General features: G+C 51.6%; 53 protein-coding genes (2 of these 53 cut by a window edge). 33 read left to right on the top strand and 20 right to left on the bottom strand.

The window, feature by feature from the left end; translation table 11 throughout:
• Positions 1 to 1,333 carry the start of a DNA topoisomerase (ATP-hydrolyzing) subunit A gene (gene gyrA, locus AB1N33_RS02330; RefSeq protein ID WP_411269908.1) on the bottom strand. 1,349 nt of this gene lie to the left of the window's left edge, so only the first 1,333 of its 2,682 coding nucleotides appear in the window; it begins with the start codon at positions 1,331 to 1,333; its stop codon lies beyond the left edge, outside the window.
• A gap of 326 nt (positions 1,334 to 1,659) precedes the next feature.
• Between gyrA and ubiG the strand changes: the two genes are divergently transcribed.
• The 4 genes from ubiG (at position 1,660) to yfaE (ending at position 6,631) form a co-directional block, all read left to right on the top strand.
• Complete coding sequence (gene ubiG, locus AB1N33_RS02335) at positions 1,660 to 2,364, top strand: bifunctional 2-polyprenyl-6-hydroxyphenol methylase/3-demethylubiquinol 3-O-methyltransferase UbiG (RefSeq protein ID WP_411269909.1); 705 nt, start codon at positions 1,660 to 1,662, stop codon at positions 2,362 to 2,364.
• 460 nt (positions 2,365 to 2,824) lie between these two features.
• A complete protein-coding gene (gene nrdA, locus AB1N33_RS02340) occupies positions 2,825 to 5,146 on the top strand; it encodes a class 1a ribonucleoside-diphosphate reductase subunit alpha (RefSeq protein ID WP_411269910.1) in 2,322 nt (773 codons plus the stop codon).
• 72 nt (positions 5,147 to 5,218) lie between these two features.
• The gene (gene nrdB, locus AB1N33_RS02345) at positions 5,219 to 6,349 is read left to right on the top strand and encodes a class Ia ribonucleoside-diphosphate reductase subunit beta (protein ID WP_411269911.1); all 1,131 of its coding nucleotides are present in this window, start codon (positions 5,219 to 5,221) and stop codon (positions 6,347 to 6,349) included.
• A 9-nt stretch (positions 6,350 to 6,358) separates the two neighbouring features.
• Positions 6,359 to 6,631, top strand: a complete 273-nt coding sequence (yfaE, locus tag AB1N33_RS02350) for a class I ribonucleotide reductase maintenance protein YfaE (RefSeq protein ID WP_411269912.1) — start codon at positions 6,359 to 6,361, stop codon at positions 6,629 to 6,631.
• Here yfaE and AB1N33_RS02355 read toward each other — a convergent pair.
• The 4 genes from AB1N33_RS02355 to dapA are packed head-to-tail and all read right to left on the bottom strand — an operon-like array spanning position 6,628 to position 10,258.
• Positions 6,628 to 7,485 carry a DMT family transporter gene (locus AB1N33_RS02355; protein ID WP_411269913.1) on the bottom strand — a complete coding sequence of 286 codons (858 nt, stop codon included), beginning with the start codon at positions 7,483 to 7,485 and terminating at the stop codon, positions 6,628 to 6,630. The genes yfaE and AB1N33_RS02355 overlap by 4 nt on opposite strands.
• Before the next feature lie 44 nt (positions 7,486 to 7,529).
• Positions 7,530 to 8,243, bottom strand: a complete 714-nt coding sequence (purC, locus tag AB1N33_RS02360) for a phosphoribosylaminoimidazolesuccinocarboxamide synthase (RefSeq protein WP_411269914.1) — start codon at positions 8,241 to 8,243, stop codon at positions 7,530 to 7,532.
• An 11-nt stretch (positions 8,244 to 8,254) separates the two neighbouring features.
• Positions 8,255 to 9,361: an NlpB/DapX family lipoprotein gene (bamC, locus tag AB1N33_RS02365; protein ID WP_411269915.1), complete on the bottom strand. Its 1,107-nt coding sequence runs from the start codon at positions 9,359 to 9,361 to the stop codon at positions 8,255 to 8,257.
• Between the two features lie 12 nt (positions 9,362 to 9,373).
• Entirely contained in the window at positions 9,374 to 10,258 is an 885-nt protein-coding gene (gene dapA / locus AB1N33_RS02370; protein WP_411269916.1) for a 4-hydroxy-tetrahydrodipicolinate synthase, read from the bottom strand.
• 181 nt (positions 10,259 to 10,439) lie between these two features.
• Here dapA and AB1N33_RS02375 point away from each other — a divergent pair, with 181 nt between their 5' ends.
• Both AB1N33_RS02375 and bcp read left to right on the top strand, forming a co-directional pair.
• Positions 10,440 to 11,003, top strand: coding sequence for a glycine cleavage system transcriptional repressor (locus AB1N33_RS02375; protein ID WP_411269917.1), 564 nt, complete (start codon positions 10,440 to 10,442; stop codon positions 11,001 to 11,003).
• On the top strand, positions 10,981 to 11,451 hold the full coding sequence (bcp, locus tag AB1N33_RS02380; RefSeq protein ID WP_411269918.1) for a thioredoxin-dependent thiol peroxidase: 471 nt from the start codon (positions 10,981 to 10,983) through the stop codon (positions 11,449 to 11,451). The genes AB1N33_RS02375 and bcp overlap by 23 nt, the downstream gene beginning before the upstream one ends.
• 60 nt (positions 11,452 to 11,511) lie before the next feature.
• Here bcp and AB1N33_RS02385 read toward each other — a convergent pair whose 3' ends face one another.
• Entirely contained in the window at positions 11,512 to 12,591 is a 1,080-nt protein-coding gene (locus tag AB1N33_RS02385; protein WP_411269919.1) for an AI-2E family transporter, read from the bottom strand.
• Between the two features lie 214 nt (positions 12,592 to 12,805).
• Here AB1N33_RS02385 and bepA point away from each other — a divergent pair, with 214 nt between their 5' ends.
• The gene (bepA, locus tag AB1N33_RS02390) at positions 12,806 to 14,272 is read left to right on the top strand and encodes a beta-barrel assembly-enhancing protease (protein ID WP_411269920.1); all 1,467 of its coding nucleotides are present in this window, start codon (positions 12,806 to 12,808) and stop codon (positions 14,270 to 14,272) included.
• On the opposite strand, the gene AB1N33_RS02395 is transcribed toward bepA, so the two are convergent.
• A complete protein-coding gene (locus tag AB1N33_RS02395) occupies positions 14,258 to 14,734 on the bottom strand; it encodes a TlpA family protein disulfide reductase (RefSeq protein ID WP_411269921.1) in 477 nt (158 codons plus the stop codon). The two genes, bepA and AB1N33_RS02395, sit on opposite strands and share 15 nt — an antisense overlap.
• Before the next feature lie 115 nt (positions 14,735 to 14,849).
• Here AB1N33_RS02395 and arsC point away from each other — a divergent pair, with 115 nt between their 5' ends.
• From arsC to AB1N33_RS02415, 4 genes are read left to right on the top strand one after another with little or no spacing between them, the layout of a single operon-like run.
• Positions 14,850 to 15,203 (top strand): arsenate reductase (glutaredoxin), encoded by a 354-nt coding sequence (gene arsC / locus AB1N33_RS02400; RefSeq protein ID WP_411269922.1) that lies wholly within the window; start codon positions 14,850 to 14,852, stop codon positions 15,201 to 15,203.
• Complete coding sequence (gene wrbA / locus AB1N33_RS02405) at positions 15,203 to 15,784, top strand: NAD(P)H:quinone oxidoreductase (protein WP_411269923.1); 582 nt, start codon at positions 15,203 to 15,205, stop codon at positions 15,782 to 15,784. The genes arsC and wrbA overlap by 1 nt, the downstream gene beginning before the upstream one ends.
• A 10-nt stretch (positions 15,785 to 15,794) precedes the next feature.
• On the top strand, positions 15,795 to 16,217 hold the full coding sequence (locus tag AB1N33_RS02410) for a DUF2069 domain-containing protein (protein ID WP_411269982.1): 423 nt from the start codon (positions 15,795 to 15,797) through the stop codon (positions 16,215 to 16,217).
• Entirely contained in the window at positions 16,217 to 18,157 is a 1,941-nt protein-coding gene (locus tag AB1N33_RS02415) for a hypothetical protein (RefSeq protein ID WP_411269924.1), read from the top strand. Before AB1N33_RS02410 ends, AB1N33_RS02415 begins: the two co-directional genes overlap by 1 nt.
• Here the strand turns inward: AB1N33_RS02415 and hda are convergent.
• Complete coding sequence (gene hda, locus AB1N33_RS02420; protein WP_411269925.1) at positions 18,154 to 18,888, bottom strand: DnaA regulatory inactivator Hda; 735 nt, start codon at positions 18,886 to 18,888, stop codon at positions 18,154 to 18,156. The genes AB1N33_RS02415 and hda overlap by 4 nt on opposite strands.
• Positions 18,889 to 18,890: 2 nt before the next feature.
• A complete protein-coding gene (locus AB1N33_RS02425; RefSeq protein WP_411269926.1) occupies positions 18,891 to 20,297 on the bottom strand; it encodes a DUF2066 domain-containing protein in 1,407 nt (468 codons plus the stop codon).
• Between the two features lie 240 nt (positions 20,298 to 20,537).
• Between AB1N33_RS02425 and purM the strand changes: the two genes are divergently transcribed.
• From purM to AB1N33_RS02450, 5 genes are all read left to right on the top strand, one after another.
• A complete protein-coding gene (gene purM, locus AB1N33_RS02430; protein WP_411269927.1) occupies positions 20,538 to 21,578 on the top strand; it encodes a phosphoribosylformylglycinamidine cyclo-ligase in 1,041 nt (346 codons plus the stop codon).
• Positions 21,575 to 22,222 carry a phosphoribosylglycinamide formyltransferase gene (gene purN, locus AB1N33_RS02435; RefSeq protein ID WP_411269928.1) on the top strand — a complete coding sequence of 216 codons (648 nt, stop codon included), beginning with the start codon at positions 21,575 to 21,577 and terminating at the stop codon, positions 22,220 to 22,222. Before purM ends, purN begins: the two co-directional genes overlap by 4 nt.
• Complete coding sequence (locus AB1N33_RS02440) at positions 22,209 to 22,919, top strand: DUF3108 domain-containing protein (RefSeq protein WP_411269983.1); 711 nt, start codon at positions 22,209 to 22,211, stop codon at positions 22,917 to 22,919. Before purN ends, AB1N33_RS02440 begins: the two co-directional genes overlap by 14 nt.
• 200 nt (positions 22,920 to 23,119) lie before the next feature.
• Positions 23,120 to 25,567 (top strand): acyl-CoA dehydrogenase FadE, encoded by a 2,448-nt coding sequence (gene fadE / locus AB1N33_RS02445; RefSeq protein WP_411269929.1) that lies wholly within the window; start codon positions 23,120 to 23,122, stop codon positions 25,565 to 25,567.
• A 125-nt stretch (positions 25,568 to 25,692) separates the two neighbouring features.
• Positions 25,693 to 26,379 carry a CAP domain-containing protein gene (locus tag AB1N33_RS02450; RefSeq protein ID WP_411269930.1) on the top strand — a complete coding sequence of 229 codons (687 nt, stop codon included), beginning with the start codon at positions 25,693 to 25,695 and terminating at the stop codon, positions 26,377 to 26,379.
• A gap of 2 nt (positions 26,380 to 26,381) precedes the next feature.
• On the opposite strand, the gene add is transcribed toward AB1N33_RS02450, so the two are convergent.
• Positions 26,382 to 27,395: an adenosine deaminase gene (add, locus tag AB1N33_RS02455; RefSeq protein WP_411269931.1), complete on the bottom strand. Its 1,014-nt coding sequence runs from the start codon at positions 27,393 to 27,395 to the stop codon at positions 26,382 to 26,384.
• A gap of 9 nt (positions 27,396 to 27,404) precedes the next feature.
• Positions 27,405 to 28,040, bottom strand: coding sequence for a response regulator transcription factor (locus tag AB1N33_RS02460; RefSeq protein WP_411269932.1), 636 nt, complete (start codon positions 28,038 to 28,040; stop codon positions 27,405 to 27,407).
• A 173-nt stretch (positions 28,041 to 28,213) separates the two neighbouring features.
• On the opposite strand from AB1N33_RS02460, the gene cmoA reads away from it, so the two are divergent.
• From cmoA to AB1N33_RS02500, 8 genes are all read left to right on the top strand, one after another.
• Positions 28,214 to 28,960: a carboxy-S-adenosyl-L-methionine synthase CmoA gene (gene cmoA, locus AB1N33_RS02465; protein WP_411269933.1), complete on the top strand. Its 747-nt coding sequence runs from the start codon at positions 28,214 to 28,216 to the stop codon at positions 28,958 to 28,960.
• 13 nt (positions 28,961 to 28,973) lie between these two features.
• Complete coding sequence (gene cmoB, locus AB1N33_RS02470; protein ID WP_411269984.1) at positions 28,974 to 29,948, top strand: tRNA 5-methoxyuridine(34)/uridine 5-oxyacetic acid(34) synthase CmoB; 975 nt, start codon at positions 28,974 to 28,976, stop codon at positions 29,946 to 29,948.
• A gap of 97 nt (positions 29,949 to 30,045) precedes the next feature.
• The gene (locus AB1N33_RS02475) at positions 30,046 to 30,924 is read left to right on the top strand and encodes a P-loop NTPase fold protein (protein WP_411269934.1); all 879 of its coding nucleotides are present in this window, start codon (positions 30,046 to 30,048) and stop codon (positions 30,922 to 30,924) included.
• Positions 30,924 to 31,742: an HAD-IIB family hydrolase gene (locus AB1N33_RS02480; protein ID WP_411269985.1), complete on the top strand. Its 819-nt coding sequence runs from the start codon at positions 30,924 to 30,926 to the stop codon at positions 31,740 to 31,742. The genes AB1N33_RS02475 and AB1N33_RS02480 overlap by 1 nt, the downstream gene beginning before the upstream one ends.
• 8 nt (positions 31,743 to 31,750) lie before the next feature.
• On the top strand, positions 31,751 to 32,974 hold the full coding sequence (locus AB1N33_RS02485) for a glycosyltransferase family protein (RefSeq protein ID WP_411269935.1): 1,224 nt from the start codon (positions 31,751 to 31,753) through the stop codon (positions 32,972 to 32,974).
• Between the two features lie 3 nt (positions 32,975 to 32,977).
• Positions 32,978 to 34,732, top strand: coding sequence for a sugar phosphorylase (locus tag AB1N33_RS02490; protein ID WP_411269936.1), 1,755 nt, complete (start codon positions 32,978 to 32,980; stop codon positions 34,730 to 34,732).
• Between the two features lie 75 nt (positions 34,733 to 34,807).
• Positions 34,808 to 36,040, top strand: coding sequence for a molybdopterin molybdotransferase MoeA (gene moeA, locus AB1N33_RS02495; RefSeq protein ID WP_411269937.1), 1,233 nt, complete (start codon positions 34,808 to 34,810; stop codon positions 36,038 to 36,040).
• Positions 36,037 to 37,416, top strand: coding sequence for an MATE family efflux transporter (locus tag AB1N33_RS02500; RefSeq protein WP_411269938.1), 1,380 nt, complete (start codon positions 36,037 to 36,039; stop codon positions 37,414 to 37,416). Before moeA ends, AB1N33_RS02500 begins: the two co-directional genes overlap by 4 nt.
• Here AB1N33_RS02500 and AB1N33_RS02505 read toward each other — a convergent pair.
• The 3 genes from AB1N33_RS02505 to AB1N33_RS02515 all read right to left on the bottom strand — a co-directional run bounded on the left by AB1N33_RS02505 (position 37,394) and on the right by AB1N33_RS02515 (position 40,158).
• A complete protein-coding gene (locus AB1N33_RS02505) occupies positions 37,394 to 38,056 on the bottom strand; it encodes a rhomboid family intramembrane serine protease (protein ID WP_411269939.1) in 663 nt (220 codons plus the stop codon). The genes AB1N33_RS02500 and AB1N33_RS02505 overlap by 23 nt on opposite strands.
• Before the next feature lie 84 nt (positions 38,057 to 38,140).
• Complete coding sequence (locus AB1N33_RS02510; RefSeq protein WP_411269940.1) at positions 38,141 to 39,322, bottom strand: vWA domain-containing protein; 1,182 nt, start codon at positions 39,320 to 39,322, stop codon at positions 38,141 to 38,143.
• Positions 39,322 to 40,158 (bottom strand): AAA family ATPase, encoded by an 837-nt coding sequence (locus AB1N33_RS02515; protein ID WP_411269941.1) that lies wholly within the window; start codon positions 40,156 to 40,158, stop codon positions 39,322 to 39,324. Before AB1N33_RS02515 ends, AB1N33_RS02510 begins: the two co-directional genes overlap by 1 nt.
• Before the next feature lie 216 nt (positions 40,159 to 40,374).
• Here AB1N33_RS02515 and cysK point away from each other — a divergent pair, with 216 nt between their 5' ends.
• From cysK to AB1N33_RS02530, 3 genes are all read left to right on the top strand, one after another.
• Positions 40,375 to 41,340 (top strand): cysteine synthase A, encoded by a 966-nt coding sequence (cysK, locus tag AB1N33_RS02520; protein WP_411269942.1) that lies wholly within the window; start codon positions 40,375 to 40,377, stop codon positions 41,338 to 41,340.
• A gap of 139 nt (positions 41,341 to 41,479) precedes the next feature.
• Positions 41,480 to 41,944, top strand: a complete 465-nt coding sequence (locus AB1N33_RS02525) for a hypothetical protein (RefSeq protein WP_411269943.1) — start codon at positions 41,480 to 41,482, stop codon at positions 41,942 to 41,944.
• Between the two features lie 21 nt (positions 41,945 to 41,965).
• Positions 41,966 to 42,244 carry a peptidylprolyl isomerase gene (locus AB1N33_RS02530; RefSeq protein WP_411269944.1) on the top strand — a complete coding sequence of 93 codons (279 nt, stop codon included), beginning with the start codon at positions 41,966 to 41,968 and terminating at the stop codon, positions 42,242 to 42,244.
• 173 nt (positions 42,245 to 42,417) lie between these two features.
• Here the strand turns inward: AB1N33_RS02530 and ggt are convergent, their stop codons facing one another.
• Together ggt and AB1N33_RS02540 are read right to left on the bottom strand one after the other, a co-directional pair.
• Positions 42,418 to 44,130, bottom strand: a complete 1,713-nt coding sequence (ggt, locus tag AB1N33_RS02535) for a gamma-glutamyltransferase (RefSeq protein ID WP_411269986.1) — start codon at positions 44,128 to 44,130, stop codon at positions 42,418 to 42,420.
• 60 nt (positions 44,131 to 44,190) lie between these two features.
• Positions 44,191 to 44,955 (bottom strand): enoyl-CoA hydratase, encoded by a 765-nt coding sequence (locus tag AB1N33_RS02540; RefSeq protein ID WP_411269945.1) that lies wholly within the window; start codon positions 44,953 to 44,955, stop codon positions 44,191 to 44,193.
• 131 nt (positions 44,956 to 45,086) lie between these two features.
• Between AB1N33_RS02540 and rrtA the strand changes: the two genes are divergently transcribed.
• Entirely contained in the window at positions 45,087 to 45,695 is a 609-nt protein-coding gene (gene rrtA / locus AB1N33_RS02545; RefSeq protein ID WP_411269987.1) for a rhombosortase, read from the top strand.
• A gap of 32 nt (positions 45,696 to 45,727) precedes the next feature.
• Here the strand turns inward: rrtA and AB1N33_RS02550 are convergent, their stop codons facing one another.
• On the bottom strand, positions 45,728 to 48,205 hold the full coding sequence (locus AB1N33_RS02550) for a S9 family peptidase (protein ID WP_411269946.1): 2,478 nt from the start codon (positions 48,203 to 48,205) through the stop codon (positions 45,728 to 45,730).
• Positions 48,206 to 48,365: 160 nt separating this feature from the next.
• Between AB1N33_RS02550 and AB1N33_RS02555 the strand changes: the two genes are divergently transcribed.
• Positions 48,366 to 48,917, top strand: coding sequence for a glutathione peroxidase (locus AB1N33_RS02555; protein WP_411269947.1), 552 nt, complete (start codon positions 48,366 to 48,368; stop codon positions 48,915 to 48,917).
• 133 nt (positions 48,918 to 49,050) lie between these two features.
• Here AB1N33_RS02555 and AB1N33_RS02560 read toward each other — a convergent pair whose 3' ends face one another.
• Positions 49,051 to 49,653 (bottom strand): FMN-dependent NADH-azoreductase, encoded by a 603-nt coding sequence (locus AB1N33_RS02560; protein ID WP_411269948.1) that lies wholly within the window; start codon positions 49,651 to 49,653, stop codon positions 49,051 to 49,053.
• 203 nt (positions 49,654 to 49,856) lie between these two features.
• On the opposite strand from AB1N33_RS02560, the gene AB1N33_RS02565 reads away from it, so the two are divergent.
• Positions 49,857 to 52,343 carry a CHRD domain-containing protein gene (locus AB1N33_RS02565; RefSeq protein WP_411269949.1) on the top strand — a complete coding sequence of 829 codons (2,487 nt, stop codon included), beginning with the start codon at positions 49,857 to 49,859 and terminating at the stop codon, positions 52,341 to 52,343.
• A 61-nt stretch (positions 52,344 to 52,404) separates the two neighbouring features.
• On the opposite strand, the gene AB1N33_RS02570 is transcribed toward AB1N33_RS02565, so the two are convergent.
• Both AB1N33_RS02570 and AB1N33_RS02575 read right to left on the bottom strand, forming a co-directional pair.
• Complete coding sequence (locus tag AB1N33_RS02570) at positions 52,405 to 53,664, bottom strand: cystathionine gamma-synthase family protein (RefSeq protein ID WP_411269950.1); 1,260 nt, start codon at positions 53,662 to 53,664, stop codon at positions 52,405 to 52,407.
• Positions 53,664 to 54,320, bottom strand: coding sequence for a lysophospholipid acyltransferase family protein (locus tag AB1N33_RS02575; RefSeq protein WP_411269951.1), 657 nt, complete (start codon positions 54,318 to 54,320; stop codon positions 53,664 to 53,666). Before AB1N33_RS02575 ends, AB1N33_RS02570 begins: the two co-directional genes overlap by 1 nt.
• A 40-nt stretch (positions 54,321 to 54,360) precedes the next feature.
• Here AB1N33_RS02575 and AB1N33_RS02580 point away from each other — a divergent pair, with 40 nt between their 5' ends.
• The 3 genes from AB1N33_RS02580 to AB1N33_RS02590 form a co-directional block, all read left to right on the top strand.
• On the top strand, positions 54,361 to 55,131 hold the full coding sequence (locus tag AB1N33_RS02580; RefSeq protein WP_411269952.1) for an NRDE family protein: 771 nt from the start codon (positions 54,361 to 54,363) through the stop codon (positions 55,129 to 55,131).
• An 85-nt stretch (positions 55,132 to 55,216) separates the two neighbouring features.
• Positions 55,217 to 56,410 carry an amino acid aminotransferase gene (locus tag AB1N33_RS02585; RefSeq protein WP_411269953.1) on the top strand — a complete coding sequence of 398 codons (1,194 nt, stop codon included), beginning with the start codon at positions 55,217 to 55,219 and terminating at the stop codon, positions 56,408 to 56,410.
• A gap of 160 nt (positions 56,411 to 56,570) precedes the next feature.
• Positions 56,571 to 57,671, top strand: partial view of a sensor domain-containing diguanylate cyclase gene (locus AB1N33_RS02590; RefSeq protein WP_411269954.1) — the 5' portion only. Its footprint extends 576 nt past the window's final position; 1,101 of the gene's 1,677 nt are visible here — the first part of the coding sequence; its start codon is at positions 56,571 to 56,573; its stop codon lies beyond the right edge, outside the window.

Below are 57,671 nucleotides of genomic sequence, written 5' to 3' on the forward strand. Positions count from 1 at the left end.
CATCGCGGATACCAAACTCGGGCGTCAGCCAGTCAGGACGCGCCGCGTCATCACCAGCTCGCTCAAGCATTTGCGCAACATCACCCAGAGCCCACCCCTGAGATGTCAGGGCTTTTTTCGCATCAGCCGGGCTTTGTGACGCTTTGATCAGTTCAATAACCGGATCAATATTGGTCAGCGCAATAGCCAGACCTTCCAATACATGGGCACGGTCACGGGCTTTGCGCAGCTCGAATACGGTTCTGCGGGTAACCACCTCACGGCGGTGCAGAATGAATGACTCAAGCACTTCCTTCAGATTGAAAACTTTCGGCTGGCCGTTATCCAGTGCCACCATGTTGATGCCGAACACTGTCTGTAACTGCGTATTCGCGTACAGGTGGTTCAGCAGCACTTCAGCCGACTCGTTACGCTTCACTTCGATAACAATGCGCATACCGTCTTTGTCAGACTCGTCACGCAGCGCAGAAATGCCTTCGACTTTCTTTTCTTTTACCAGCTCGGCGATTTTTTCAATCAGTCGTGCTTTGTTGACCTGGTACGGGATTTCATTAATGACAATGGTTTCTTTGCCATTCTCTTCAGTTTCGATTTCAGCGCGCGCACGCAGATAAATTTTTCCGCGGCCAGTACGATAGGCATCCTCAATGCCTTTGCGACCGCTGATCATCGCTGCCGTCGGGAAGTCCGGTCCCGGGATGTATTCCATCAGTTCTTCGATGGTCACATCGGAATTTTCAATCAGCGCGATACAGCCGTTAATCACTTCCGTCAGGTTGTGCGGCGGGATATTGGTAGCCATACCCACGGCGATACCCGAGGAGCCATTAACCAGCAGGTTAGGTACTTTGGTTGGCAGAACTTCTGGGATTTGCTCAGTGCCATCGTAGTTAGGCACAAAATTGACCGTCTCTTTGTCCAGATCGGCAAGCAACTCGTGAGCGATCTTGGCCATACGAATTTCGGTGTAACGCATCGCCGCCGCCGAGTCACCGTCCACAGAACCGAAGTTACCCTGACCGTCAACCAGCATATAACGCAGGGAAAACGGCTGTGCCATACGAACAATAGTATCGTAGACAGCAGAGTCACCATGCGGGTGATATTTACCAATGACGTCACCCACCACACGAGCAGATTTCTTGTATGGCTTATTGAAATCATTCTTCAATTCATTCATGGCGAACAGAACCCGTCGATGAACGGGTTTGAGGCCATCTCTCACATCAGGCAGAGCTCGCCCGACAATAACGCTCATCGCGTAATCGAGGTAAGAATTCTTGAGTTCTTCCTCAATGTTTACGGGGAGAATTTCTTTAGCGTTATCAGTCATAAACTGCGTAATCCCTTGTTCTCGGTTTGTCGTTTGTCATCGTTGCACGTGCCAGGCTGGCATGAACAAAAACGCAGACGAATTGTTATTATGAGGGTCATAAATAAACCCCGAGTGTACCACCGTGTCACTAAAAGATGTAGCGCTTAATCAGGTCGATTTTCATCCCGGCAGGTAAGTGATTATTTTTCGCGCAGTCGCTACCAGTGGCAAGAATTTTCGTCACATTCCGGCGCGTTTTGCGCTATGTTATGCCCTCTTTATTTATATGTGCATGTGGGTCATCACACCGCACATAAGTATATGTAGGGCACTGGAACCTGATTATGAGCAATGTTGATCACCAGGAAATTACCAAGTTTTCTGAACTGGCTTCACGCTGGTGGGATCCGCAGGGAGAATTCAAACCTCTGCACGACATCAATCCGCTTCGTCTTGAATTCATCGAACAGCACTGTGGTTACCTCAAAGGAAAAACGGTGCTGGATGTTGGCTGTGGAGGCGGGATTCTTACGGAGGCAATGGCCGCTGCCGGTGCTGACGCAACGGGTATTGATATGGCCGACGCGTCGCTTGAAGTCGCCCGCCTGCATGGTCTTGAATCAGGTATTCAGGCGCACTATGAACAGTCGACAGCTGAAGCTTATGCTGACCGTCATGCTGGTCAGTTTGATGTTGTGACCTGTCTAGAAATGCTCGAGCATGTGCCTGAACCGGCGTCCGTCGTAGCCGCCTGCGCGAGACTGGTTAAACCCGGTGGCCATGTTTTTTTCTCTACGCTGAATCGCAACATCAAGTCTTACCTGATGGCGATTGTCGGCGCGGAATACCTGCTGAATCTGGTACCCAAAGGCACTCATCAGCACAGCCGGTTTCTTAAGCCATCAGAACTGATGGCAATGACCGACCACGCCGGACTCATTGCGCAGGACATTACCGGTTTGCATTTGGATCCGATCAGTCAGCATTATTATCTGTCAGATCGTAATGTCGATGTGAACTATCTGCTTCACACCGTCGCCCCGCTGTAATTCACAGACACGATATATAGTGGTTAAATGATTTATCGCCCACTATATATCGTGACTTCATAAGAAACCGTTTTTTGGAATAAATTATTTTATAGCGGGATCATTTTTTAAAAATGTCTTGCAATCCCGATAGTGAAGGTTCAACCGCCACTGTTAGGTGAGTTACCACTAACGTTAATTTTAATTGTGTTTAAGTGGTCGAATAACCACCAGATATTGGGTTGCATAAATCCTTAAACCTCACTATCTTGTGGTTATCTCGAGCGGTACCAGAAGACGGATGCCAGAAAGTCGTCGCATCCCTTTCTGTCGGGAGAGCGAACCGGGATCGCAAGGATCCGGCGCAATAAAAACAGATCCTTATAAATAACAATGAAACGATTCGTGGTGCAGCGAGGTGGTAAGCCAGTCTCCGACAACACGTTTTGGTTCACGCGCTAACAATAAAATGGCCAGTACAATGAACGATAACTTATACGTCACAAAAAGAAATGGCGAACGCGAAGCCATCGACTTAGAAAAAATTCATAAGGTGATTACCTGGGCAGCGAAAGGCCTGAAAAATGTCTCGGTATCACAGGTAGAGATCAAAGCTCAAATCCAGTTCTACGACGGCATCAAAACCAGCGAAATTCACGAAACTCTGATCAAATCAGCGGCAGACCTGATTTCTACGGATGCCCCTGACTATCAGTACCTGGCCGCTCGTCTGGCAATCTTTCACCTGCGTAAGAAAGCGTATGGTGAGTTCGAGCCGCCAAAACTCTACGACCACGTCAGCCGCATGGTCGACATGGGCAAATATGACCACCACTTGCTGGAAGACTACACACCAGAAGAATTCGCTGAAATGGACAGCTATATCGACCATTGGCGCGACATGAATTTCAGCTACGCCGCAGTCAAGCAGCTTGAAGGAAAATATCTGGTTCAGAACCGTGTAACCGGAGACATCTACGAGAGTGCGCAGTTCCTGTATATACTGGTGGCGGCGTGTCTGTTTGCTAACTACCCGAAAGACACCCGTCTTAATTATGTTCGCCGTTTCTACGATGCGGCATCGACATTCAAGTTATCTCTGCCGACACCGATTATGTCTGGTGTGCGTACTCCGACACGCCAGTTCAGCTCCTGTGTTCTGATTGAAACCGGTGACAGTCTGGATTCGATTAACGCGACCGCCAGTGCAATAGTTAAATACGTAAGCCAGCGTGCCGGGATTGGTGTAAACGCGGGTCGTATTCGTGCGCTTGGCAGCCCGATTCGCGGCGGTGAAGCATTCCACACCGGCTGTATTCCGTTTTACAAATATTTCCAGACTGCTGTGAAAAGTTGCTCGCAGGGTGGCGTTCGCGGTGGCGCAGCGACCCTGTTCTACCCGCTTTGGCACATGGAAGTTGAATCGCTGCTGGTATTGAAGAATAACCGCGGTGTAGAAGAGAACCGTGTTCGTCATCTTGATTACGGTGTTCAGTTTAACAAGCTGATGTACCAGCGCATGATGAAAGACCAGCATATTACGCTGTTCAGCCCGTCAGACGTGCCTGGTCTGTACGACGCATTTTTTGCTGATCAGGATCGTTTCGAAGAGCTGTATGTCAAATACGAAAACGACGACAGCATTCGCAAGAAGCAAATCAAAGCGATGGAGCTGTTCAGTCTGTTCATGCAGGAACGTGCCAGCACCGGGCGTATCTACCTGCAAAACGTTGACCACTGTAATACGCACAGTCCGTTCAACCCTGAAGTGGCTCCGGTTCGTCAATCTAACCTGTGTCTGGAAATTGCGTTACCGACTAAGCCTCTTGAGCATGTTAATGACGAAAACGGTGAGATTGCACTGTGTACGCTGTCAGCATTTAACCTGGGCGCCATTGAATCACTGGATGAATTTGAAGAGTTGTCAGATTTGGCGGTGCGTGCGCTTGACAGTCTGCTTGACTACCAGGATTACCCGGTACCTGCTGCCTACAATGCCACGATGGGGCGTCGCACGTTAGGCGTCGGTGTTATCAACTTTGCCTATTACCTGGCGAAGCACGGTGTGAAATACTCAGATCACAGTGCAAATGGTCTGGTTCACCGCACGTTTGAAGCCATGCAGTATTATCTGCTGAAAGCGTCAAACAATCTGGCAAAAGAGAAAGGCGCCTGTCCGAAGTTCAACGAAACGACTTACGCACAGGGTCTGTTGCCTATCGATACCTATAAGAAAGATCTCGACAGTGTCTGCCAGGAGCCGCTCCACTACGACTGGGATGCGCTGCGTGAAGAAATCAAAACCTATGGGCTTCGTAATTCCACATTGTCTGCACTGATGCCGTCAGAGACATCATCACAGATTTCGAATGCCACCAACGGGATTGAACCTCCACGCGGTCATATCAGTGTGAAATCGAGCAAAGACGGCGTGCTGAAACAGGTTGTGCCGGATTACGAAAACTTAAAAGACAAGTACGAACTGCTATGGGACATTCCGTCTAATGATGGCTACCTGCAGTTGGTGGGTATCATGCAGAAATTTGTTGACCAGACCATCTCTGCCAATACCAACTATGACCCAGGTCGTTATGATGGCGGCAAGGTGCCAATGAAGCTTCTGCTAAAAGATTTGCTGACTGCTTATAAACTGGGTGTGAAGACGCTGTATTATCACAACACCCGCGACGGCGCATCGGACTCATCGGTTACCGATGCCAAGGCACAACAACAAAAACCACAGGCACAGGAAGTCGTCATGACTGAAGATGACGATTGTGCAGGCGGGGCATGCAAAATATAGCGTGCCCTCGCCCGCTCCGGCAGCAAGAACAATCATAAGAAATGCGTTAACGAGTAAGGTTACTTTGGGACTATGAAATACACGACGTTTAATCAGAATACGACCGATCCGCTCTCTGAACCCATGTTCTTCGGTAACCCGGTGAACGTGGCCCGGTACGATCAGCAAAAACACATCATTTTTGAAAAACTGATTGAGAAGCAGATAAGCTTTTTCTGGCGACCAGAGGAAGTAGATGTGACACGTGACCGTGTCGATTTCCTCAAGCTGACCGAATCTGAAAAGCACATTTTTATTTCTAACCTGAAGTACCAGACACTGCTTGATTCAGTGCAGGGCCGTAGCCCGAACATCGCGTTTTTGCCGATTATCTCACTGCCGGAACTGGAAACCTGGGTAGAAACCTGGTCGTTTTTTGAAACGATTCATTCGCGTTCCTACACCCACATTCTTCGCAACCTGTTTGCTGATCCCAGTGACATTTTCGAAGACATTGTGGTTAACGAACAGATAAAACGTCGTGCTGCAGACATCTCACGCTATTACGATGGCCTTATTTTTGCGACACAACTGTGGCAGACGCTCGGCGAAGGTGAGCATACCGTTAACGGCGAAACTCATGTCATCAGCCAGTATGAGCTAAAGAAAAAGCTGTATCTGTGCATGAACTCGGTTAACGCACTCGAAGCTATCCGCTTTTATGTGTCGTTTGCCTGCACCTTTGCGTTTGCTGAACGCAAACTGATGGAAGGTAACTCTAAAATCATTCGACTGATTGCTCGCGACGAAAGTCTTCACCTGTCGTCAACCCAGCATATTCTGAACCTGTGGGCGAAAGGCAAAGACGATCCGGAAATGGCGAAAATAGCCGAAGAGTGTAAGGACGAAGCCCGCGCTATCTTCATGAATGCGGTCGAGCAGGAAAAGCAATGGGCCGATTACCTGTTTGAAAATGGCTCCATGCTTGGACTTAACAAAGATATTCTTTGTCAGTACGTTGAATACATTGCCAACGAACGTATGCGTGCCATTGGCTTTGAGCCACCCTTTGAGGTGACCAGTAACCCACTGCCGTGGATGAACAACTACCTGAGCTCAGACAACGTACAGGTTGCACCTCAGGAATCAGAAATCAGTTCTTATCTGGTTGGTCAGATTGACTCTGCCGTCAGTGAGGACGATTTCGCAGACTTTGAACTGTAATTCTTCAGAATGCCCCCATCCGATAAGGCTTTCCACATTGACGTTGTCGACGTGGGAAGCCTTCAGGCATCAGGCGAAAAATCACTGCTAACCTCACTGGAAGCAGCCGGGCTTGATATTCATTATCATTGTCGTGAAGGCTTTTGTGGTGCCTGTCGCACCAAAATCCTTGAAGGTGATGTCGACTATACCACTGATCCCCTCGCCTTTATCGACGATGACGAAATACTGCCCTGTTGTTGCGTGCCGCTCACCCCGCTAAAGATAGTGATCAATCGTTAGCGATAGCGGATCACCAGCGCAATGCCGCCCACAATTGCCGCCGATGCCAGTATGACCTGCACTGTGAGCGTCTCAGACAACAGTACTGCGCCAGCAAACACGGTAATAACCGGCACATTAAGCTGTAATGAGGCCGCCTGGGTCGATGTGTACGCGGGCAGCACAAAATACCACAGCGCGTAACCCAGTCCTGACGCCAGTGAACCGGATAGCACGGCAAACAACACGCCATCGGCAGGCAAAGCCCCCATGTCGCCACCAGATAACAGCAACAGCGCTACGGTCAGTGGCAGCGTATAGATAAAATTGTCCGCCGTAGACGCGAGTCCCCCGCCCCTCGCGCCCAGCAAAGAATAGCCTCCCCAGGCAACACCGGCGATAACCATGAGCAAAGCAGCGGTCAGAGGCGGCGTTGTCAAACCCGGCATGAGCAACAGAACCAGTCCGGCAATCGCCAGCATCACGCCGCTTATCTGTGCCAGGGAAAGACGCTCGCCACGAACAAAACCGGCACCAATCATCATCAACTGCACCGAGCCAAACAGTAGCAACGCCCCTATCCCGGCACTCATCGACACATAAGCAAATGAAAAGCCGGCAGCATACACAAATAAACAGGCTGCACCAGCCAGTGATCCTGAGCGAAACAAGGGTAGTCGGAGAAGACCCGCAAGGATTAGCAGAGTCACCGCGCCACTGGCAAGCCGCAGCGAGGTAAACGCGGCAGGCGTGATCGCGGTCTCACGCAGGGCAAAGCGGCATAGTAATGAGTTGGCTGCAAAGGCCAGCATGGTTAACGCGGTAAACAGGAACAGCCGCCATGCTGGTGCTGTAGAGCGCGAGAAAATAGTCATACCATGAATGTCACAACAAAAAAGGGCCTTTCGGCCCTTTTTGACTATAGCTGAACACCCAGGCGTTCTGCTACTTCCATATAGGTTTCTACCACTGAACCGAGTCCTTGTCTGAAGCGGTCTTTATCCATTTTTTTGCGGGTTTCTTTATCCCACAGACGACAACCATCGGGCGTGAACTCGTCACCCAGAACAATATTCCCAGCGTTATCGACACCAAACTCCAGTTTGTAGTCAACCAGCATCATACCGGCGTTGTCGAACAGACTTTTCAGTACATCGTTGACCTTAAACGTTAACGCTTTCATGGTCGCAATTTGTTCTTCTGTTGCCCAGCCGAACGAGACGATGTGGTAATCATTGACCATGGGGTCATGCAATGCGTCGTTTTTAAGGAAAAATTCAAACACCGGCGGATCCAGCAGCTTTCCTTCTTCAACGCCAAGACGACGCACGAGTGAGCCTGCTGCCACGTTGCGTACCACACACTCAACCGGGATCATATCGAGCTTTTTAACCAGTGATTCCGTATCAGACACCAGCGACTCAAGCTGCGTTGCAATACCGGCCTCTTCCAGTTTGGTCATAATGAAGTGATTGAACTTGTTGTTCACTTCACCCTTTCTGTCCAGTTGTTCGATTTTCTCACCATCAAACGCAGAGGTATCATTTCTGAAGTGCAGGATTAGCTTGTCTGCATCGTCAGTTTTGTACACGGTTTTTGCTTTACCACGGTAAAGCTCGTCACGTTTTTCCATTCTCTTTCCAGTTAAATATCCAGGTTGTCTTCTGCCATGACGTCCGCAAACACTGCGAATAAGTCAGACACCTGATTTGCCTCAAAAGGGACGCTCTCATTATCCATGAACGTAATAGTGGTTTTTTCCGGGCCGTTTTTGGCGACCTTCAGACGATAATCACCTTCATCCAGTAACAATTCTTCGCTGCTGAACAGGTTGCCCCACCAACCTTCGTCCTTGCCAGTGTATGACACAAACAGTAAGCCGGTAGACTTATCGAGATCTTTCACGTCAAAGCCGAGTTTTCTCAGCACCAGCAGCAGACGAGGCCAGGTGACATCATACTGAGCAGATACAACGTAAGCCGGCTCACCGTCGGCATTGAAGCCCATCTCAGTCTCAAGCCCCTGACGAATACGTGCAATACGACGCGAGTTATCCAGTTGAATCTGGTATTCGTAATGATTAATAACCTGGTTAAGAATGTCGACTTCTTCACGACGTTCTATCAGCGCATTGAGCGAGTCGTCGATATTGTCACCCACCGTCGCGAGATAATCTTTTAGCTCAACTGACAGCGTGGCAGAGCGGCCATGCGGTTTCACTTCCAGAGAAAACTCGAAGCGCCGGCCTATCTGGCTCTCGGTGGTCTCCCAACTGTACCAGCTATCACTTTCTTCCTGTTTGGTAATTATCATCCAGTCCGTGACCAGTGTCCCGGTTTTCGGGTCGAAGCTGTCAACACCGATTTCCTGCTGGTCCAGGTAGCTCAGTAATGAGTTCCAGATAGCCTGATCAAGCGGCTGACTGTCATCAACCTGATCAAACATGACCTTGGCAGAGCGGCTTCCCTCTTCAACGTGTGAGCCTGATACCATCGGCAGCACCAGAGACGGGGATTCAACAATAAGATTACGCCCAACCAGTGAAGGGTCGGCCCCTTCACCCAGCGGCGGTAATGCATACTCATTTGAAAATGCGGGGGCATCGAGGTCGGACGGCACTTGCAGTGACGTACGTTCCTTGTTCTCAAGGTAATCATAGTTACCAGAAGCCGTCTTCCGGTCCAGTTGGCTAGAACATGCTGTAAGCGCCAGAACACCCAGTCCGCTTACCAAAGCCAGCGATAATTTCATTTAGTTTCCTTTTTAACCAGCAATCAGTGCGTATTTTTTTAGTAGTTCTTCGAGTTGATTTTGACTAGTAAGTTCCGGCATGACCATCGGTAACCGCAACTGAGGGGTAGTAATTAAGCCCATTCGGTACAGCGCCCATTTTGGCATCACCGGATTAGGTTCAATAAACAGTGTGGTGTGCAACTCAGCAATACCGGCATCAATTTCCCGACATAACGCACTGTCGCCTTTGAGACCAGCTTCACACATCTGCGACATTGCTTTGGGCACGATGTTGGCCGTTACCGATATTACGCCGTGACCGCCTTCGCAGAGAAACTCACAGCTTGTCGCATCATCGCCGCTGAGCATGACGAAATCTTCGGGCACCAGTGCCTGGGTTTCCTTCAGACGACGAATATCGCCTGTTGCATCCTTAAGACCGACTATCATGGGGTGCGATGCCAGTTCAGCGACGGTCTCAGGCAGCATATCTGCAACCGTTCGCCCCGGCACGTTATACAACATCACGGGGAGCTCGGACGCATCAGCAATCGCGTTAAAGTGTGCCACCATGCCGGCCTGTTGCGGTTTATTGTAATACGGCACCACACTCAGAAAACCGTCGACACCCACTTTGCCCAGTTGCTCGGTCAGGAAAATTGCTTCAGCAGTTGCGTTTGCACCACTGCCAGCCAGCACCGGAATGGCTCCGGCAGCCATGGCGACTGTCTCACGCACCACTGCAATGTGCTCGTCAAAAGGCAGCGTTGCTGACTCACCGGTTGTTCCCACCGACACAATACCGTGTGTACCATTTTCAATGTGGAACTGAACCAGCTTTTCCAGCGCCGGATAGTCAACGTCACCATTTTCAAGCATGGGGGTGACCAGTGCTACGTAACTGCCTTTAAACATAAGCTCTCCGCAATTTATGAGCGCACAATGGTAATTATCTCGGTCAACAAACACAAGCGATTCGACCCGATAAAACACAATAATCTGTATAAGTTTCTTATATGAACAATCTGCTGCGCTGAGGACAGAAAAATCTGCCTGTGGTAGACTGCGCGTCTTTCAATTTTTGACATCAGTAAGCATGAGCCAACAGCAGTTAATTGTTACCATTCTTGGCACAGACAGAAGCGGAATACTGAGTGAGATCGCCTCGACTGTGTCTGAAGCACAGTGCAACATTCTTGATTCGCGTCAGGCCATATACGGGCGCGAGTTTTCGCTGACCATGATCCTCGAAGGATCTCATCAGGCCATTACGCGCGCCGAGTGCCTGATTCCGCCTTTGTGCCAGCGCCTTGATCTGTTGTCGATGATGAAGCGTACCAGCCACCACGCTAAACAGAACCTTGAACACCTGTTTGATGTCGAGTTCAGCGGCCGTGATACGGCTGGTCAGATCAAAGCGGTTACCGGCTTCTTTGCCAAGCGTAACGCGTCGATCAGTGCATTTCGTCAGCGCACTTACTCAGACAAAGAAACAGGTGAAGGCATGATGCGATGTAAGTTTGTCGTCAATATCCCCTCTTCTGAGGACTTCGACGATATTGAGGCATCGCTGATGGCATTGTTCGATTCGTTAAACCTGACCGGTAAAGTAACCGACAAGTATAAGAAGGAAACCAATGAAGACACTACAAGCTGGTGATGCGGCGCCGCAGTTTTCACTGCCAGACCAACAAGGTGACACTGTTTCTCTCAATGATTTTTCGGGTAAGAAAGTGCTGGTGTACTTTTACCCTAAGGCAATGACGCCAGGCTGTACAACCCAGGCGCAGAACCTCCGTGACGTCAAGGCTGAGCTTGACGCACTGAACGTTGTGGTACTGGGGGTGAGCCCTGATCCGGTGAAACGCCTGCCCAAGTTTATTGAAAAGGAATCACTGAATTTCACCCTGCTGTCTGACGAAGACCACAGCGTCGCTGACGCGTTCGGCGTATGGGGACCAAAGAAGTTCATGGGTAAAGAATACGATGGTATCCACCGTATCAGCTTCCTGATTGACGAAAACGGTACGGTTGAGCACGTGTTTGATAAATTTAAAACCAAAGAACACCATACTGTGGTGCTGGATTACCTCAACGGCAACAGGTAACGTCCCGCCGCCAGTTACTGACGAAAAAGCCCGGATGTCCGGGCTTTTTTTTGTGTTAACTCAGGCAGCCTGAGCCGGCTCGCCATCAGACTCCGGTGACCCCGACCATGCAGTTATCACCGCTTTCACCAGTGTCGCCAGTGGTATAGCGAAAAATACGCCCCAGAAGCCCCAGAGCCCGCCAAATACCAGTACCGCAATGATGATATATAACGGATGCAGGCTGACCGCCTCAGAAAACAAGAGTGGCACCAGTAAATTCCCGTCCAGCGCCTGGATGATGCCATAGGCCAGCATCAGGTAACCAAACTGAGGCGTCATACCCCACTGAAACATCGCCACGACAGCAACCGGAATGGTGACAACCGCCGCGCCAATATACGGAATGAGCACCGATAAGCCGACCAGCACACCGAGCAATACGGCGTAACGTAAATCCATCAGCGCAAATGTCAGGCATGACACCCCGCCGACAATGATGATCTCAATCACTTTACCACGAATGTAATTGGCAATTTGTGCGTTCATTTCCTGCCCAACCTGGGATATCAGGCGACGCTCCTTAGGCAGAATGCGGGAAATACTGTCCAGAAAAAACGGTTTATCCTTCAGCATGAAGAACACCATCAGCGGCACCAGTATCATGTAAACCAACAGCGCTGCGAAATTAGCAATATTACTGAATGACGCAGAAATCAGTGTCTGGCCTACATCTACAAGACGGTCATTCAGCCCCTCCATCATCTGATGGATCTGATAAACCTGCACATAATTAGGGTATTTGTCAGGCAACGTCAGGATCCAGTCCTGGGCCTTTTGCCAAATCAGCGGTGTTTCCTGAATCAGATTGACACTCTGTTTCGATACTACAGGCACCAGCACAACCAGCGTAACCACAACCAGCGCAATAAACCCTGTCATCACCAGCGAACACGCAATATTTCTGCCCATGCCGGCACGCACCAGTTTGGTGACCGGCCAGTCAAGCAAATAGGCGATGATTGCCGCAACCAGCACGGGCATAATCAGTGATCCCCATACCAGCAGTACTGTTGCGGATATCAGGATGAGTATGAGCAGCATAGCTGCATCCGGATCTGAAAACTTGCGTCTGTACCAGCGACCAAAAACGCTGAGCATGGTGCGTGTTCCTCGGGAAATGGAAAAAGGATCCGCATCATAGGGTAAAAGCCTGAGGCGGGGCAACTCGGAGGACCAATAATTGTCTGAATTTAGCGCACAATGCCGGTGATGCTGCGGTACAACGCAGAAATTCTTCGATAAGAGTGGAAACTCTTTTGCTGCCCCCTTACTCTAAGGACAAACTGCAGTACAGATAAAGTAAGCGAGTTGGATGTATAACAGACTAAAAAAAGGACTTAATGCCGGGCTGATATTGCTGGCAGCGTCATTTTCAGTCGTGGCCCAGGACAGTTCATTTAACAATAAAAATGCACTTCCCGAGATTGGCGTAGTTGCCTCTGATGCGATTTCCCTGGATAAGGAAATGCTGGTTGGCGATGCGGTAATGCGTCAGATGCGCGGACAGGCACCGCTGATTGGCGATCCGGTGCTGGATGAATATCTGACCGACCTGGGCAATCGTCTGGTTGCATACGCTGAAAATGCCAAGTTCCCGTTTAGTTTCTTTTGGGTGAACAACGACGATATTAATGCGTTTGCCTTTTTTGGTGGTCACATTGGTGTACACACTGGTCTGATGCGCCGCGCTAAAAATGAAAGCGAACTGGCCTCGGTGCTGGCTCACGAAATCTCGCACGTGACCCAGCGCCATATTGCTCGCCGGATGCAGGCGCAACAACGTTCATCGCCACTGGCGCTGGCCTCACTGATAGGGGGTTTACTGATTGCTATCGCCAACCCACAGGCAGGCATGGCCGCGGTGCAGGCTGGTCAGGCTGCCTCTGCCCAAATGCAGATTGATTATACCCGCTCCAATGAGCAGGAAGCCGACCGCATCGGCATTGCCATGCTGGCCCGGGCTGGCTTTGATCCTACTGCCGCCGCCACCTTTTTCTCTACGCTGGCAGAACAGTACCGGATGGTTTCTCGCCCGCCAGCCCGTTTGCTGACCCACCCGCTGACTGAAACGCGGATCGCCGATGCCCGCACCCGTGCGGCTGATTATCCGGCACGCCGTCTGCCTCCTAGCGAAGCGTTCTATCTGGCCAGGGCCCGGGTAAAGGCGCGCTATTCGTTTGATGCTGACTATGCGGTAGAGCACTATACTGCCGCACTGAACGCCAGGGACTATGCGCTGGAAAACGCCGCTAAATATGGCCTGGGGCTGGCGCTGATGCGCACAGAAAATTATGATGCCGCACGTAAAATCATCATTGATGATTTGCTTGCAGCCGATCCGGACAATTTGTTTTACCTTGACGCGGCAACCGACATCTCACTGGCACAAAACCGTGCCGATGAAGCGATTCAGCGACTCGCGCCGCATGTAGCCCTGACACCCCGCAACGCGGTGCTGGCGCTTAACCAGTCTAACGCGCTGATCACCGCCGGACGTTTTGACCAGGCGATTGCTCTGCTTAAAGATTTCCTTTTGGTTAACGACGAGTATCAGCTTGCATATCAGTTGCTCACCGATGCCTATAAAGGATCTCGTCAGTACCTTGATATGCACCAGACACAGGCTGAGGTTTACGCGCTGTACGGCGTCTACTCACGAGCTGTTGACGAACTCCAGTATGCGTACAACTACGCGGGCGATGACCACCTGGTGAAGCAGCGGATACGCGCGCGCATTAAACAGCTTCGGGAACAGGAAGAACGCTTAAAGCGGCTCTGATTGCAGCGCAGTCAGACGCTCTCGCAGGCCCGCCGCCGTCACCTCCCCCATCAGCGTGTCGGCAACGCTGCCATCCGGACCGATGATAAACGTCGCTGGCAGATAAGGCGGGCGCTTTACCGGCAGCCGGGTCTCCGGACCTGAAATGATGATATCGGGCCCTATTGCGTATGTGCTTGCCATCGCTTTAAGTTCTTCGATCGTTTTGTGGTCATAATTAATTGCCAGTACCGTTGTGTCAGCTGGTGGATTAGCGGCAAACGCCGACAGCTCTGGCATTTCCCGCAGGCATGGCGCGCACCATTCTGCAAAATAGTTCAGCACCACCCACTGACCAGAAAAGTCACTCCAGGTATAGGATTTACCTGACACCGTACGAAAGTCAGACTGTATAAGCTGATAAACCGTAAGACCAGCCCCCGCTGACAGCACCACGGCCAGCATCATGATAAATGCTGTCATCCGGCGGCTTAACGCCTTTTTTACAGATTTCGATTGTTCCACCCGGTTCCTGCCTCTTGATAATCAACGTCAAACGCGCAATAGTCCCCCCGAATATCATCAAAGGAGCCGTAAAATGTCCAGTATTACCCTTCTTCACAATCCGCGCTGCTCAAAAAGCAGACAGGCACTGGCCTTATTACAGGAAAAAGGGATAGAGCCTGAGGTGGTGGAATACCTGAAAACCCCGTTAGATAAGAACGAACTGAAAGCCCTTTTCGCAAAGCTGGGACTGACCTCAGTAACCGAGATGATGCGTACTAAAGAAGCGGAGTTCCGGGAAGCCGGTCTGGACTCGCCCGACACCACGGATGAGGATCGCTTCGCTGCGATGGCGACATTCCCTAAACTGATGGAGCGCCCTGTCGCCATACGTGGCAATAGTGCACGCATTGGCCGACCACCGGAAAATATCCTGGAATTACTCTGATGGCCCCCGTACTTATTCTGTATTATAGCCGCCACGGTGCTACCGCACAGCTGGCAAGAGCCATTGCCAACGGGGTTGAAATGGCGGGCGCGGAAGCAATGCTGCGCACCGTGCCCTCGCTGAACAGTGACGACGATGACGCCGAACAGGGTCCACCGTATGTCACACAGGATGACTTTGCCCAGTGCAGTGCACTGGCACTAGGCAGCCCAACCCGGTTTGGTAATATGGCGGCGCCCCTCAAGCACTTCATTGACAGCACGTCTGAGAACTGGCTGAAAGGCAGCATGATTGGCAAACCTGCCTGTGTGTTTACGTCAACCAATAGTATGCACGGCGGTCAGGAGTCCACGCTGCTCTCAATGATCCTGCCACTGCTGCATCATGGTATGCTGATAACGGGTTTGCCCTACTCCGAACCCGCCCTGCACTCCACCAGAACCGGCGGCACGCCTTACGGGGTATCGCATCTCGCAATGGATGGCAGTACCAGGCTGAGCGAAGAAGAGCGTGCGTTATGCATCGCTCAGGGACAACGTCTGGCAAAGATCGCCATTGCATTACAGAAAAATAATGAATAATGAGGTTACCGTGGCAAACGACACGAAAATTTACCGTTTCCTGGCGCTTTTCAGTCACTTAGCGCTTCTGCTGTGGATTGTAATATGGCACTTTGTACTGGTTGAACATACACAATACTCTTCGTTGTTTATTTTTCTGGTCTATCTGTTACCGCTATTATTACCACTACCAGGTATTATTAAGGGTAAGCCCTACACGCATGCCTGGGCTAACTTTATCGTATTGTTTTATGTCGTACATGCACTGACCGTCGTGTACGCCGTATCACCGGAACGGACGTATGCACTGGTGGAACTCGTTCTTGCCAGTGCCATGTTCACCGGCTGTGCGGTCTATGCGCGTAAACGCGGTCGTGAACTTGGCATGGGACTGAAAAAGCTCAAAGATGTTATGCAGGAAGAGCGTGACGCTTTCGAGAAAAGGAGACCGTAATGCGTAATCTGGTTTGTGGGTCGTTATTGTGTGTTGTCATGACTGGCTGCGGCGGCGGTGGCAACGGTGGTTCCCCGTCAACACCAACAACTGACACACCACCAGACAACAACAGTTTTAGTATCACAATCTATGGCGATGAGGATGTTGTCGTCGGCGACGTGGTTGAGCTTGCCGTCACTGCCGATAATGGTGTCAGCCTTGACACCGTGTCATGGCAAAGTGAAGACCCTGCAATTGAACTGCTCGCAGCACACACCCAGGTGATTGGCTTTGATGCGACAGCGCCGGGTAACTACCCTGTCAGCGTGAGCGTCACTGACGCGAGTGGCAATACCACTGAAGCCAGTGTGACTGTGCGCGTTACTCAGGGCAGTGCGCCTTCCGTGAGAGTCAGGATTGGCCGTGAAGCCAGCGAGCTCGGGCGTGTCACGCTGTACGCCGATGTGACGGACTACGACACCGTCAGCGATATTCGCTGGGAGCAGGTGTCAGGCCCGGCTATTCTTAATCTCAGTTATGACGACGGATCCCCCTCTCACTCGGTGTATTTCCAGGCGCCGGAAGTGAATCAGGATAGCATGGTAACCATGCGGGCTACCGTCACCTTCAGCGACGGCTCAACCGCCAGCGATGACAGCATGGTCGTCGTTCGCAATATTGATTACGCCACCAATGCATTTATGGTGTCGGATCGTAATGATGACAACATTCTCGAGACCGTCAGTGCCCGCATGATGCCATACCGGGCCGACAGCCCTTACGCGAATGCCCTGGTCAACTGCACATATTCGAACACCCAGGCAAGAAGCTGCTCTTTTTCTGCGCTCCCTATGCTGGGCAGTGAAACTGAGTCACCCAGTGTAGAAGATGTGCTTAACCGTACCCTGGTATCCCATCCATGGATGGGCGATGTGTTTGCCGACTACCTGCGCAATGATCCGGCGGCAGAGGATATGCTGTCGCTGCTGCGCGCCACCACCGCCGTCGTGATTTCTTATGATATCCGCCCTTCATTTTACTGGACTGCCACAGGCGCCATTTATCTGGATGCCAATAATTTCTGGCAAACCCCGTCACAGCGCGACACCCTGGACAGAGCGCCGGATTATCGCTCGGGATTTGGCAGTGACCTGAATTACACGTCTGGCTGGCGTTACGTCAAAGACGGCGAGTACTATTTTCCACAGCCCGCCTATCCGCTTGAAGCGCGGTTAACCCGCCCCGCCAGCGGTGTCAGCGCATCACTGACCAGGCTGATGTATCACGAACTGGCCCACGCGAACGACTTTTTCGACTACACCATCTGGTCTCAGCTGCGTGATGATGAGTCTCCGCTAGGGGTGTATAACGCCTCCCAGGGCAATATTAACTCAAATGCCCTGGATGATGCCCTGCCACTGACGTCGCAGGAGCTCCATGCACTGGCCAGTGTCCGCTATCGCGGTAACGATGCCTCGCCGCTCCAGCAATCTTATGATGCGCAAATGGTGGCGGGCTGGTTTGAGGACGATACCGCCGTAAGCGATTACTCGTACCTGACAATACGCGAAGACTACGCCATGCTGGTCGAACGCTTTATGATGCTTTACCGTCTGGGCGTGTCGGCGGATGACGCCTATTTTACGCGCGAAACCGCGATACAGCGAAACTATGACATCACCTGGGGACAGCGTAACCGGATCAGTGTGCCGGATGTGACACAGCGTGCCATTTTCGCGCTGGAGAGAATACTACCCTCGCTGAATGCTGAGCAGGCGGCAGAATCATTACTGCCACCTGTTGCGTTACCGACGGGGGAGTCCTGGTTTGACACGGTATCCCTTGCAGCAGAATCTGCAGGGCAAGTCGACAGTGGCACCGTCACATCGGGGCAGCAGTTGCCGCCCATGCCATATGAACACGCCCCACTGGTATTACAAGGGATCCCGGTTCATTAGAGACCGAGTTCACGTTTAACCATGGCCACCGACAATTTCTTCTGTTCCTGCAACGACCGGGTATCCAGCCGGTCCAGCAGGGTCATCAGACTGGGTAAATCACGGTCAGCGTGGTTAAGCAGGAACTGCAGGGCCTGATCGGAAAAGCGTAGCCCCCGTTGTGCGGCTCTCGCTCTGATCACGTCCTTGCGCTGCTCGTCATTAAGCGCAGCCAGCTGATACGTCAGTCCCCACGCGAGTCTTGACCGTAAATCAGGCAGCAGGAAAGCCGGATGGCTGTGACCGAGCCGGCTGGTCCCCACAATCACAGTGAAGCGGCTTTCACTGACGCGGTTAAGCAAGTCAAATAACGCCAGCTCCCACTCTGGTTGTCCGGCAATCTCATGAATATTATCAAGACAGACCACAGGCAGGGATTCGAGCCCGTCAAACACACTGCTGGTCCACTCTGCCCATGAAGACAGATTGAGATACACATGCGGGACCTCGGCGGAAGCGAGCTCGTGACACAGTGCATAAAGCAGGTGACTTTTGCCCTTCCCTTCGTTACCCACCAGGGTCAGCATGGGAAGTTGCAGCGTTGTCAGTGAGGTCAGCGATGTACTGATTCGCCACGCTGGCATCGCACCGGCGAGGCTGCGCAGCAGTTCCAGCAATTCGGCATTATCACCGGCGACAAAACTGTCAAAGGTTTCATCTGCCGGTAAAGACACTGGCAACGGCAACTGCATGTTTACTCGTTCCAGTAAAAGTTAAAGCCGGGCAAAGGCTGACCAAAAGCGTCAGTGACTGGCGTAAGACGGGGCTCTAACCGGATAATACTCATAAAGTCGTCGGCAGAACCAATCAATGACAACGAAAACGACCCAACGGAGCCATCCTGAGCAACCAGACTGACTTTATCAACCACACTCAGGCTTTGCAGGTAATCCCGCGCCCTCGCGTAGGCGGTAAGACTGGTCATATTGGCAACCGAAATCACAACATCTGTTAGGGCCTGTGTGGCATCAGACGGCTGAATGGCATACTGCGAAGCCAGATACGTAGCATATTTACCAACCAGAGATGCAATAAGTTGCTCAGGGTCGTCTCCGTAAAGTGAACCGGAGCGCTGTGTACCATCAACAATCAACAACCAGTCCAGGGCATAGGCCCCCTTATCCGCCCGCTCTGCCAGCTGTTCAAACTCTTCGACACTGAACGGCAGCAACGCATTCGCAACTCTGGGACCGTCCTCACGGGAAGCTGTCATCGCGGGGGCTGTTGCCAACACAGTTGAAGCCTCAGGCTGCAACGTGTCCGCCATGCTGTCACCTTGCTGTGGATCAGGCTGCGACTCAGTTAACACTGATGACGTATCCTCCGGCACATAAATGACCGCGCCATCGACACCTGCGCCAAAGAAAGCGGGCTGGGTACCCTCTCCGGAGGCGTTGGCCATGCTGGTAATCAGGTCAGTCAGTGCGCGCTGAGACGGTAAATCCGGGACCGCTGTCTGATGGTTGTGATACAGGCGCGCCCCAATGATGTTATCGGTCGCGTAACGTAAAGACGCCTCTTTAAGCGATGCTGAAAAACGCCCCCAAATTTCATACAGGCTGATAGCCTGGGAATCTGTAAGGTCCATCAGCGGAAAGCTGACCGGTACACCTCTTGCCTGAGCTGCAAATTTTAAGGCGTCTGTGAGCGGGCTGGTGTCTGCATCATCGATAACCCGGCGTTGCAGATCATCGTCTTCCACCGCCATCCAGACGATGCTTTGTGGACGTCGGCTTCCCCACACCGGCAGCGCAGCATCACGCAGCAGTGACAGCAGCCTTTCTTCGTTAAACCTGGCGATCAGTGTCATGCCCCGCGCGGTGTCCTGATAACGGTAAGAGCGCAGGTAACTGTCGGCGTCACGTAACGCAGCTTTGAGTGACGGCAGCGAGAGAATGGCGGGATCGCCGGACATTTTCACCAGCGCCTGCCCCATCGCCGTGCGCAGCGCAGTTCTCTGTACTGACTGACTCTGGTCCTTCACTGCTACCCGTACTTCTGATACATCAACCTGTTGCGCGGCATGACCAGCTGCAGACACAGCCAGACCACACGCAATCACAGCCGCACGGCACAAACGGAAGCAATACAAACCCAGCACGCAATACCTCATTAGTGTTCATGAAACGCCTGTACAGGCGAAGGCAGACAGAGGTTACTCCCCGCCCGTAAAACGCTATTGTGTGATATTTAAAGGGATATTTCATCTGTTAATACCGTTTCATCCACAGACATGTTATTCACGCCACCGGGCACACTGGTCGGGCATAATGAATTTTGCGTTATTTGTGCTAACTGGTAGAATCCGCGTTCTTCCATCCTAATGCACCAGGGCGAACACGTGAGCGACAAAAACACATCCCTCAGTTATAAAGATGCAGGCGTAGATATTGATGCCGGGAACCAACTTGTAGACCGCATTAAATCAGTCACCAAACGAACCCACAGACCAGAGGTAAAAGGTAATCTTGGCGGATTTGGCGCACTGTGTGAGATTCCACAAAAATACAAGCGCCCTCTGCTGGTGTCTGGCACTGACGGTGTAGGCACAAAACTGCGCGTCGCCATGGATGCAAACCGGCACAACAGCGTCGGTATCGATCTGGTCGCAATGTGTGTCAATGATTTGATCGTACAGGGTGCAGAACCGCTGTTTTTCCTTGATTACTACGCGACCGGCAAGCTTGATGTCGATGTCGCCGCCGATGTTGTAACCGGCATTGGTGAAGGCTGTGAACAGGCCGGCTGTGCACTGATTGGTGGTGAAACTGCAGAAATGCCAGGAATGTATCACGATGGTGACTACGACATCGCCGGTTTTTGTGTTGGCGTGGTCGAGGCCGATGACGTGATTGACGGCAGTACGGTTCGTCCCGGACAGAAACTGATTGCATTGGGCTCCTCCGGGCCACATTCGAACGGCTACTCGCTGATCAGAAAAATACTTGAGGTCAGTGGCGCTGACACAGCAATGATGCTGGAAGGTAAACCACTGCTTGAACACCTGCTTGCACCAACACGCATTTACGTGAAGTCAGTGCTGGCACTGCTGGAGAAAGTTAAGGTCAGCGCCATTTCACACATTACCGGTGGTGGTTTCTGGGAAAACATTCCGCGTGTGCTCCCTGAGTCTGCGAAAGTGGTGATTGATGAATCAAGCTGGGCATGGCCAGCCGTGTTTACCTGGCTGCAGCAGGCCGGTAACGTAACCCGCCATGAAATGTACCGTACCTTTAACTGCGGTGTGGGCATGGTACTGGTAGTTGACGAGGCCGACGTTGACACGGCATTGTCTATTCTGACCTCACACGGCGAAAACGCCTGGGTTATTGGTGATCTTGCAGCCAAAGACGGCGAGGAACAGGTAGAGATTAATCAGTGAGTGACGTGAAAACACTGTGTGTCCTGATTTCAGGCAACGGCAGTAACCTGCAAAGTATCATCGACACAATCGCAGCGGGCCGCCTGAACGCCCGCATCGGCTGTGTTATCAGTAACCGGCCTGACGCGTATGGTCTGACCCGGGCACAAGAGGCCGGCATTCCTGCTCACTGCCTTGATCATACTACCTACGCATCGAGAGAAGATTATGATGTCGCCCTGGCGTCACTGATTGAACAGTATACGCCCGACTGTGTTGTACTTGCCGGATTCATGCGTATTCTGACAGAAAAGTTTGTTCACACGTTCAGCGGAAAATTAGTGAACATTCATCCCTCTTTGTTGCCCAAGTACAAAGGTCTGAATACACATCAGCGTGCGCTTGATAATGGCGACACTGAGCACGGCGTCAGCGTGCACTATGTCACCGCTGAACTTGACGGCGGCCCGGTAATCATTCAGAGCCGGGTTCCGGTGTTTGAGGACGATACAGCAGACGACCTGGCATCGCGGGTACAGGAGCAGGAATACCGGCTTTACCCACTGGTGCTGTCATGGATATGTAATGATCGATTAGTGATGAAGGACAATAAGGCGGTATTGGACAATGAAGCACTTCCTCCAACAGGTTATGCCAGTGACTAAGTCAGCAGCAGGGGTCATCGGCATCACCTCCCTGCTCTTCTGGACAACATTTTCACAGGCTGAAGAACCGAAGCTGACACCGTTTCATGCTGTCTACACGGCATTTAAATGGGGCAGCGATATTGGCAAGGCCGAGATGGAACTTAAACCACTTGCCACTGATCAGTATTCGCTGACCTACTCTTCGCATGTGTCAAAATTTTTCCTCTCTGACAAACGCTACGAGCACTCTATTTTCACGGTAGAAAACGGCGAACTCATTCCCTCAGAATACCATTACAACCGAAGTGGAACCGGACCGGACAAAGCGTTATCGATTAGCTTTAAGACTGATAACAATACACTGGTGGTGAATGACAAAGACACGATGGCATGGCAGGGCGAACTGGATAACCAGATTTATCGCATAGATCTGCCGCGTAAGCTGGCGAATGGGGTGACCAAAAGTGGCTTTGACTTTATTAACTACCGCGGCCAGCAACGTCATTATGGCGTACAGGTTATTGGTGAAGAGACCCTGTCTCTGCCATACGGCACGCTGGAAACCATTAAAGTAAAACTGCTGCGCGACTCGAATAAACGCGAAACCTTTATCTGGTTTGCACCTGAACTGGATTACAATCTGGTCAGGCTCCAACAGTTCAAAGACGGCGACGAACAGGGCGACATTCAGCTTAAGTCCTACGAGAGTCTCTGACCTTCCAACACGTCTTCTTCCTGGCCGCTGAACCCGTCAACTTTCGCGGCCAGTTCGCCTGCCTTTTTGCTGTAAAAATCTTGATCTTTCTCCCGTTCGTATATAGGTTTACAACATGCTGGTCTGACCTCAAGCCGGCGTAATACCGTGCTTTTTTTCCGGGTCAGACAGCACGCTTAACGCCACAATTGGAGATAGGAATGGCAGCATTTATCTGGTTTTTACTGGTTATTCTGGCACTGGCGGTGGCCAGTTATAAACGTACCAGTCTGACAACCGCCGTCGCAGCCGGTGCCGGGGTCCTGGTTCTGGGAACATTATTTGGTGATGTGGGCCTGCTTGGCTGGCTGGTCTACCTTGCCATTGCGATCCCCTTCACGGTTACTGACATTCGTCAGAACTACATCACTAGGAAGTTGCTCGCGTTTTACCGCAAAGTCATGCCGGAAATGTCTTCCACTGAACAGGAAGCCATTGATGCCGGTACGGTCTGGTGGGATGGCGACATTTTCACAGGCAAGCCTGACTGGGACAAACTTCACCGGATTTCCCGCAGCAGGCTAACTGCCGAGGAACAGGCGTTTCTGGACGGGCCGTGTGACGAGGTCTGTAACATGGTGGATGAATGGCAAATCAACCACAAAGACGCAGACTTATCACCGGAAATCTGGGCATTTTTGAAAAAGCACAAATTCTTCGCCATGATCATCAAAAAGCAGTACGGCGGACTGGAATTTTCTGCGTATGCTCAGTCACGGGTACTTCAGAAACTGGCCGGTAGCAGTGCCGTACTTTCAAGTACGGTCGGTGTACCAAACTCACTGGGGCCGGGTGAACTGCTTCAGCATTATGGCACGAAAGAGCAGCAGGATTATTATCTGCCACGTCTTGCTAACGGAGAAGAAATTCCCTGTTTTGCACTGACTGGCCCGGAAGCAGGCTCAGATGCCGGTGCGATTCCTGACTCCGGCGTCGTTTGCATGGGTGAATGGGAAGGCGAAGAAGTACTCGGCATGCGCCTTAACTTCGATAAACGCTATATCACACTTGCGCCAGTGGCGACCGTGGTTGGTCTGGCATTTAAAATGTACGACCCGGACGGTTTGCTGGGCGACAAGAAAGATCTCGGCATTACCTGTGCGCTGATCCCGCGCGATACCAAAGGGCTTGAGATTGGCCGCCGTCACTTCCCGCTTAACACACCGTTCCAGAACGGACCGGTACGTGGTAAAGACGTATTCGTACCGCTTGACTTTATTATTGGTGGCAAAGCCATGGCCGGTAAAGGCTGGCGAATGCTGATGGAATGCTTGTCTGTTGGCCGCTGTATTACGCTGCCATCGACCGCTGCCGGCGGCGCCAAAGCCGTAGCACTGGCAACCGGTGCCTATGCACGCATCCGTCGTCAGTTTCGTCTGCCGGTCGGTCACATGGAAGGTGTTGAGGAAATGCTGGCCCGGATCGGCGGTAACGCCTATCTGATGGACGGTGTCACCCGTTTCTCGACGGCAGGTGTCGATCTCGGTGAGAAACCGTCGGTCATATCAGCGATCAGCAAATACCACCTCACTGAAAAAATGCGCCAGGTCATCAATGACGCCATGGATGTGCATGGCGGTAAAGGCATTATGCTTGGGCCAAACAATTACCTGGGCCGCGGCTATCAGGGCGCGCCAATTTCAATTACCGTCGAAGGCGCCAATATCCTGACCCGTAATATGATGATATTCGGTCAGGGCGCCATGCGTTGTCACCCGTACGTACTCAAAGAAATTCAGGCGGCAGCCATTGATGATCGGCGTGAGAGTCTGAAAGCGTTTGATAAAGCGGTATTCGGTCATATCGGTTTCGCTGTTGCCAATACGGTCCGTAGTCTGTGGTTCTCGCTGACAGGAGGTCGCTTCCACAGCGCACCGTTCGCTGACGAAACCGCGCGGTACTATAAGCTGCTGCAGGGTTACAGCGCGAACCTTGCAATGATGACCGACATCGCAATGGGCGTACTTGGCGGCGATCTTAAGCGTCGTGAACGTTTATCTGCCCGCCTGGGTGATGTACTGAGTGGCCTGTACATGGGCAGCACAACCCTTAAACGCTTCGATGAAGATGGTCGCCTTAAAGAAGATTTGCCACTGCTGCACTGGGCCATGCTCGACACCCTGTACAACATTGAAACGGCAATCATCGACTTTATCGACAATTTCCCGAATAAAGCGGTTGCACGCTACATGAAAGCCATTGTGATCCCGTTCGGACGTCGCGTTGACAAGCCTGATGATAAACTGGAGCACACCATTGCGGTGATGCTGCAGACGCCGTCTACGGCCCGCAGTCGTCTGGGCGAGGGTCAGTACACCAAACGTGAGCGTGGCAATCTGTTTGGCGACCTCGAACAAACACTGGATGACGTACTCGCCAGTGAACCGGTGTTCGAGCGTATCTGCAAACACAAGGATGCCAAGCTGCCGTTTACCGGTCTTGATAAACTGGCAGACGACGCTCTGGCAGAAGGCATTATCAATGAGGATGAGGCCGCGTTGCTCAAGCGCACTGAAAAAGGTCGCCTGCAAACCATCAATGTAGACGACTTTGATCATGACGAACTGGTTATCAAACCGGCAAGCAAACGCAAAGGCAAAGCGGCGTAACGTTCAGGCATTTCGCTAACCTGAGGCTGCCCGTGGGCAGCCTTTTTTTTACGTTGTGATACGTGCTAAGGTGACGGTATTGTTGTCGCGCACGAATGGAAACGCGCGGAATAAAAGGATGTTGTATGTTTGGTTATCGTTGTATTACCGCCCTGCCGCTGCGTCGTATCGGTCGTTTTTCTGTTCTGCCGGGTGTACTTGCCGCCCTGTTTTCTTTTAACACTTACGCCGATCCCTCAACATCTACACGCTGGCAATACTGTGGCAATAATGCCGAAGCGCGGGAACTGGCGAAACTCATCATCACCGATTTACAACAGCAGCGCGCACAAATTCACTGTCACCCCGTGCTGACGCGGGCGGCTGCTGAGAAGGCCGTTGTCATGGCGAAGCATGAACTGGTTGCGCATTTTTTGGGTGGCAGTCCCAACAGTCGCCTGCGCGAGGCTGGCCTGTCGCTGCCCGATTATTATGGCTCCGCAATGAGTAATCAGGTTGAAGCTATCGCGGGTGGGTATAAAAGTGCCGGGCAGGTTTGGAACGCGTTTAAGAAATCACATGATCACCGCCAGCACCTGCTGGGCGAAATTGATTTTTACCGTGAGCAAAATCAACTGGGCATTGGCTTTTATAAGGATCCGGCATCGCCTTATGTTGAACACTGGGTGGTGTACTTAACCAAGCTCAAAAAAGACAGCGACCATACGAACTTCGACACCATCCCAGATAAGGGCCTGGGTGTGATGACGCCACGCTCAGAGGTTAAAGACAGCGCGAGTGATAACCTGGAACAGGAACGACAACAACAATGATGTTACAGTTTGCGCGTTGACGCACTGCGCTGCTGTCGTAACCGCGTTTTTCCGGCGTCGGATAAAAACGCCTGATCGAGGCTATTAGTCTGGCACTGTCGCAGTTGCCGGGGCGTTAATCCGCATACCGTATGGGCAACCGTAAATTCAGATTTCAGCGTAATGGCAGAGATCCCCGGATCATCCGTATTGAGTGTAACCGGCATACCAGCTGATAAAAATGAAGTAATCGGGTGGTTCGTCGTGTCAGTAAACGCGCCGGTCTGATAGTTTGAGGTGAGACAGGTTTCTATTCCTATCTGCCTCTGCGCAATTTGCTCCATCAGCGCCGGATCCTGTATTGCCGCCACACCATGCCCTATCCGGTTTGCACCAAGCACATTGATCGCCTGCCAGATACTGGCCGGGCCATCAGCTTCCCCGGCATGCACGGTCACACCAAGACCAGCATCACGTACACGTCTGAAATGGGTAATAAATAAATCGCCGGGAAAACCGGCCTCGTCACCGGCCAGGTCAATTGCGACCAGCGCATCGCGACGACGAAGCAGCGCATCGAGCTCCTCGTTACACCGCGCAGGTCCGTATGTCCGGCTAAGAATGCCTATAAGATTAACGTCAACCGGATAGGCTTTAGTTCCCGCACTAACACCATCAATCACGGCATCAATGACATCATCGAGTGACAATGAAAATGCCGAGGCCATAAATACCGGAGAAAAACGCAGTTCACAGTAATCCAGGCCTTCACGGTACGCGTCCTCCACATTTTCAAATCCAATGCGCCGACAGGCATCTGCGTCGGCCAGCACGGACATGCCGTGTTCGAGTTTGCCGATAAATGCCAGGAGATCTGACGTTTTATCCTGAATTTGAACACGGTGTGCAACCTCATTAACGGTTGAGCCTTTTAAAGGCAGATCATGCTGTACAGCGAGGTCAAAGATGGTGGCCGGACGAACATTGCCGTCCAGGTGCCGGTGCAAATCAATAAGGGGGAGTTCCGGGTCAACCATGTACGCGGATCAGCTCAGTTGGAGCTTATCCATCAGCAAGACTGCCTGCGTTCGGGTATTAATTTCCAGTTTGCGTAATATTGCACTGATGTGCGCTTTTATTGTCGCTTCGGTAACATTCATCTCGTAGGCGATCTGTTTGTTCATCAGGCCCGAACGAAGGTAAGACAGAACCTGTATCTGCTTAGGGGTGAGTTCGCGGAAACGGGCCAGCAGGTCTTTAAACTCATCATCAACCTTATCAAGCGCCTCGGCAAGCGTATCAGGCAACCAGTTCCCGCCGTTTTTGATATTGGTAATCGCTTCTGCTAACGCCTTGGTTGGCGTCGATTTGGGAATAAAACCTTTCGCCCCAAGACTCATCACCTGCGCCACGACCTCGACTTTTTCTGTGCCCGACACCACTGCGATGGGTAATTCAGGAAACTGCTCCCTTAGCGTAATAAGCCCGTTGAAATATTCGCCACCCGGCATATTGAGGTCAAGCAGAATAAGGCTGACATCCTGATTGTCCTGAAGTTGTGTCAGTACGTCGTCGAGGCTGCCGGCCTCAACGATGGCGGTATTTTCAAAGTACGGCATCAGCGCGCCTTTCAGCGCTTCTCTGAATAAAGGATGATCGTCCGCGACCAGGATTTTTGTCATATGTACTAATTTTGTCCTATTCCATTATTTCCACCTAGAGTAATACTTTAGACTAAGATCGAAAAGGCAAAATTTCGAGTTCCTGCGCTTAACTGGTGATTCCGTCAGGAAAAGTTGGCATTTCGCACAGGAAAGGTAAAATTGCGACCGTTTTTATTCAATCGGGCAGATTTGTGACTAAGTCAGACAACATTTTCGCAACGCCGCTGAGGCGCGTGGAAGATTTCTCCTTTGATGAGGCCGTGGCCGATGTCTTTCCGGATATGATCCAGCGTTCGGTACCGGGCTATCAGACCATCATTCATACCATCGGCGAGCTGGCTAAACGTCATGTGACGCCGCATTCACGCGTTTATGATCTGGGCTGCTCACTGGGTGCGGCAAGTTTGTCAGTGGCGCGCGCGACCACGGATATTCCTTGTGAGATCCTGGGTGTTGACAGTTCACAGGCCATGATTTCCCGCTGTGAACGCATTATTAACAGTTACAGCCTGCCAAATCCGGTGTCGCTGACCTGTGGGCTTGCGCAGGACGTAAAGGTCACTAATGCGTCAATGGTGATTATGAACTTTACCCTGCAGTTCATTCCACCAGCAGATCGCCCTGCTCTGCTGAAAACGCTGTATGACGGTCTGAATGACGGTGGCATCCTGGTGCTGTCTGAAAAAATCCGTCACCCTTCCGTTGCAGGCAATGAGCTGTTGATTGACCTTCATCATCAGTTTAAACGCGATAATGGCTATAGCGAGCTGGAAATCAGCCAGAAACGTGCCGCACTGGAGAATGTGATGCTTACCGACACCTTTGCAGAGCACGAGACCCGCCTTCGCGAGGCGGGCTTTGCGGACGTGGTAATGTGGTATAAGTGCTACAATTTCACCTCCATGGTGGCCATTAAACACAGCACAAAACAGGATTAACACGATGTCACAAATACACGAACAGTGGTTTTCTTCCTGTTACCAGCATCTGCTGACCACGCCACTTGCCCACTGGCTCGAGACGCTGCCCGCGCAGGTGACTGACTGGTATCGCTCGGCCCGGCATGGTGAATTTGACAAGTGGGTCAAGCTGGTGGCTAAGCTGCCAGAGACCACACCCAGCGTCATTGAACTGAAAGACAGAGTCGCGTTTGGCAGCAGTGAAGACATCGACCTGTACACACAAAACCAGATTATCGGGCTCATGAAACGATTTATGCCGTGGCGCAAAGGGCCGTTTTATATCCATGACATCCACATTGATACCGAATGGCGTTCAGACTGGAAATGGGACCGTGTAAAACCGCATATCAGCCCGTTACATGACCGTCATGTGCTGGACGTTGGCTGTGGCAGTGGCTATCACATGTGGCGTATGCTTGGCGAACAGCCTGCCAGTGTCATCGGGATCGATCCCACTGCGCTGTTCCTGATCCAGTTTCAGGCAGTAAAAACGTTCAATCCGGATCCCCGTATTCACCTGCTGCCACTGGGTATTGAGCAAATGCAGCCACTGCATGCCTTTGATACTGTATTTTCGATGGGTGTTCTTTATCACCGTCGGGATCCCATTGAATTTCTTTTTCAGCTTAAAAACCAGTGCCGGAAAGGCGGTGAACTGGTTCTGGAAACGCTGGTCGTCGATGGCGACGAAACCACTGTCTTCATGCCCGGCGAGCGTTATGCGCAAATGCGTAATGTCTGGTATATCCCAAGTACAAAGGCACTTACTGTGTGGCTCGAAAGAGTTGGTTTTACCGATATTGCTGTGGTTGACGTGAGCCATACCAGCACCGAAGAGCAGCGCGCTACCGACTGGATGACCAGTCAGTCTTTGCGCGACTTTCTTGATCCTGACGATCCGACACGCACCATAGAAGGTTATCCTGCACCACAACGTGCCGTACTGACCGCGACCAGAAAATAACCCCGTTCACCACTATACTGGTGGTGAGATTGGCACAGTTGTTGAAGCTATCTCTTTTCAAAACCCGTTATTCTCAGGCGTTGAAAAAAGAGGTGACATGGATATACCTGCGTTTCTGGCAACACACCGTCTGCCTGCCACCTATGCGGCAATTGCACAACATTGGTTCATCCCTGTCGCAGAGTCGATAGTCAGGCACCAAGATAGTGCAAAACGGCCGTTCGTGGTTGGCATCAATGGCTGCCAGGGATCGGGAAAATCGACCCTGGCCGCATTTCTTGCTGCCTACCTGAGTGAGCACCATGGTCTTAGCGCAGTGACCGTGTCGCTTGACGATTTCTATTTAGCACAGACCGAACGCAACGCTCTGGCAGTCAAGGTCCATCCATTGCTGGCTACGCGCGGCGTGCCCGGCACGCACAATATCAGTCTGGCTACCTCAACGTTCGACCGGCTTGGCCAGTATGGTACGACATCACTGCCCCGGTTTAATAAAGCCATTGACGATCCCTACCCGGTTACACAATGGCCGGTGGTGAATACCCCCTGTGACATTGTGTTATTTGAGGGCTGGTGTGTTGGCGCGCCAGCCCAGTCTGATGCAGCCCTTAAGACACCGGTCAATGCACTTGAGCGCGATGAGGATCCGCTTGGCATCTGGCGTCGTTTCGTTAATACACAATTAGCGACAACCTATCAGTCCTGGTTTGCCCGTATTGACTATCTGCTGATGCTCAAAGCGCCTTCCTTCCGGCAGGTACGAACCTGGCGTGAGGAGCAGGAGCATAAACTGATTGCATCGCTGAAGGAACGTGGTGAGTCACTGAGTAAAACCATGTCAGATGATGCCATTGCGCGTTTTGTGCAGTTTTACCAACGCCTCACAGAGCATTGTCTGACGGAGCTTCCATCACAATGCCAGCAGGTGTTGTATCTTGATGATAAGCGCTACGTCTGCGACCGGGAAGAGAGGTAATCATGCAGACCCTGATCTTTACTGACATGGACGGTACCCTTCTTGACCACCATACGTATTCGTTTGACGCCGCCAAACCTGCACTGCGTGCCCTCGCGCAACGCCATATTCCGGTGATCCCGACAACCAGTAAAACCTTTGCCGAGGTACTGGCGCTGCGCGAGTCCATTGGCCTGGATGGTCCCTTTATCGTTGAAAATGGTGCCGCCATTTATATTCCGCATGGTTTTTTCGAGCGTAAGCCATCCGGCACCGTGTGGCAGGACGGCTTCTGGTGCAAAGCGTTTATCTCACCAAAAACCTACTGGCTGAAACTACTCGACGCAGTGAAACCCGATTTTGAGGGAGAGTTCCGCCATTTTTCAGCAATGACCATCGCACAAATCCAGGAGGCGACCGGTCTGGATGAAGCCTCCGCCACGCTGGCAGCCCAACGTCAGTTTGGTGAGCCTGTGCAATGGCTCGGCACACCTGAACGAAAAAGGTTGTTCATGAATGCGCTTCGCGAGCGGCGCGCCACTTTGCTGGAAGGGGGCCGGTTCATCCATGTATCCGGTGACAGCAATAAAGGAGTAGCACTGAACTGGCTTATGCAGGAATTTGAACGCCAGTACGACATGCCGGCGCAGTCGGTTGCTCTGGGTGATGGTAATAATGATATTGCCATGCTTGAAGCGGCAACCATCGCAGTACGTATTCTCTCCCCGTCACATGCCCCACCTGAATTAGAAAAACAAGAACAGGTTTACACCAGTACCCTGCCAGGCCCGATGGGCTGGAACGAAATGTTAACTGAATTGCTATCGTTAGATACCTAGGAGGACACATGGCCGATTTTTATCAGAACGGAGTGGTCACCACACTGCACAACCTGTCTCACAGACCGACAGAAGATCTTGAAGCCGAGTTGTTGCGGTTTTCACAAAAACGGCCAATGGCCCTGATCCTTCCCTCGCTGTTTTCTGAACTGGAGGGAGAAGCGTTACCCAGGATAATCTCTGAACTGGCTCAGGTACCTTACCTGTCAGAAATTGTGATAGGACTTGATCGTGCCGATAAGGCGCAGTATCAGCATGCGCTTAAATTTTTCAGCGACTTACCACAACATCACCGGGTGTTGTGGAATGATGGTCCAAGACTACGGGCACTGGATGAAGAACTGCAGGAACAGGGGCTGGCACCCAAGGAAATGGGCAAAGGCCGTAACGTCTGGTACTGCATGGGCTATATACTGGCGTCTAACCGCGCCGAGTCAGTGGCACTGCATGACTGTGACATAGTGACCTACAAAAGGGATTTGCTCGCCCGTCTTATCTATCCGGTTGCCAACCCACTGTTTAACTATGAGTTTTGTAAAGGGTTTTACGCCCGCGTTGCCAACGGCAAAATTAATGGCCGGGTGTCACGTCTGCTGGTTACTCCGTTATTGCGCGCGTTAAAACGTATCATGGGCGATAACGAGTACCTGGAATACATGGACAGCTTCCGATACCCGCTCGCCGGCGAATTTTCTTTTCGTCGTGATGTGTTAAATGACATTCGTATTCCAAGCGACTGGGGACTCGAAATTGGTGTATTGTCAGAAATGCACCGCAATTATTCACATAATCGGCTGTGCCAGGCAGATATCTGTGACGTTTATGATCATAAACACCAGGATCTTTCCCTGAATAACGACCAGGGTGGCCTGTCCAAAATGTCAATTGACATTACTAAAGCCGTGTTCCGTAAACTAGCGACTCAGGGTTATACCTTCAGCAACGAAATGTTCCGCTCTATTAAAGCCACGTACTTTCGCATCGCCCTGGATTTTATCGAAACCTACCACAACGATGCAGTCATGAACGGGCTGACGCTGGATATTCATAACGAAGAGAAAGCGGTAGAAATGTTTGCCAGTAATATCATGAAGGCAGGTCAGCACTTTCTCGAAAACCCGATGGAAACACCGTTTATTCCCAGTTGGAACCGGGTAACCAGCGCCGTGCCTAACATCCTCGAGCGGCTGAAAGAGGCGGTAGAAGCCGACACGAAAGAGTTTTCGGAGTAGCCTATGCAATGGGATTTGTTACATGAAAAAGTCTGCCATCACCTGCAGACGATCTATGCCGACGTAGCGCTTCCCTTACCGGTTAGCGAGCTTGCAACGCAGTTGCTTAACATCATCGGCATTCAAAACGAGGCGGATATCCATTCGCCCCAGCCCCACGCTAACCACTGGGATGAGAATGACATTGTCATGATCACGTATGGGGACAGTGTGGTGGATGCCGACGAAGCGCCACTGCACACCCTCAACCGCTTCTTACACACTTACTGTAAAAACACCATCAATAAGGTGCATATTCTGCCCTTCTTTCCCTACAGCAGTGATGATGGCTTTTCGGTTATTGATTATTCAAGCGTAAACGAATCGCTGGGGCACTGGGAAGACATTGAGGCACTGGCTCGTGACTACGGCCTGATGTTTGATCTGGTCATCAATCACTGCTCAGCGCGCAGTGTGTGGTTTGACAATTTTATCAACGGGACAGGACCGGGCAGCGACTTTTTCTTTACCGCCAGCCCGAACGATGACCTGTCGTTGGTAACGCGTCCGCGAACCTCGCCGTTACTCAGAGAGACGCAGTGTGCCGACGGAGTGAAATACGTCTGGTGCACATTCAGCCATGATCAGGTTGATTTTGATTTTCGCAATCCGTCGGTGTTGCTGGCCTTTGTCGACATTATCCGTCTTTATCTGGATAAAGGCGCGCGCCTTTTCAGACTGGATGCTGTGGCCTTTTTATGGAAAGTGATCGGCACATCCTGTATTAATCTGCCGCAGACGCATGAAGTGATCCGGCTGTTACGTACCCTGATTGAACATGTTGATCCTACGGTCATCATTATCACTGAAACCAACATTCCTAACCGTGAAAATCTGACCTATTTCGGTAATGCTAACGAAGCGCATGCCATCTACAATTTTTCGCTGCCACCGCTGCTGGTCAATACACTGGTCACGGGCGACTGCCGGTATCTGAAAAACTGGATGATGAGCATGCCACCGGCACAAAACGGCACAACCTATTTCAATTTCATTGCTTCCCACGATGGTATCGGGCTTCGGCCTGCCGAGGGACTGCTGAGTGAAGACGAATTGTCTACTCTGCTGCACACCATGCAACGTTTTGGCGGTAAGGTTTCCTGGCGGGCATCGGACAACGGTCAGCAAAAGCCATATGAAATCAATATCACGCTGTTTGACGCCCTGCAGGGCACCGAGCATGGTCCGGATCGCTATCAGGTTGATCGCTTCATCTGCGCACACGCGATAATGCTGGGCATGGAAGGCATACCCGGCCTGTATATTCACAGCCTGGTAGGCACTTCCAACGACTACGAAAAAGTCGCGAATACCGGCCAGAACCGGTCGATTAACCGACGGCGCTGGGATGCCAGTGAACTGGCGGCACTGCTCGACTCACCGTTTTCACAGCACCATAAAGTACTGACGCGGCTGTCACAGCTGATCCGAATCAGAAAGGCGCAAAGTGCGTTTCATCCTAATGCCACGCAATTTACACTGCAGTTAGGCGACCAGATATTTGGCTACTGGCGACAAAGCCTCGACCGAAAACAAAGTATCTTCTGTATCAGCAACGTCAGTGATACCGACCAGGCTATTTTGCTGTCCGATATTAACCTGATTGGCACCGATCAGTGGATAGATCTGATTTCCCGCACCCCGATTGACGATCTGAACAACTTTCTGCAGTTAAAACCCTACCAGACGGTCTGGATCAGTAACCAGGACTTTGAGTAACGCCACCCGGCATTGGCAAAGGCGCCCCATTCATGGATAATCGGCGCCTGACTTTGCCGAGCCACGGAGGCGTTCATGACTGTTGCAACTACCTGGTTAACGCTTAGCGAGGCGAAGGCCGCGCTGTCAGACAGTATTAAACCGCTTAGCGACAGTCAGCGCATTTCGCTGAATGATGCCCTTGGCCGGGTTCTTGCCCACCCGCTGACCGCTACACACCATGTTCCCCCCTGGGACAATGCAGCGATGGATGGGTATGCCATCAATACGCAGTGCCATACCGGCAGCCCGTTGCCAGTGCAAGCGACCATTCACGCCGGCAGCGCCACTGTACCAACGCTAAAGGCTGGTCATGCTATTCGCATTATGACGGGCGCCCCGGTGCCTGACGGCGCCGACGCTGTTGTCATGCAGGAAAATACCAGCGTGGATGATACCGGTGTTTCAGTCACCGTCTGGCCAGCACCAGGGGAAAACATCCGCCAGACCGGCAGCGATGTCACCCGCGGACAGACACTGATAGAAGGAGGAACCCGCCTTTCTGCGGCCCATCTGATGTTACTGGCGTCACAAGGTTTACATGAGGTTGAGGTGATTCGTCCTGTTCGTGTTGCCCTGCTGGCAAACGGCAATGAACTGTGTGAGCCTGGCGGCACTGCCGCCCCATCACAGCTGTTTGAAGCCAACCGGACCGGCATGCGGCATTTACTCAGCCCGTTTGCCGTGACCATCATTGATAAAGGCATTATTGCCGACGACAGGCACGCGCTACAGACGGCCTTCGATGAGGCTGCGCGTGACGCGGATGTCATCCTGTCAAGTGGTGGTGTCTCTGTTGGTGATGCTGACTTTATAAAAGAAGTGGTTGCTGAAAACGGACACATTGACCTGTGGAAGGTCGCCATCAAGCCCGGTAAACCGTTTGCTTTTGGTCGCTATCGCAATGCTGTGTTTTGTGGCGTGCCGGGTAATCCGGTATCTGCTTATGTGACCACCCAGATGCTGGTGCTTCCGATGATTCGCAGCTTAAGTGGTGAGCAGAATATTGCCGACTATGATACTGCCGAGGCTAGTCTGACGCAGACGATTCGTCGCCAGCCCGGTCGCCTGGAATTTATGCGCGCAGTAGCAGAAAAAACAGTCGAAAATAGGTTACGCGTAACACCTCTCCCACGTCAGAGTTCGGCGGTAATGACCACGGTAACCCAGGCAAATTGCTACATACAGCTGGAAGCCGGGGTAAGCTGCGTCGAGCAGGACAGCATGGTTACGATTTTGCCGTTCAGCCAGACAGGACTTAGCGGATGACGCCATCAAAACGCTTTATTCTGGAAACCCGACGGTTACTCACACTGGCATGGCCGCTGTTAATTGCCCAGATAACCCAGATGCTGATGGGGGTCAGCGACACCATTATGGCAGGCCGCTATTCGGCCGTTGACATGGCGGCCGTTGCGCTGGGTTTCAGTATTACCATTCCGATAATGTGTTTCATTCAGGGCATCGCGCTGGCCATTCCACCGCTTATTTCGCGCCTGCATGGTAGCAATGAAAAACATGAAGTCGCAGATACCGCGCAACAGGCCGGCTACCTGTTACTGGCAATGGGACTGGCGTCGCTGGCGCTCTACCCCTTTACCGCGTCGCTGGTCTCACTGTTTCCGATGGACACGGCGTTATTCGCCATTACCGTTGACTATGTCCGCTATGTGCTGCTTGCGATGCCGGGTTTTGCGCTGTACCAGTGGTTACGTAACTACTGCGAAAGCCTGGGCAAAACCAAACCGACCATGATCATCACGGTTATCGGGCTGATGGTGAATATTATTGGTAATTATGTGTTTATTTACGGTGCCGGCCCAATTCAGGCCTTTGGTGGCGCGGGCTGTGGTATTGCGACGGCACTGGTTATTTATGCCATGCTGCTGGCCACCGCCATCTACGTGATATTTTCGCCCGCACTGGCACGCTTCGGTTTGTTCAGTCAGTGTTTTTTGCCTCGCCTTTCGCTGATAGCACGCACGCTCAGGCTGGGGATGCCGATTGCCATGACCCTGCTGTTTGAAGTTACCCTTTTTGCAGTAGTCGCCCTGTTACTGGCCCCGTTCGGGGCAACGGCGGTGGCCGCACACCAGGTCGCGCTGAACTTCTCTGCCCTGATGTTTATGTTTCCCATGAGCCTGGGTATGGCTGTGTCCATCCGGATCAGCTATCGCATGGGTCAGCGGCGAGCAAAACAGGCTATAACGGCAGTCAAAAGTGCCCTGCTTACCGGCCTTATCATCGCCGTGGCGACCGCGTCATTCACCGTGCTTGCCAAGGGCATAATTATTCGCCTGTACACCGACAGTGACGCCGTCTACGGTCTGGCAAATTCACTGCTGATTTACGCGGCTCTGTTTCAGTTTTCCGACGCAATCCAGGTCATTTCAGCAAACGCGTTGCGTGGCTTTAAGGACACCACCGCCATGTTTGTTATTACCTTTATAGCATACTGGTTAATTGGCTTGCCGGTGGGTGTCGTGCTGGGTCGTACGACGCTGTTGACCGATGCCCCGATGGCAGGCGCCGGATTCTGGATAGGCTTCATTGTCGGCCTCAGCAGCGCCGCCGTGATGCTGGGTGCCAGATTATGGTATATCCAGCGACGCTTACCGGGCGCTAGTCACGCCCATGTCGCGTAGTGTGCTCCTCGGTCTGCTTCCACTGATCCCCAATGACAGGATCCTCACTGTCTCTGAGTTCCCACTCGTAGGGTTTTTGAACCGGCTTAGGATCCTGTTTCCACCACAGCAGGGCTGCGCATACGCCGCCCGCGGCACCAAAGAAATGCGCTTCAAAAGAAATCGCCGGGTCGCGCGGGAAGATGGTCATTATCATGCCGCCATACATAAAAAACGCAATCATCATTAGCCCGACCGAACGCACGTCACGGCGCAGAATACTGACCACAAACAGATAAAAGAATAGTCCGTGTGACACACCACTGGCGCCCAGGTGCACGGCATCACGCCCGAACAGAAAAACACCTGTACCCGACATCAGCCAGACCATCACGACTACCTTCCTGCGCGTATTCGGGTAGCCGTAGATAAGTGCGGCGCCAAGTACCAGCAAAGGCAGTGTGTTGTTAAACAGATGTTCATACGAGCCATGCACCAGCGGCGCTGTAAGAATGCCGTAGGCGTGGGCAAGATTAAGGGGCTGGATCCCGAGTGCCGACAGCGGCAGGTGAAACAACTCGCCGGCAGTCTGGATAACCCATAACACCGTGACCCAGATAACGCTGACTTTTATGGCATAGCTCAGGCGGTAATTGTTCATCCCTGCCCCTGTGGTCGGATAGTAAACAAGAGGTGGGACTGGCTGGTTAAAAAACAAGGGCTGACCCGGCCAGGCTGGTCAGGTTCAGCGCGCCTTGCTTAATGCCTGGATCCCTTCAGACAAGCCTTCAAGGGTCAGCGGGAACATGCGATCACCCATGATCTCCTGCATGATTTTTAATGACGCATAATACGACCAGTACGGTTTCGGTTGTGGATTTAACCAGATCGCTTTGGAAAAATGATTCAGCAACCGTTGCATCCACACGCTGCCGGGCTCCTCATTCCAGTGTTCAACGCTGCCCCCCGGATAGGTGATCTCATACGGTCCCATCGTGGCATCGCCAACAAAGATCACTTTATAGTCAGGCCCATAACGATGAATGATGTCCCACACCGGGATACGCTCTGCATCACGACGATGGTTATCTTTCCAGACCTCTTCATACACACAATTATGAAAGTAAAAGTATTCCAGATACTTGAACTCGGAATGCACTGCGGAGAAGAGTTCCTCGGTGGATTTCACGTAAGGATCCATTGACCCGCCAATATCAAAGAACATCAGCACTTTCACCGCGTTATGCCGTTCCGGAGCCATATGAATATCAAGCATTCCGCCTTTTCGCGCTGTTTCGCCGATAGTGGTCTGCATATCCAGTTCTTCACTGGCACCGGTACGGGCAAATTTACGCAGCTTTCTGAGCGCCATTTTAATGTTGCGGGTACCCAGTTCGACATCACTGGACAGGTTTTTAAATTCCCGCTTATCCCACACCTTGACGGCAGAAAAACGACGATTGCCCTGTTGGCCAATGCGTACGCCTTCCGGATTGTCACCGTAGGCGCCAAACGGTGACGTACCACCGGTACCAATCCACTTATTACCGCCTTGGTGGCGCTTTTGCTGCTCTTCCAGACGTTGTTTCAGGGTTTCCATGAGTTTTTCCAGGCCACCCATTGCCTGTAGTTTCGCCTTTTCCTCATCACTGAGCGTTTTTTCGATTTGCTTACGCAGCCACTCTTCGGGAATTTCCTTACCGAACAGATCAATGGCCTCCACGCCCTCGAAATAATCCGCAAACGCCCTGTCGAACTTATCGTAGTGCGTCTCGTCTTTTACCAGAATGGTTCGCGACAAATAGTAGAACGCCTCTACATCGGCAAACACCACATGCTGTTTCAGTGCATTCAGTAAATCCAGCAGCTCACGCAGGCTGGACTTAAGGCCGTATTTACGCAGGCAGAAGAAAAACTCAATCAGCATCAGCGACGCGCCATAAAGACCAGTTTCTCGAACAGATGAATGTCCTGTTCATTCTTAAGCAGTGCACCGTAGAGCGGCGGAATGCTCGCCTTACCGTCTTTGTTATGCAGCGCTTCCGGCGGGATGTCTTCGGCCACCAGCAGTTTAAGCCAGTCAATCAGTTCCGACGTTGACGGTTTTTTCTTCAGACCCGGCACCTCGCGCAATTCAAAAAACGCATTGAGTGCACTGTCGAGCAGGTTCTTTTTAAGGTCAGGAAAATGGACATCCACAATCTCACGCATTTCATCCGGCGTTGGAAACTGAATGTAATGGAAAAAGCAGCGACGCAGGAATGCATCAGGCAGCTCTTTTTCATTGTTTGATGTAATGATCACAATAGGACGCTGGCGGGCAACCACACGCTCTTGTGTTTCATACACGAAGAATTCCATTTTATCGAGTTCCAGCAACAGGTCATTGGGAAACTCAATATCCGCTTTATCAATCTCGTCAATCAGCAACACCGGGCGCTGCTCAGCTTCAAAGGCCTGCCATAACTTCCCTTTCACAATGTAGTTACGAATATCGTGTACGCGATCATCACCGAGTTGAGAATCACGCAGGCGCGACACTGCGTCATACTCATACAGCCCCTGCTGTGCCTTGGTGGTTGACTTGATATGCCAGGGAATGAGCTGCGTGTTGAGGCTGGCTGCCAGCTCCTCGGCAAGCATGGTTTTGCCGGTGCCCGGCTCACCTTTAATCAGTAACGGGCGTTCCAGCGTAACTGCTGCATTAACCGCCAGTTGCAGTTCTTTGGTCGCAATGTAATTGGACGTACCACTAAAAGCCATCTGCATTCCTCAATTGTAAATCGTGGGCGTCTGTGCCGTTAATCATTAGAAATAACCATAACATATAGCAAAAAAGCACTTTGCATTTTGGTCGTTGGCACCAATGATATAGGGGTAGTCTGCGATACCCCAATTCAGGTTATTAATAGTACCTTATTACAGGCAACCCCCTTAAACGGGTTCACTTTGGGGATCATCAACAAAAAAGGATAAACCATGCACGTATTTGACGACAATTCGTTATCTATTGGCCGCACGCCGCTGGTCAAGCTGAATCGCGTTACCTCAGGTAACGTCTATGCCAAAATTGAATCAAGAAACCCCAGCTTCAGCGTGAAGTGCCGTATTGGCGCAAACATGATCTGGGACGCGGAGAAACGCGGTGTTCTGACAGCTGGCAAAGAAATTGTTGAACCGACCAGCGGTAATACGGGCATTGCCCTTGCGTTTGTTGCCGCGTCGCGTGGTTACAAACTGACTCTGACGATGCCAAGCAGCATGAGCCTTGAGCGTCGCAAACTGTTAAAGGCACTGGGAGCCAACCTGGTACTGACAGAGGCGCCTAAAGGAATGAAAGGCGCGGTTGCTGCCGCACAGGAAATTGTTGACTCTGATCCGGACAAGTACGTGCTGTTGCAGCAGTTCGATAATCCGGCCAACCCTGAAATTCATGAAAAAACCACCGGCCCGGAAATCTGGAATGATACCGAGGGTAAAGTCGACGCGTTTGTTGCCGGCGTGGGTACTGGCGGGACCATTACGGGTGTCAGCCGGTATATTAAGAAAACGCAGGGTAAAGCCATCACGTCTGTTGCCGTTGAGCCTGCTGACTCACCAGTTATCACTCAGGCCAAAAATGGCGAGGAACTGACTCCCGGACCTCACAAAATTCAGGGTATTGGTGCAGGCTTCATCCCTGGCAACCTGGACCTTGATCTGATTGATGAAGTGGAACAGGTTACCAATGAAGAATGCATGGAAATGGCGCACCGTCTTATGAAAGAAGAAGGCATTCTGGCCGGTATTTCATCAGGTGCCGCAGTGGTTGCGGCAAAGCGTTTTGCCGAACGTCCTGAAAACAAAGACAAGGTGGTTGTGGTGCTGCTTGCCAGTGGTACAGAGCGTTATCTCTCCAGCCCATTGTTTGCCGGTGAGTTTTCAGACGCAGAAGAAATACAATAACGACTTCTTTGTGATCAGGTATCAGGGCGCGCACGTTATATCAACGTACGCGCTTTTTTTCTTTTTGAAGCCATGGTAAAAACGGTGCTACGCTGATTCTGCTTCAGGATCAAAACTAACTCGACGGCAGTAACGTACTATGAAGACACACCGCTTATTCAGAATTTTTCTTATCGCCCTGCTGGCACTTGGTCTGACTGCCTGTCAGAAAAAGGAAGAAGAACGCGTTGGCCGCTACGGCATGCTGGATAAAGGCACGCCGGAATACACGGCAGTCATGTTTATGCGCAGCATCTACATGGACGACACGCTGGATGTGGCTGTTGAGATGAGTTCTAACAAAATGGCGCGGATCCTGTTGAATTACCACACCAATCGCAATGTGCAGCGCCATTTGTTCAACCTGAAGTTTGATACCGTAGACATTACGCCACAGGAAAGCAGCCGGGTTGCGCGTAGCGAGTTTGCAGAAGAATCGACCATCACCCTGTTCCTGAGCGGCAGCTACAACGGTGACAAAGTTGAGGATATCCGTAGCCTCGATTTAATTAAACAAGGCGGTGAATGGCGGGTAGATAAAATTCACCCGGATCATTTCCTGTAAATGCGCGCAGAAGAGCATCCCATGTCACGAGCCAGCGCCTACCATATTCTGGTAAAGACTAAAGAAGAGGCTGAAAACCTTAAGCAACAATTAGCCAAAGGCGCTAATTTTCAGCAGCTAGCCAAAAAGCATTCTCTTTGTTCCTCCCGCAAACGCGGAGGAGATTTAGGAGAGTTTAACCGTGGCGATATGGTCAAAGCTTTTGACGATGTTGTGTTCAAGAAAGCCCTTTTTGAAGTGCATGGCCCAGTAAAAACCAAATTTGGTTTTCATTTGATTAAGACGGTTTACCGGAGCTAGCTTTTTGTTTGACGTTTTTCATAGGACAGACAAATAGCAGAAACTCGCTTCATCGAAGAAAGTCGTCATTGCAGCGCAGGCCGCACTCTCTCGAGGTTTATGACTAATAGAATCAAATCAAAAGGGAAAAAGTCGTATAAACAGGCCAGCACACGCCGGCCTGTTTGTCCGCATTACTGCCCTACGGCAATGCCCTCACGGCGGGGGTCGGCACCGCCATAGAGTTTCCCTTGTTTAATCTGAATGCCATGCAGGCCACTGTTCAGATCCATGATCTTTATCTTGTGCCCGAGCTTCTTCAGCGGTTCTGCCAGCGCCTCTGCTGACGTACCCGCTTCCAGCGCAGTGTAGTCGTTGCGGTTGGTGATTTTGGGCATATTGATCGCTTCCTGAATGTTCATCCCAAAATCAATCACCCCTATCAGGGTTTGCGCAACATAGCTGATGATACGGCTGCCGCCCGGCGAACCAACCACAATTTCCAGTTCACCGTTTTCATCAAATACCATGGTCGGACTCATTGCACTGCGAGGTCGCTTATGCGGCTCAACCCGATTGAGCACCGGATAACGATCGCGGGTCGGCATAAACGAAAAGTCAGTCAGCTGATTGTTCAGCATAAAACCGCCCACCATCAAACCCGACCCAAACATAAATTCGATGCTGGTTGTCATCGACACCGCATTGCCGTCCTTATCAATAATTGAGATATGCGAGGTATTCGGCTGCTCCATGGACATCCCGGTGCGGATTTGCGCCTCGGCATAGGGCGCCCCTGCCCTGGCGCGGCGCCAGGGCTTGTCGGGTGCGATCTCTTCGGCCCGCCGCGACAGATAGGCGGGGTTAATCAGCGCTGCATACGGTAAATTAGTAAAATCGGTATCAGCAACGTAACGTTCGCGATCGGCATAGGACAGCGCACTGGCCTGTGCAAACACATTAGCAAATTCCACCGAACCGGGCTTAAACGCTGATAATGGCTGACCTTCAAGCAGTTTCAGGATCTGATAAACATTGATCCCGCCAGAGCTGGGTGGCGCCATGCCACAAACGCGCTTTTTGCGATAATCGCCGCACACCGGTTGTCGCTCAATCACGGTGTAGTCGCTGAGATCATCCATCGACATATTGCCGGGATTAATTGGCGCGTTATTCACCGCATCAAGGATTTTTTCGGCCATTTCCCCCTGATAGAGATAATCCGCCCCGTTTGCAGCGATACCTCTTAACGTGCGTGCCAGTGCGCGGTTTGTGCGCTTATAGCCGGGTTTTAACGGCATACCGCCAGGATAAAAATAGGTTGAACTTGCCGGAAAGGTCTTAAGACCGGGGTGATAATTCAGCGCAACCAGTTTTGCCAGGCGTGGAGAAACCTCAAACCCCTCGTCCGCCAGCGTAATGGCATCACTGAATAAGGTTTCCCATTCCAGTTTTCCGAAACGCTGTTGCGCCGTTTCCAGTGCCTTTATTGCACCGGGCACACCAACAGACTTGCCCCCAACCACGGCATCAATCCACTTCATGGGTTTGTTGCCGTCCATGAACCAGTGCGCATTCACCGCTTTAGGCGCCATTTCGCGACCATCGAATGTATGCAGTACCTTGTTTTTATTGTCCCAGTAAAGAATAAACGCGCCACCGCCAATACCGGAAGACTGCGGCTCGACCAGCGACAACATAGCCTGCACAGCGACAGCTGCATCAATCGCACTGCCGCCGCGTTCTATTACGTTTTTACCGGCCCAGCTCGCATAGGGGTTTGCGGCCGTCACAATGTAGTCACGGGCGATAAACGCCTGCTTCTCCTGGTAACCCGTGGCGGCTTCAGGCTCCTGCACCTGCTGGGCGCTGGCCACGCCCCCTGCGCTTATCGTCAGCGCAAGCAGGGTGACACGCAGTGACGAGATCAGTGCATTACAGGTTTTGTTATACAGCACGAGTCCCACCTATCTGAATTTTTCCGGATTAACCGGACGCTTGTTGAGAAACGCATCGAAGGCTTCCTGCGCGGCATCCATCGACATGGCCTCAATAAACACATCCAGCTCTTCGTTCATCTGCTGAATCACCGCATCACTGTCGTTTTTAAGTAGGTTTTTGGTATGCGTCAGTGCAAATGCAGGCTTTTGCGTCAGTTGCTGACAGACACGCTGCACTTTTTCGCTCAGCGCAGCTTTTTCCAGAATGCCGCTGACAATACCAAATGTCAGTGCGTCATCGGCCCCGAACGGTTCACCCAGCATCAGCCATTCGGCCGCTTTACGATGCCCTGCAAGGCGTGGTAAAAGATAGCTAGACGCATACTCAGGAACCAGTCCCAGATTAATGAACGGCAGAACAAACCGGGTGTCCGGCGCGCAGTAAACCAGATCGCAATGCAATAACAGTGTTGTACCAATTCCGACTGCAAGCCCTTCAACCTCAGCCACAACCGGCTTACGGCAGGTTGCCAGTGCTCGCATAAAAGACGCAGTTTCAGTCACGTGCTCGCTGTCATCGCGGCTGGCAAAATCACTGATGTCATTACCGGCGGTAAAACAATCGCCTTCACCGCGCAGCAACACTACCTTTACTGAATCATCCTGACCAGCCTCATCAATTGCATCAGCCATCAGCTGGTACATTTCTCTGGTCAGTGCATTTTTCTTTTCTGGCCGCGCCAGTGTAATAGTCAGTACCTGGTCACTGATATGCGTGTTAATTAAACTCATAGTGTCTCCATTGCTTACGCGTTATCCAGATAACGGCTGTGGCGGCAGTAACGCCCTTTCCTGTGGATGTTATCTCGGTGTAATGCTGTATGATAGCGGCCATTGGTTCAATCCGAAAATAACTATCAATGATACTTTCGTTACCTGTTTCACCAACCCACAGCGTCGGACCGCTGCTTATCGCACTGCTAAGTGCAGTTGCCTTTGCCTTTGAACCACTGTCAGGCCAATGGCTGGCGTATGATCGTTATGCCATTGACGGATTTGAGACCTGGCGGTTAATTACCGGCAATTTTGTTCACACCAACGGTTATCATTTACTGCTGAACCTTGCCGGACTGGCGTTGTTGTGGGCGCTGCACGGCCATCATTATCACATTACGCGCTTTATGCGGGTCTTTCTGTGGTGTTGTTTTGGTACCAGCACCGGCCTGTATTTTTTATCTCCGGATCTCATCTGGTATGCGGGCCTGTCTGGCGCATTACACGGTTTGTTCGCATGGGGCGCCTGCATGGATATCCGCCAGGGCCTGCGTTCGGGGTGGTTGTTGCTGATTGGCGGCGCAGTGAAAGTCGGTCATGAGCAAATTGCCGGCAGCAGCGACGGCGTCGCCACGCTTATTGATGCCACCGTTGCGGTGGATGCACATCTGTACGGTGGCCTCTCTGGCATTATCATATTTCTGCTGATGTGGGGACTGACCCGCCAACCGGCCACATCAACGCAGTCCACGCATTAAAAAAGGGAGCTTCACGCTCCCTTTTTCATTCATTACAAATTGGTTTCGAACAACTTGTATATTCTGCGGTATTCATCCAGCCATGAGCTTGGCTGAACAAAGCCGTGAGGCTCTACCGGATAAATGGCGGTCTCAAAGTTCTCTTTTTCCAGCTCAATCAGACGCTGAACCAGACGAACAGAGTCCTGGAAGAACACGTTATCGTCAACCATCGGTGCGTTGATCAGCAGCGCGTTTTTCAGGCCCTCAGCGAAATAAATGGGCGAACTGCGCTCAAATGCAATGGGATCAACATCCGGTGTATTGAGGATATTCGAGGTATACCCGGTATTATAGTGAGCCCAGTCAGTAACCGGACGCAGCGCTGCCCCTGCCTTGAACAGATCCGGCGCGGTGAACATCGACATAAATGTCAGGAAGCCACCGTAGGAGCCGCCGTACGTACCGATCCGCGCGCGATCCACATTGGCGTTCTCCACCAGCCAGTTGACCCCATCCTGCAGATCCTGCACCTCGGGCGTTCCCATCTGGCGATAAATGGCAGTGCGCCAGTCACGGCCGTAGCCCTTCGATGCACGATAATCCATGTCGATGACGACATAGCCTTGCTGCACCAGCATGCTGTTGAACATAAATTCGCGGAAATAGCCTGACCAGCCAAGGTGGGCATTTTGCAGATAACCTGCGCCATGGTTAAACACTACTGCACGGCGGGCTTCACCCTGGTCGTAGTTTTCCGGCAGATAGACCCGTGCATAAATAGGCTGCTCGGTATGTGATGACGGTATCGCGACCACCTGGGGTACTGCCCACGGCATCGCCAGGAAAGCCTCACTGATGGTGTCAGTCACTTTTTTCGGCTCAGTGGCTGGCTCAGCCGCTTTCAGATAGAGCTCGGCTGGACGGGTCACTTTACTGTGACTAAGTAACAGATGTCGCTCATCAGGGCTTAGCGCATACTCGGTAATGCCATTGAGGCTGGTCATCGCCTGAATTTCGCCGCTTTCGATACTGACACGGTAGACCTCATACACACCAGGGTGCGTCTTGTTGGCAGTGAAATACAGCCATTGATCGTCTTTGGTCAGGGTCGGATTATCAGTGACGAACTGGCCGCTGGTCAGTGCACGTGCCGACTGTCCGGGTGTCATCAGATACAGGTGCGCGTAGCCACTTTCCTCTGACACGAAGAACAACCGCTCACTGTTATTCAGCCAGCCAAACTGATTATGGCTGTAATTGATCCACGCATCATCGTGCAGGCGATGCTGGCTGACAAGCGCCGACTTTTCAAAATCGACGGTCGCTATCCAGCGATCCTTATTATCCCAGGCCTCAAGCATGATCGCGACCTGTTCACCATTGTTATGCCACTGGATGGAGGATTCGCGCCAGTCCCAACTGTTCATCAGGATAATGTCGCGTGGCAGGCGGTTGACCTCGTAGGTCTCCCCTTTCGCCCTGGCATTCTCGCGCTTTACCTCAGCAAGCACGTCTTCATTGAATCCGGGAAGCGTAGTGTATGGCAACGCCTGCTTGGTATGGGTCGCCAGATCCAGCAGCCACAATTCGTGGTTGACCGGCTTGGCGTCGGCAACACGACGACGGGCAGGTACGCTTTTAATGCGTGCATCTTCCTGGATATAGTGCGGCATGATGTCGCTGTCATCGCGCCACGAGGTTTTCTCAGCCGTGGCAACAATCGCGTATTGCCCATTCGGTGATACCGACGCAGCTACCAGCTGATGATTGGGATCAAAGTAGAATGGTGCAGGCGCCACGCTGTGGCTGGCTCTGGCCAGTGCTTCATCGTCATCGGCAGCATCCTGACGCTGCTGACGCACTTTGGCAATGTACGCAATCAGTGACTGCTGCTCTGCAGCAATATAATCATTTGCGGGTTTCACCGCGACCGGCTCTTCACTGAACGACCAGCTAACAAGTTCTTCTCGCTGCCCGGTTGTCAGGTTAATCGCAACCACCTTACTGCCCGACTGCGCCATCAGGCGGTTGTCCGTCATGAAGGTGAGATTCGACAGCGGTGCACCACCCCGGGTCAGCTGGACAACCGCGTTGTCCCGCATGCGCACATAAACACTGTCTTCAAATTTAAACGCGGTGTATTTGCCGTCAGCACTGGTTACCTTCTCATCGAAACGATACTCATGAAGCTTATCCAGTGACACCTTTGTTGCGTTCTCAGGCGTACTGACCGACGCCGCGTAGACATCGTTCAGATGGCTGTTCTCGCGCTCGCGTTCATAAACAATGTGCGCCCCATCGAGCGACCAGCCCATGGATTCAGGCTGGCGGCCAAGCCATTGCGGATCACTCATTATCTGTTTCAGGGTAATCGTATCATCGCTTGTCGACGGTACAACATCAGGTGTGATGGTTTGCTTAACCACAGCCGGTACGGGCTGTTGGGCCGATGAATCTGCCGTGCTGACGCAGGCACTCAATGAACCAGCCAGCCCGGCAGCAAGAAGGTAGGTAGTAATTTTATTCATGTTATTTTCATTGTCGTTGAGCTTTCTGCGTCATTATACGCATCACCATCAAGGTGCGGTCAATGCTCGTCATGGCAGACGGGTAAGTCGTCTCAAAATCTGATCCATTCTTCAGCGCGCTGAGATATAACAGAGGCTAACTATCATCGAGGAAGTCATAATGAAGAAAATTGTTACATCACTTGGTCTGTTGATTGGTCTGGCCGTCACCGGCACAGCCAGCGCAAACAGCTGCCCTGCTGTACTGAAGTTCATGAAGCGAAAACTCAACTCTCAGGAAACGGTTAACCTGTGCGAAGAGTATCAGGGTAAAGCGCTGCTGATCGTCAACACGGCAAGTTACTGCGGGTTTACGCCTCAGTTTGAGGGCCTTGAAGCTATGTACGAGAAGTATAAGGATCAGAATTTCGCCATCCTTGGTTTCCCATCTCACGAGTTTAACCAGGAAGCTGACAGCGAAGAGAAAACGGCCGAGCTGTGCGAACTCACCTACGGCGTAAAATTCCCGATGTTTGAGCCAACCGATGTGAAAGGTGAAAACGCCGACCCGCTCTACCGTATGCTGGCCCAAGCGACCGGTGAGGAACCGTCGTGGAACTTTAACAAATATCTGGTGGATAAAGACGGTAATATCGTCAAGCACTATTCCAGCCGCGTGACGCCGTCCGATGCAACGCTGATTGCTGACGTCGAACGTGCGATGGGTCAGTAAAGCACATAAAAAAGCCCCGCGTAATGACGCGGGGCAATCAAGCACACTCAACTTGGAACACACTTTAGCGGAAACGCTGCTTGCACGGGCGTGCAATCGACACGTTTATGCTAACTGCATTAAGTTAGTCCGCTTATGCAGCGGTAAGTTCAATAATTTTTTCATTTGCCTGTGAAAACGCTTTGCTGGCGGTTTCTTCGCCCATCGCCAAGCCTTCCGCGTAAACAAAGCGCACGTCAGTAATACCAATAAAGGCCAGAAAATCTTTAATAAATGTGGTTTGAGAATCTTTTGGCGTTCCAGCGTACATTCCACCACGAGCCGCCAGAACCGTTGCCGTTTTGTTTTCCAGCAAACCAACCGGACCGTTTTCGGTATAGCGGAAAGTAATACCGGCACGGGCAATGCGGTCAAACCAGGCTTTCAATACCGACGGTACGCCAAAGTTGTACATCGGCACAGCCAGTACAATTTCATCAGCCTGCTTCACTTCTTCAATCAGCGACTCAGAGACGGCTGCCAGCGCACGCTGCGCGTCGGTGCGCTGTTCTTCAGGCGTCATCCACGCGCCCATTTCCTCTGCACTCAGATGGTCAAGCGATGACGCCATTAAATCGCGTTCTACTATTTTCACATCACCCTTCTGTTTAAGGGCATCGACGTACTGTGCAGCCAGCTTGGTAGAATTCCCGGCTTGCGGATTCAGGCTTGAATAAACAACAAGAACATTTTTCATAATTTCACTCTCCTCGACGGTGATGAGTCTAGTTTACGTCACACTAAAAAGAATGAAATTGGATAATTACGAAGGCTTTATTCTAAGAAATAGAATTAATGGAGGTTAAAATTACGTTGACGTAATGTTGCAAAAAGCAACGATCCTACCGATTTTTCCACGCGTAATTGAGTCTGCGACAACACAACTACGAGGAATAAACCATGAAAAGGATCAGAGTGCTTCTTGCAGCGCTGATAGTACCACAACTACTGAGCGGATGCTGGTTGGATGACGATGATAACGATAGTAACGTTGAAAACCGCGAGCCGCTCCCACAGGTGCCAGAATATGCTAATGTCCGTGTAATTCACGCGTCTTCCGATGCACCAACCGTTAACATCACTGCAAACGATGCCATTCTTAATGGTCTTGAAATGGTTGACTACCAAGTATCTTCAGGCCGCTTCGAAGTGGAAACCGGCACCTATGATATTGGTGTAATAGCCAACCTGCCCGGCGACGACGCCGAAGTATTACAGGCAGATGTCACACTTGAAGCTGACACTAACTACGATATCTTCGCCGTAGGAAACGTTGGTGATGAATCTCTGATGCTTCTGCCGGTTACCAGCGCAGAGACATCCGTTGAAGCAGGTAACGTGCAGGTGCAGATAGTTCATGCGGCATCTATGGCCCCCACGGTCGATATCTATGTGACCGCGCCTGATGCTGTATTAGAAGACGAGCAGCCGTTGGTGACTGCCGCTTTCACCGATGCTACCGGTTTATTGCAGGTACCTGCAGGTGACTATCGTATTCGTATAACGCCAGCGGGTGATACGACCGTGGTGTTTGACTCAGGTACCGTACCTTTGCCTGACGGCGCCGACTTGCTTGTGGCAGCAACCAACAACACAGGTACAGGTGATTCTCCCGTTACGTTGCTGGTGGCTGACGGTACATCGGCAACCAAATTATGGGATGTTAATGCGACAGCTGATATACGTGTGGTGCACGGCATTAGTGATGCACCTGCAGTAGATGTGATAGCAAATAACGCTGTTACCCTGGTTGATGGCATCGCCTTCCCATCTGCGACCGGTTATGTCAGTGTCGCTCCGGACGACTATGTCATTGACGTGGTTGCTGATGCCGACAACAGCATTGTAGCTATTGACGATGCACCGGTAACTCTGGCACAGGGTGTAAGTTACACAGCGATTGCGAACAATACGTTAAGCGCGCCAGAACTTGATCTGCTAACGGATAACCCTCGCCGGGTTGCCACTGAAGCACGGGTTAGAATTATTCACGCTTCACCTGCCGCTGGCCCGGTAGATATTTATGTCACCGCAGATGGCGAAATTGATGCTGTCGATCCTGCCTTTGCGAATGTTGATTACATGACTGGCGAACTGGCTGAGACCGGTTATGTTGGTCTGGCTGCGGGTGATTATGTTGTAACGGTAACACCTACCGGCACAAAAACCGCAGCAATTGAGACCGGGGTCTTGTCACTGGATGCCGGCAACATTTACACAGCAATTGCAGTAAATGGCGAAATGGAAGGTGACCTTCCAGGGCTTATTCTACTGGATGATCTGGCGCCACCGCCTCCTGCATTTATGGCTGACATGACCTATAACGTGTCTCTGAGTGGTAGCCAGGAAGTGCCAGCGGTCGACACCATGAGCTCAGCAACCGCCATCGTTGAAATTGACACCGATTTGCCCGCCTTCAAAGTTACTCTGGATGTTTCTGACGTAATGGGCGCTTCCGCAGCGCATGTTCACGACGGTGATATTGGCTTTAATGGTGACGTGGCGTTTGCATTAACAGACATGGGCGATGGTACGTTCATGCTGGACGAAACAGCACTGACCGCCGAGCTGCTGGAAGACTTACAAAACGGTGAATGGTATTTGAATGTGCACACTGACGCTAATCCTTCCGGTGAAGTGCGTGGGCAGATTGTGCCTGATACCACAGCAGTGGTTACCTTCCCTATCAGCGGCACCCAGTCGGTACCCGCTGTAGACACGATGGCTATGGGCTATGGCTATGCGCTGTTTGACACCACTACAAACAGTGTCATGCTGACAGCAGTCACCATGGATCTTGAAACGGCCACCGCTGCACATATCCATAGTGGCTATGCTGGTGAAACAGGCGGTGTTGTTGCGCCTTTGACCGAGAGCATGACAGTGGCAGGTACCTGGATGACAGACGGTTATCTGATGCTGGACGAAGCAACAGCAACCCAGTTATTGTCAGGCGGTCACTATACTAACTTCCACACTCCTGCGAACCCGAACGGCGAAATACGTGGCCAGATTACCCCGGCCAACATTGAAGTGTATGGCATTATGGCAGATGGTGATCAGGAAGTTCCGGCAGTCTCAACATCAGCCTACGGTTATGGTGCCTTTACACTGAATACAACCAGTGGCGACTTACGGGGCGTGATGACTGTTGTAGATATCATGCCTACAGCAGCACATGTACACGCTGGCGAAGCGGGTGTGAATGGCGATGTTGTATTTGCGCTTACTGACAATGGTGATGGTACCTGGTCTGTGCCCGATGGCGTCATGCTGACGGCTGATCAGATGATGACCATGCAAAATGCAGGGTACTACACGAACTTTCACACCGACGCCAATCCGTCGGGTGAAATTCGTGGTCAAATTACAGTGGGTTTTGAATAAACCGCAAGACTTACCAGAACAAAAACACCGCACAATGTGCGGTGTTTTTTATTAGTTTTGCCTATGATAGCGATTGCAGCGCCTGCGATACATCGCTAACCAGATCATCAATTTCCTCAATCCCCACCGACATCCGGATCATATTTTCAGAAATCCCCATCTCGGCCCGTCCTGCTTTTCCACTCTCGTGAAATATTGTCTGCGCTACTGGCAGTGCCAGCGTGCGGTTATCCCCCAGATGGGTCGCACAGATAATCAGTTGAAGGTTATTCAGAAACTTTATCGGGTCGTAACCGTCCTGTAAGTCGAGACTGAGCACAGCCCCGTAATAGCCATTCATCTGCTCTCGTGCAATAAAGTGCTGAGGATGATCAGACAAGCCCGGGTAATACACACGCTTCACCTGACGCTGATTTTCCAGAAACGTCGCCAGTTTCAGGGCATTATTACAGCTTCGCGTCATTCGTAATGCGAGCGTCTCCATGCCAACAGACAACGCGTGTGCCGACGATGACGCCATGGTTGCGCCCATATCACGTAAACCACGCTTTTTAATCTGGGTCAGCCCCCATTGCGCCGGATCGCCCGTGCGGTACACCTCTTTTATGTTGGCGAACCGCGTCCAGTCATAATGTCCGGTGTCAGTGACGCAGCCGCCGAGCGCGTTACCATGCCCGCCGACATATTTGGTCAGTGAGCTGAAAACCAGCGACGCGTTCATTGCGCTGGCGTTAAATAGCGGCGGCGGTGTCATAGTGTTGTCAACCATAAACAGGATGTTACGCGATGCACAAAAACGTCCTATTGCGTTTAGATCAGCAACCTGAGTGACCGGGTTTGCAATGGTTTCCGTGTACACCCCACGGGTATTTGGCTGATAAGCATCGTCTACCGCTTCCACCGAGGTCACATCCACATAGGTGATCTGCACGCCAAGGTCAGCAAGGGTATTAAAGAAACTCCGCGTATTACCAAACAGGTACTGACTAACAATAAGGTGATCGCCCTGCCGGAACAGTGCAAGCAACGCGCCGCTGATCGCCGCCATGCCGGTGGCAAAACATACACTGCCAACGCCCTCTTCCAGATCCTGCATCATGGTTTGCAGCGCCACTACCGAGCCTGATGATGAACGGGCGTAAACATGGCCGGGCTTTTTGCCCTGAAAGACATCAACAATCTCCTGCGCATCAGTATATTCAAACAGCACCGAGCTGGTTTGCGGTGTATGCACCGCACCGTCTTGTGGATGATTGATAAGGCGATCGGCATGTACACGACGGGTTGTAAACCCGCCAAACTTATCGTTGATTGAACCCATTATTCAGATACCCTGCACTTCTCTGGAAATTTGCCCGTCACACTAGCATAAAACGCATAGACCGTTTGCATTTGCTGATTAATATCAATGACCTGCTCAATGACGGGACCGAAAATGATGCGTTTTTTTATGTAATCAAACCCAATCAGCTGCACGGGCACTCCGGCAGCTTTGGCAATTTGCATGAAGCCGGTTTTCCAGGGATACACCGGTCGTCGTGTTCCCTCCGGCGCCAGTACCAGCAACAATTGCTCTGTCGCTTTAATTTTATCTGCAATCGCGCCCACCATGCCATGTGAACGACTACGCTCTACAGGAATACCACCAATGGCTTTCATCACCCAGCTAAGCGGAGGGAAAAACAACGTGTGCTTGCCAAAGAACGACACTTTCAGCCGCAGCGCAAACAGCACAAAAAGGCCGATGAAAAAATCCCAGTTTGATGTGTGTGGCGCAACACTGATCACCATCTTAGGCCGATTCGCCAGTTCACCCTCAGCCTGCCAGCCACGCACGCGCATCAGCCACTGTGCAAAGCCCGATAACCAGTGCGGCCACTGACGGGGAACGGACTGACCTACCAGATTCGTTGATAACTTTTTACTCATGGGAATAGCTACACCATAATACGCTACTGTCACAGTGTTGTGACTCATGTATAGTGACCTTTTTTAGCACGTTTACCTGAGCCTTGCTATGTGCATCTTGTTTATTGCCCACCAGCAGCGTGATGATTTTCCACTGATAATTGCCGCCAACCGCGATGAGTTTCATGCCCGTCCGGCTAGCGCGTCGCATTTTTGGTCAACATCACCCGACCTGCTTGCCGGTCAGGATCTGGAAGCAGGTGGCACCTGGATGGGCATTACCCGTGGAGGCAGGATTGCCGCGCTAACGAATATTCGCGATCCGGCCCGACAACAAGCCGACGCACAGACCCGCGGGGAGCTGGTCACCGGCTATCTTTGTCACCCAGAGAGTACCGATGATGCCTTTACTGCGCGTCTGCGGGCATCGCGAAACCGCTATAACGGGTACAACCTGCTGTTTGGCAACCAAGACCGCCTGCAGGTTTATAACAACCAGCTCGACACCCTGTTGCCAGTAACGCCGGGGATCCATGGTTTATCCAACGCCGCACTGAACTCTCCCTGGCCGAAAGTAACGCGAGGCATGAGATTACTCACTCGCTATTGCGAGCAGGCAGATAAGATTGACGCCGACGCATTATTCAGTCTTCTGCAGGATGATACTCCGGCTGATGACAGCGCATTGCCTGACACCGGCGTACCGTACGAGTGGGAAAAGCGCCTGTCGTCTATTTTTATCCGCAGTGAAGCGTACGGGACCCGCGCCTCGACGATACTGCTTGCTGACCGGTCAGGCGTATTGCACTGGCATGAACGACAATTCACTCCTGACGGAGCACGCCTGTCGACAGTGCATCACGTGTTGCCACCCACGTGACATAATTTCTGTCGGCAATACTCGAATTTTATTCTGGCAGTGGCATAATGCCGGTAGCCAATTCACGCAATCTGAGGACAACTTTGTGTTTGAAGTATTATCCCCCCTTTCTCCTGATCCTATTCTGGGCTTATCAGCGGCGTTTAAAGACGATCCAAACCCGAAAAAAATTGATCTTGGCGTCGGTGTTTATAAAGACGAGCAAGGTAATACTCCAATCATGTCAAGCGTTGCGCAGGCCCAGCGCATTCTGCTGGAGCGTGAGACAACCAAAACCTACATTACGCCACAGGGCAATCAGGGCTACATTGATGGCATGCTGGCACTGTTACTGGGCGAGAAAAGTCCGGTACTGATGGCCAACCGTGTCGCCGCTGTCCAGGCGCCGGGTGGTTGTGGCGCCCTGCGTATATTGTCGGAACTGTTAGTACGCTGTAATAAGGACGGCCGTGTGTGGGTCAGCGACCCAACCTGGGCTAACCATATTCCGCTGATTGGTTCTGCAGGTCTGAAAATTGAAACCTATCCGTACTTCGACAAAGCAACTGCCAGTATCCGTTTTGACGCCATGATGGATACCTTAAGAAAGACCGAAAAAGGCGATATCGTCCTGCTCCACGGCTGTTGTCATAATCCAACCGGGGCCGATTTGACTAACGCTCAGTGGGATGAGGTGCTCAGCGTGGCTCAGGAACGTGGTTTCCTGCCATTTATTGATGTCGCCTACCTCGGGTTTGGTGACGGTCTGGAAGATGATGCCTATGGTGTTCGCCTGCTGAGTGAGAACCTGCCGGAAGTTATCATTGCGGCATCCTGCAGCAAGAATTTCGGACTTTACCGGGAGCGTGTCGGGCTGGCTGCGATCATTGCGAATGACAGTAAGACCCGGGATATCGCACAGGGGCAAATTCAGTCAGTTGCACGGGGTATTTACTCTATGCCACCGAGCTATGGTGGTGCACTGGTAGACATTATCCTGACCGATACCGCCCTGAGGCAGGACTGGGAAACTGAAGTCAATGCGATGCGCAACCGCATGCAGACACTGCGTTCACTGCTGGTTGACAAACTGGCAGAGAATGGTGCCGATCGCGACTTCAGTTTTGTGAATCAGCAAAAGGGGATGTTTTCTTTCCTGTGTATCACACCAGAACAGGTGCAAGCGATGCGCAGTGAGCACAGCGTGTACTTTGTTGACTCAAGCCGGGTTAATATTGCCGGCATCAATCAGCAGAACGTTGATACGCTGGCCAAAGCGCTGGTGTCAGTGCTTAAGTAAACGCACCACAAGCAGCACACAAAGGCCGGCTCATGCCGGCTTTTTTATCGCCAGACAAAACGCAGCAGCGATCCGTAACGTACTCATATCAGTAACATTAATAGAATTACATTGTAAACGCCGCTACGCTTTTACCACCCTGAGGCTGCTGTTTCTCACCATGAGACGATACCGACGTTTTGCCACATTAAATACGTTCCGCAACAGGCTGGCCTTGTTTGTAGGCGGCCTGTCACTGGTTATTGGCGTGCTCGTTGCCACCTTTGCCGGTCTCGCAGGCGGCGTGCAGCTTACGGATGCCAGTGGAAATTACCTTCGTCAGGCGGCTCATGCTGCCAGCAGCGCCATTGAAAAGGAACTACAGGAGCGTGAGCGGGAAATCATGCTGCTCAGCCGGCATAGCCTGCTGGTGGCAAGTGATAGTCCTCAGGATGACGTGCGCGCACTGCTTGATCTTATTGCCAGCAGCTACCCTTACTACTCTTGGCTGGGATTTACCGATAAAACAGGGGGTGTCAGGGTTGCCAGAAACGGCTTGCTGGAAGGCAAAAATGTGAGTCACCGGGACTGGTTTCGTCAAGCAATTAATGGCCCTTTCGTCGGCGATGTGCATCAGGCTGTTTTACTTGAAAAGCTCCTCCCCCGTAGTGCCTCAGATGCGCCCCTGCGCTTTATTGATGTTGCCAGCCCGATCACAGACAACAGCGGTAACGTCAGTGGGGTTATTGCTGCGCACCTTAATTTTGCCTGGGTAAGCGCCACGCTGAATAACGCGTTACCAAGCAGCCAGCATAATGATATTGAAGCCTTTATTGTAAATAACGATGGCGAGGTGCTTTATCCGTTCGATCGTATCGGTAAACCGGCCATCACGCTTGGAGTATTGTCACAGGAAAATACTCAGGTGGTGTCCTGGGGGCATGCAAAATACCTGACCTCAGTCTCCTCCATCAGGCCCGATATCTCAACACCGCTCGGATGGAAAATCATTGTCCGTCAGCCTGTCGCATCGGCGTTATCCGGATTAACTGTTTTGCTTATCCAGATTGCCATTGCAACTGTACTGGTCGGCCTGGTATTTGTGTTCTTTGCATACCGGCTGGCAACCCGGTTCAGCAAGCCTATTGAGTCACTGGCCCGGCAGGCCGAAAGTGTTACCGATGAGAAATATCACAGCTTTTCCGTGCCCAGTGGCCTTGAAGAAGTTGCATCACTTGCGCGTGCATTGCAGTCCATGATGAACAAGCTCGCGATAAGACGT

The organism is Alteromonas nitratireducens, assembly GCF_040812025.1.
Classification (GTDB): domain Bacteria; phylum Pseudomonadota; class Gammaproteobacteria; order Enterobacterales; family Alteromonadaceae; genus Alteromonas; species Alteromonas nitratireducens.

Bases quoted from the DNA above. Each gene is read 5' to 3' on its own strand.
- ubiG (WP_411269909.1), top strand. From the start codon at position 1,660: ATGAGCAATGTTGATCACCAGGAAATTACCAAGTTTTCTGAACTGGCT.
- nrdA (WP_411269910.1), top strand. From the start codon at position 2,825: ATGAACGATAACTTATACGTCACAAAAAGAAATGGCGAACGCGAAGCC.
- nrdB (WP_411269911.1), top strand. From the start codon at position 5,219: ATGAAATACACGACGTTTAATCAGAATACGACCGATCCGCTCTCTGAA.
- yfaE (WP_411269912.1), top strand. From the start codon at position 6,359: ATGCCCCCATCCGATAAGGCTTTCCACATTGACGTTGTCGACGTGGGA.
- AB1N33_RS02355 (WP_411269913.1), bottom strand. From the start codon at position 7,485: ATGACTATTTTCTCGCGCTCTACAGCACCAGCATGGCGGCTGTTCCTG.
- purC (WP_411269914.1), bottom strand. From the start codon at position 8,243: ATGGAAAAACGTGACGAGCTTTACCGTGGTAAAGCAAAAACCGTGTAC.
- bamC (WP_411269915.1), bottom strand. From the start codon at position 9,361: ATGAAATTATCGCTGGCTTTGGTAAGCGGACTGGGTGTTCTGGCGCTT.
- dapA (WP_411269916.1), bottom strand. From the start codon at position 10,258: ATGTTTAAAGGCAGTTACGTAGCACTGGTCACCCCCATGCTTGAAAAT.
- AB1N33_RS02375 (WP_411269917.1), top strand. From the start codon at position 10,440: ATGAGCCAACAGCAGTTAATTGTTACCATTCTTGGCACAGACAGAAGC.
- bcp (WP_411269918.1), top strand. From the start codon at position 10,981: ATGAAGACACTACAAGCTGGTGATGCGGCGCCGCAGTTTTCACTGCCA.
- AB1N33_RS02385 (WP_411269919.1), bottom strand. From the start codon at position 12,591: ATGCTCAGCGTTTTTGGTCGCTGGTACAGACGCAAGTTTTCAGATCCG.
- bepA (WP_411269920.1), top strand. From the start codon at position 12,806: ATGTATAACAGACTAAAAAAAGGACTTAATGCCGGGCTGATATTGCTG.
- AB1N33_RS02395 (WP_411269921.1), bottom strand. From the start codon at position 14,734: ATGACAGCATTTATCATGATGCTGGCCGTGGTGCTGTCAGCGGGGGCT.
- arsC (WP_411269922.1), top strand. From the start codon at position 14,850: ATGTCCAGTATTACCCTTCTTCACAATCCGCGCTGCTCAAAAAGCAGA.
- wrbA (WP_411269923.1), top strand. From the start codon at position 15,203: ATGGCCCCCGTACTTATTCTGTATTATAGCCGCCACGGTGCTACCGCA.
- AB1N33_RS02415 (WP_411269924.1), top strand. From the start codon at position 16,217: ATGCGTAATCTGGTTTGTGGGTCGTTATTGTGTGTTGTCATGACTGGC.
- hda (WP_411269925.1), bottom strand. From the start codon at position 18,888: ATGCAGTTGCCGTTGCCAGTGTCTTTACCGGCAGATGAAACCTTTGAC.
- AB1N33_RS02440 (WP_411269983.1), top strand. From the start codon at position 22,209: ATGCCAGTGACTAAGTCAGCAGCAGGGGTCATCGGCATCACCTCCCTG.
- fadE (WP_411269929.1), top strand. From the start codon at position 23,120: ATGGCAGCATTTATCTGGTTTTTACTGGTTATTCTGGCACTGGCGGTG.
- AB1N33_RS02450 (WP_411269930.1), top strand. From the start codon at position 25,693: ATGTTTGGTTATCGTTGTATTACCGCCCTGCCGCTGCGTCGTATCGGT.
- add (WP_411269931.1), bottom strand. From the start codon at position 27,395: ATGGTTGACCCGGAACTCCCCCTTATTGATTTGCACCGGCACCTGGAC.
- AB1N33_RS02460 (WP_411269932.1), bottom strand. From the start codon at position 28,040: ATGACAAAAATCCTGGTCGCGGACGATCATCCTTTATTCAGAGAAGCG.
- AB1N33_RS02475 (WP_411269934.1), top strand. From the start codon at position 30,046: ATGGATATACCTGCGTTTCTGGCAACACACCGTCTGCCTGCCACCTAT.
- AB1N33_RS02485 (WP_411269935.1), top strand. From the start codon at position 31,751: ATGGCCGATTTTTATCAGAACGGAGTGGTCACCACACTGCACAACCTG.
- AB1N33_RS02490 (WP_411269936.1), top strand. From the start codon at position 32,978: ATGCAATGGGATTTGTTACATGAAAAAGTCTGCCATCACCTGCAGACG.
- moeA (WP_411269937.1), top strand. From the start codon at position 34,808: ATGACTGTTGCAACTACCTGGTTAACGCTTAGCGAGGCGAAGGCCGCG.
- AB1N33_RS02500 (WP_411269938.1), top strand. From the start codon at position 36,037: ATGACGCCATCAAAACGCTTTATTCTGGAAACCCGACGGTTACTCACA.
- AB1N33_RS02505 (WP_411269939.1), bottom strand. From the start codon at position 38,056: ATGAACAATTACCGCCTGAGCTATGCCATAAAAGTCAGCGTTATCTGG.
- AB1N33_RS02510 (WP_411269940.1), bottom strand. From the start codon at position 39,322: ATGCTGATTGAGTTTTTCTTCTGCCTGCGTAAATACGGCCTTAAGTCC.
- AB1N33_RS02515 (WP_411269941.1), bottom strand. From the start codon at position 40,158: ATGGCTTTTAGTGGTACGTCCAATTACATTGCGACCAAAGAACTGCAA.
- cysK (WP_411269942.1), top strand. From the start codon at position 40,375: ATGCACGTATTTGACGACAATTCGTTATCTATTGGCCGCACGCCGCTG.
- AB1N33_RS02525 (WP_411269943.1), top strand. From the start codon at position 41,480: ATGAAGACACACCGCTTATTCAGAATTTTTCTTATCGCCCTGCTGGCA.
- AB1N33_RS02530 (WP_411269944.1), top strand. From the start codon at position 41,966: ATGTCACGAGCCAGCGCCTACCATATTCTGGTAAAGACTAAAGAAGAG.
- AB1N33_RS02540 (WP_411269945.1), bottom strand. From the start codon at position 44,955: ATGAGTTTAATTAACACGCATATCAGTGACCAGGTACTGACTATTACA.
- AB1N33_RS02550 (WP_411269946.1), bottom strand. From the start codon at position 48,205: ATGAATAAAATTACTACCTACCTTCTTGCTGCCGGGCTGGCTGGTTCA.
- AB1N33_RS02555 (WP_411269947.1), top strand. From the start codon at position 48,366: ATGAAGAAAATTGTTACATCACTTGGTCTGTTGATTGGTCTGGCCGTC.
- AB1N33_RS02560 (WP_411269948.1), bottom strand. From the start codon at position 49,653: ATGAAAAATGTTCTTGTTGTTTATTCAAGCCTGAATCCGCAAGCCGGG.
- AB1N33_RS02565 (WP_411269949.1), top strand. From the start codon at position 49,857: ATGAAAAGGATCAGAGTGCTTCTTGCAGCGCTGATAGTACCACAACTA.
- AB1N33_RS02570 (WP_411269950.1), bottom strand. From the start codon at position 53,664: ATGGGTTCAATCAACGATAAGTTTGGCGGGTTTACAACCCGTCGTGTA.
- AB1N33_RS02575 (WP_411269951.1), bottom strand. From the start codon at position 54,320: ATGAGTCACAACACTGTGACAGTAGCGTATTATGGTGTAGCTATTCCC.
- AB1N33_RS02580 (WP_411269952.1), top strand. From the start codon at position 54,361: ATGTGCATCTTGTTTATTGCCCACCAGCAGCGTGATGATTTTCCACTG.